This is a genomic window from Methylobacterium soli (genome assembly GCF_008806385.1).
GTDB classification, from domain to species: Bacteria; Pseudomonadota; Alphaproteobacteria; order Rhizobiales; family Beijerinckiaceae; genus Methylobacterium; species Methylobacterium soli.
On record NZ_VZZK01000009.1, the window covers coordinates 1 to 55,250 of the forward strand.

General features: G+C 69.4%; 55 protein-coding genes (1 of these 55 running past the window's edge). 27 read left to right on the forward strand and 28 right to left on the reverse strand.

Annotated features, from left to right (window positions below; genetic code table 11):
- The 3 genes from F6X53_RS10420 to F6X53_RS10430 all read left to right on the forward strand — a co-directional run.
- On the forward strand, positions 1-685 hold a 685-nt coding region (locus F6X53_RS10420; protein WP_150999965.1), incomplete at its 5' end, for an MFS transporter.
- Between the two features lie 173 nt (positions 686-858).
- Positions 859-1,560 (forward strand): GntR family transcriptional regulator, encoded by a 702-nt coding sequence (locus F6X53_RS10425; RefSeq protein WP_150999966.1) that lies wholly within the window; start codon positions 859-861, stop codon positions 1,558-1,560.
- 42 nt (positions 1,561-1,602) lie between these two features.
- The gene (locus tag F6X53_RS10430; protein ID WP_150999967.1) at positions 1,603-2,040 is read left to right on the forward strand and encodes a hypothetical protein; all 438 of its coding nucleotides are present in this window, start codon (positions 1,603-1,605) and stop codon (positions 2,038-2,040) included.
- 97 nt (positions 2,041-2,137) lie between these two features.
- Here the strand turns inward: F6X53_RS10430 and kce are convergent, their stop codons facing one another.
- The 3 genes from kce to F6X53_RS10450 all read right to left on the reverse strand — a co-directional run bounded on the left by kce (position 2,138) and on the right by F6X53_RS10450 (position 5,261).
- Entirely contained in the window at positions 2,138-3,067 is a 930-nt protein-coding gene (gene kce, locus F6X53_RS10435; RefSeq protein WP_150999968.1) for a 3,5-dioxohexanoate:acetyl-CoA acetone transferase, read from the reverse strand.
- Positions 3,068-3,543: 476 nt separating this feature from the next.
- The gene (locus F6X53_RS33650) at positions 3,544-4,464 is read right to left on the reverse strand and encodes a hypothetical protein (RefSeq protein ID WP_191970785.1); all 921 of its coding nucleotides are present in this window, start codon (positions 4,462-4,464) and stop codon (positions 3,544-3,546) included.
- Between the two features lie 521 nt (positions 4,465-4,985).
- The gene (locus tag F6X53_RS10450; RefSeq protein ID WP_150999971.1) at positions 4,986-5,261 is read right to left on the reverse strand and encodes a hypothetical protein; all 276 of its coding nucleotides are present in this window, start codon (positions 5,259-5,261) and stop codon (positions 4,986-4,988) included.
- 530 nt (positions 5,262-5,791) lie between these two features.
- Here F6X53_RS10450 and F6X53_RS10455 point away from each other — a divergent pair.
- Positions 5,792-6,073, forward strand: a complete 282-nt coding sequence (locus F6X53_RS10455; RefSeq protein ID WP_150999972.1) for a hypothetical protein — start codon at positions 5,792-5,794, stop codon at positions 6,071-6,073.
- 132 nt (positions 6,074-6,205) lie between these two features.
- On the opposite strand, the gene glnT is transcribed toward F6X53_RS10455, so the two are convergent.
- The 4 genes from glnT to F6X53_RS10475 form a co-directional block, all read right to left on the reverse strand.
- Positions 6,206-7,504 carry a type III glutamate--ammonia ligase gene (glnT, locus tag F6X53_RS10460; RefSeq protein ID WP_150999973.1) on the reverse strand — a complete coding sequence of 433 codons (1,299 nt, stop codon included), beginning with the start codon at positions 7,502-7,504 and terminating at the stop codon, positions 6,206-6,208.
- An 87-nt stretch (positions 7,505-7,591) separates the two neighbouring features.
- On the reverse strand, positions 7,592-8,938 hold the full coding sequence (locus tag F6X53_RS10465) for an FMN-binding glutamate synthase family protein (RefSeq protein ID WP_150999974.1): 1,347 nt from the start codon (positions 8,936-8,938) through the stop codon (positions 7,592-7,594).
- Positions 8,938-9,627 (reverse strand): protein glxC, encoded by a 690-nt coding sequence (locus F6X53_RS10470; RefSeq protein ID WP_150999975.1) that lies wholly within the window; start codon positions 9,625-9,627, stop codon positions 8,938-8,940. The genes F6X53_RS10465 and F6X53_RS10470 overlap by 1 nt, the downstream gene beginning before the upstream one ends.
- Positions 9,627-10,520: a class II glutamine amidotransferase gene (locus F6X53_RS10475; protein ID WP_150999976.1), complete on the reverse strand. Its 894-nt coding sequence runs from the start codon at positions 10,518-10,520 to the stop codon at positions 9,627-9,629. Before F6X53_RS10475 ends, F6X53_RS10470 begins: the two co-directional genes overlap by 1 nt.
- A gap of 483 nt (positions 10,521-11,003) precedes the next feature.
- Here F6X53_RS10475 and F6X53_RS10480 point away from each other — a divergent pair, with 483 nt between their 5' ends.
- The 7 genes from F6X53_RS10480 (at position 11,004) to F6X53_RS10505 (ending at position 15,117) form a co-directional block, all read left to right on the forward strand.
- On the forward strand, positions 11,004-11,309 hold the full coding sequence (locus F6X53_RS10480; protein ID WP_150999977.1) for a hypothetical protein: 306 nt from the start codon (positions 11,004-11,006) through the stop codon (positions 11,307-11,309).
- Positions 11,306-11,707, forward strand: coding sequence for a hypothetical protein (locus F6X53_RS10485; RefSeq protein ID WP_150999978.1), 402 nt, complete (start codon positions 11,306-11,308; stop codon positions 11,705-11,707). The genes F6X53_RS10480 and F6X53_RS10485 overlap by 4 nt, the downstream gene beginning before the upstream one ends.
- 61 nt (positions 11,708-11,768) lie before the next feature.
- Complete coding sequence (locus F6X53_RS32320) at positions 11,769-11,939, forward strand: hypothetical protein (protein ID WP_191970786.1); 171 nt, start codon at positions 11,769-11,771, stop codon at positions 11,937-11,939.
- Positions 11,939-13,393 (forward strand): APC family permease, encoded by a 1,455-nt coding sequence (locus F6X53_RS10490; RefSeq protein WP_244965553.1) that lies wholly within the window; start codon positions 11,939-11,941, stop codon positions 13,391-13,393. The genes F6X53_RS32320 and F6X53_RS10490 overlap by 1 nt, the downstream gene beginning before the upstream one ends.
- A 7-nt stretch (positions 13,394-13,400) precedes the next feature.
- Positions 13,401-14,135, forward strand: a complete 735-nt coding sequence (locus tag F6X53_RS10495; RefSeq protein WP_150999979.1) for a hypothetical protein — start codon at positions 13,401-13,403, stop codon at positions 14,133-14,135.
- A complete protein-coding gene (locus tag F6X53_RS10500; RefSeq protein ID WP_150999980.1) occupies positions 14,083-14,415 on the forward strand; it encodes a hypothetical protein in 333 nt (110 codons plus the stop codon). The genes F6X53_RS10495 and F6X53_RS10500 overlap by 53 nt, the downstream gene beginning before the upstream one ends.
- A gap of 96 nt (positions 14,416-14,511) precedes the next feature.
- Positions 14,512-15,117 (forward strand): helix-turn-helix domain-containing protein, encoded by a 606-nt coding sequence (locus F6X53_RS10505; protein ID WP_150999981.1) that lies wholly within the window; start codon positions 14,512-14,514, stop codon positions 15,115-15,117.
- A 121-nt stretch (positions 15,118-15,238) separates the two neighbouring features.
- Here the strand turns inward: F6X53_RS10505 and F6X53_RS10510 are convergent, their stop codons facing one another.
- From F6X53_RS10510 to F6X53_RS10525, 4 genes are read right to left on the reverse strand one after another with little or no spacing between them, the layout of a single operon-like run.
- A complete protein-coding gene (locus tag F6X53_RS10510) occupies positions 15,239-15,898 on the reverse strand; it encodes a sarcosine oxidase subunit gamma (protein WP_238296234.1) in 660 nt (219 codons plus the stop codon).
- Positions 15,891-18,926: a sarcosine oxidase subunit alpha family protein gene (locus tag F6X53_RS10515; RefSeq protein ID WP_150999983.1), complete on the reverse strand. Its 3,036-nt coding sequence runs from the start codon at positions 18,924-18,926 to the stop codon at positions 15,891-15,893. The genes F6X53_RS10510 and F6X53_RS10515 overlap by 8 nt, the downstream gene beginning before the upstream one ends.
- Positions 18,923-19,210, reverse strand: a complete 288-nt coding sequence (locus F6X53_RS10520; protein ID WP_150999984.1) for a sarcosine oxidase subunit delta — start codon at positions 19,208-19,210, stop codon at positions 18,923-18,925. Before F6X53_RS10520 ends, F6X53_RS10515 begins: the two co-directional genes overlap by 4 nt.
- An 11-nt stretch (positions 19,211-19,221) precedes the next feature.
- Positions 19,222-20,472: a sarcosine oxidase subunit beta family protein gene (locus F6X53_RS10525; protein ID WP_150999985.1), complete on the reverse strand. Its 1,251-nt coding sequence runs from the start codon at positions 20,470-20,472 to the stop codon at positions 19,222-19,224.
- Positions 20,473-20,576: 104 nt separating this feature from the next.
- Between F6X53_RS10525 and F6X53_RS10530 the strand changes: the two genes are divergently transcribed.
- Positions 20,577-21,578, forward strand: coding sequence for a GlxA family transcriptional regulator (locus F6X53_RS10530; protein WP_150999986.1), 1,002 nt, complete (start codon positions 20,577-20,579; stop codon positions 21,576-21,578).
- 168 nt (positions 21,579-21,746) lie between these two features.
- Here the strand turns inward: F6X53_RS10530 and F6X53_RS10535 are convergent, their stop codons facing one another.
- From F6X53_RS10535 to F6X53_RS10565, 7 genes are all read right to left on the reverse strand, one after another.
- The gene (locus F6X53_RS10535) at positions 21,747-22,469 is read right to left on the reverse strand and encodes a DJ-1/PfpI family protein (protein ID WP_150999987.1); all 723 of its coding nucleotides are present in this window, start codon (positions 22,467-22,469) and stop codon (positions 21,747-21,749) included.
- The gene (locus F6X53_RS10540; RefSeq protein WP_150999988.1) at positions 22,466-23,542 is read right to left on the reverse strand and encodes a GlxA family transcriptional regulator; all 1,077 of its coding nucleotides are present in this window, start codon (positions 23,540-23,542) and stop codon (positions 22,466-22,468) included. Before F6X53_RS10540 ends, F6X53_RS10535 begins: the two co-directional genes overlap by 4 nt.
- A 136-nt stretch (positions 23,543-23,678) precedes the next feature.
- Positions 23,679-24,014 (reverse strand): hypothetical protein, encoded by a 336-nt coding sequence (locus F6X53_RS10545; RefSeq protein ID WP_150999989.1) that lies wholly within the window; start codon positions 24,012-24,014, stop codon positions 23,679-23,681.
- A complete protein-coding gene (locus tag F6X53_RS10550; protein ID WP_150999990.1) occupies positions 23,989-28,044 on the reverse strand; it encodes a glycosyltransferase in 4,056 nt (1,351 codons plus the stop codon). Before F6X53_RS10550 ends, F6X53_RS10545 begins: the two co-directional genes overlap by 26 nt.
- Positions 28,038-28,697: an LbetaH domain-containing protein gene (locus tag F6X53_RS10555; protein ID WP_150999991.1), complete on the reverse strand. Its 660-nt coding sequence runs from the start codon at positions 28,695-28,697 to the stop codon at positions 28,038-28,040. The genes F6X53_RS10550 and F6X53_RS10555 overlap by 7 nt, the downstream gene beginning before the upstream one ends.
- Positions 28,694-29,797 carry a DegT/DnrJ/EryC1/StrS family aminotransferase gene (locus F6X53_RS10560; protein WP_150999992.1) on the reverse strand — a complete coding sequence of 368 codons (1,104 nt, stop codon included), beginning with the start codon at positions 29,795-29,797 and terminating at the stop codon, positions 28,694-28,696. Before F6X53_RS10560 ends, F6X53_RS10555 begins: the two co-directional genes overlap by 4 nt.
- Positions 29,794-30,228, reverse strand: coding sequence for a sugar 3,4-ketoisomerase (locus F6X53_RS10565; RefSeq protein ID WP_150999993.1), 435 nt, complete (start codon positions 30,226-30,228; stop codon positions 29,794-29,796). Before F6X53_RS10565 ends, F6X53_RS10560 begins: the two co-directional genes overlap by 4 nt.
- A 570-nt stretch (positions 30,229-30,798) precedes the next feature.
- Between F6X53_RS10565 and F6X53_RS10570 the strand changes: the two genes are divergently transcribed.
- A complete protein-coding gene (locus F6X53_RS10570; RefSeq protein WP_150999994.1) occupies positions 30,799-33,333 on the forward strand; it encodes a TonB-dependent receptor in 2,535 nt (844 codons plus the stop codon).
- Between the two features lie 190 nt (positions 33,334-33,523).
- On the opposite strand, the gene F6X53_RS10575 is transcribed toward F6X53_RS10570, so the two are convergent.
- From F6X53_RS10575 to F6X53_RS10610, 9 genes are all read right to left on the reverse strand, one after another.
- On the reverse strand, positions 33,524-33,811 hold the full coding sequence (locus F6X53_RS10575; protein WP_425324688.1) for a hypothetical protein: 288 nt from the start codon (positions 33,809-33,811) through the stop codon (positions 33,524-33,526).
- Positions 33,812-34,044: 233 nt separating this feature from the next.
- Positions 34,045-35,019: a sulfonate ABC transporter substrate-binding protein gene (locus tag F6X53_RS10580; protein WP_150999995.1), complete on the reverse strand. Its 975-nt coding sequence runs from the start codon at positions 35,017-35,019 to the stop codon at positions 34,045-34,047.
- Between the two features lie 21 nt (positions 35,020-35,040).
- The gene (gene ssuD / locus F6X53_RS10585) at positions 35,041-36,216 is read right to left on the reverse strand and encodes an FMNH2-dependent alkanesulfonate monooxygenase (RefSeq protein WP_150999996.1); all 1,176 of its coding nucleotides are present in this window, start codon (positions 36,214-36,216) and stop codon (positions 35,041-35,043) included.
- 28 nt (positions 36,217-36,244) lie between these two features.
- Positions 36,245-37,069, reverse strand: a complete 825-nt coding sequence (locus F6X53_RS10590; RefSeq protein ID WP_150999997.1) for an ATP-binding cassette domain-containing protein — start codon at positions 37,067-37,069, stop codon at positions 36,245-36,247.
- 35 nt (positions 37,070-37,104) lie between these two features.
- Positions 37,105-37,950, reverse strand: a complete 846-nt coding sequence (locus F6X53_RS10595) for an ABC transporter permease subunit (protein WP_150999998.1) — start codon at positions 37,948-37,950, stop codon at positions 37,105-37,107.
- Positions 37,951-37,954: 4 nt separating this feature from the next.
- Positions 37,955-38,095: a hypothetical protein gene (locus F6X53_RS32325; protein ID WP_191970787.1), complete on the reverse strand. Its 141-nt coding sequence runs from the start codon at positions 38,093-38,095 to the stop codon at positions 37,955-37,957.
- Positions 38,096-38,109: 14 nt separating this feature from the next.
- Complete coding sequence (gene msuE, locus F6X53_RS10600; protein ID WP_150999999.1) at positions 38,110-38,676, reverse strand: FMN reductase; 567 nt, start codon at positions 38,674-38,676, stop codon at positions 38,110-38,112.
- Between the two features lie 523 nt (positions 38,677-39,199).
- On the reverse strand, positions 39,200-40,243 hold the full coding sequence (locus F6X53_RS10605; RefSeq protein ID WP_151000000.1) for an LLM class flavin-dependent oxidoreductase: 1,044 nt from the start codon (positions 40,241-40,243) through the stop codon (positions 39,200-39,202).
- A 6-nt stretch (positions 40,244-40,249) separates the two neighbouring features.
- Positions 40,250-41,236 carry an aliphatic sulfonate ABC transporter substrate-binding protein gene (locus F6X53_RS10610; protein ID WP_151000001.1) on the reverse strand — a complete coding sequence of 329 codons (987 nt, stop codon included), beginning with the start codon at positions 41,234-41,236 and terminating at the stop codon, positions 40,250-40,252.
- Positions 41,237-41,672: 436 nt separating this feature from the next.
- On the opposite strand from F6X53_RS10610, the gene F6X53_RS10615 reads away from it, so the two are divergent.
- The 11 genes from F6X53_RS10615 to F6X53_RS10660 all read left to right on the forward strand — a co-directional run bounded on the left by F6X53_RS10615 (position 41,673) and on the right by F6X53_RS10660 (position 52,361).
- Positions 41,673-42,956, forward strand: a complete 1,284-nt coding sequence (locus F6X53_RS10615) for an acyl-CoA dehydrogenase family protein (protein ID WP_151000002.1) — start codon at positions 41,673-41,675, stop codon at positions 42,954-42,956.
- Between the two features lie 133 nt (positions 42,957-43,089).
- Positions 43,090-43,890 carry a MetQ/NlpA family ABC transporter substrate-binding protein gene (locus F6X53_RS10620; RefSeq protein ID WP_151000003.1) on the forward strand — a complete coding sequence of 267 codons (801 nt, stop codon included), beginning with the start codon at positions 43,090-43,092 and terminating at the stop codon, positions 43,888-43,890.
- Positions 43,890-45,023, forward strand: coding sequence for a methionine ABC transporter ATP-binding protein (locus F6X53_RS10625; RefSeq protein WP_191970803.1), 1,134 nt, complete (start codon positions 43,890-43,892; stop codon positions 45,021-45,023). The genes F6X53_RS10620 and F6X53_RS10625 overlap by 1 nt, the downstream gene beginning before the upstream one ends.
- The gene (locus tag F6X53_RS10630) at positions 45,004-45,657 is read left to right on the forward strand and encodes a methionine ABC transporter permease (protein ID WP_151000004.1); all 654 of its coding nucleotides are present in this window, start codon (positions 45,004-45,006) and stop codon (positions 45,655-45,657) included. Before F6X53_RS10625 ends, F6X53_RS10630 begins: the two co-directional genes overlap by 20 nt.
- A 23-nt stretch (positions 45,658-45,680) precedes the next feature.
- Positions 45,681-47,063 (forward strand): LLM class flavin-dependent oxidoreductase, encoded by a 1,383-nt coding sequence (locus F6X53_RS10635; RefSeq protein ID WP_151000005.1) that lies wholly within the window; start codon positions 45,681-45,683, stop codon positions 47,061-47,063.
- 539 nt (positions 47,064-47,602) lie between these two features.
- Complete coding sequence (locus tag F6X53_RS10640; RefSeq protein ID WP_191970788.1) at positions 47,603-48,916, forward strand: vanadium-dependent haloperoxidase; 1,314 nt, start codon at positions 47,603-47,605, stop codon at positions 48,914-48,916.
- Between the two features lie 209 nt (positions 48,917-49,125).
- Entirely contained in the window at positions 49,126-49,353 is a 228-nt protein-coding gene (locus F6X53_RS10645; protein ID WP_151000007.1) for a hypothetical protein, read from the forward strand.
- A gap of 234 nt (positions 49,354-49,587) precedes the next feature.
- On the forward strand, positions 49,588-50,103 hold the full coding sequence (locus F6X53_RS10650) for a DUF2243 domain-containing protein (RefSeq protein WP_151000008.1): 516 nt from the start codon (positions 49,588-49,590) through the stop codon (positions 50,101-50,103).
- Positions 50,100-50,267, forward strand: a complete 168-nt coding sequence (locus tag F6X53_RS32330; RefSeq protein WP_191970806.1) for a hypothetical protein — start codon at positions 50,100-50,102, stop codon at positions 50,265-50,267. Before F6X53_RS10650 ends, F6X53_RS32330 begins: the two co-directional genes overlap by 4 nt.
- Before the next feature lie 243 nt (positions 50,268-50,510).
- Entirely contained in the window at positions 50,511-51,737 is a 1,227-nt protein-coding gene (locus tag F6X53_RS10655; RefSeq protein ID WP_373875994.1) for a PQQ-dependent sugar dehydrogenase, read from the forward strand.
- Positions 51,738-51,803: 66 nt separating this feature from the next.
- Entirely contained in the window at positions 51,804-52,361 is a 558-nt protein-coding gene (locus F6X53_RS10660; RefSeq protein ID WP_151000009.1) for a c-type cytochrome, read from the forward strand.
- 252 nt (positions 52,362-52,613) lie between these two features.
- Here F6X53_RS10660 and F6X53_RS10665 read toward each other — a convergent pair whose 3' ends face one another.
- The gene (locus F6X53_RS10665; RefSeq protein WP_151000010.1) at positions 52,614-52,895 is read right to left on the reverse strand and encodes a hypothetical protein; all 282 of its coding nucleotides are present in this window, start codon (positions 52,893-52,895) and stop codon (positions 52,614-52,616) included.
- A gap of 343 nt (positions 52,896-53,238) precedes the next feature.
- Between F6X53_RS10665 and F6X53_RS10670 the strand changes: the two genes are divergently transcribed.
- From F6X53_RS10670 to F6X53_RS10680, 3 genes are all read left to right on the forward strand, one after another.
- Entirely contained in the window at positions 53,239-54,189 is a 951-nt protein-coding gene (locus F6X53_RS10670) for a metallophosphoesterase family protein (RefSeq protein ID WP_151000011.1), read from the forward strand.
- A gap of 33 nt (positions 54,190-54,222) precedes the next feature.
- Positions 54,223-54,603, forward strand: a complete 381-nt coding sequence (locus F6X53_RS10675; RefSeq protein WP_151000012.1) for a cupredoxin domain-containing protein — start codon at positions 54,223-54,225, stop codon at positions 54,601-54,603.
- A 281-nt stretch (positions 54,604-54,884) separates the two neighbouring features.
- Positions 54,885-55,250, forward strand: partial view of a sigma-70 family RNA polymerase sigma factor gene (locus tag F6X53_RS10680; protein WP_373876014.1) — the 5' portion only. 162 nt of this gene lie beyond the right edge of the window; 366 of the gene's 528 nt are visible here — the first part of the coding sequence; the start codon lies at positions 54,885-54,887; the stop codon falls past the right edge of the window.

Below are 55,250 nucleotides of genomic sequence, written 5' to 3' on the forward strand. Positions count from 1 at the left end.
GACCGTGCTCCAGAGCCGGCGCGACTACACGCTCGGCGAGGCCCTGCGCACGCCCGTGTTCTGGGTCATGCTGCTGATGTTCACCTGCACGGTGACGGGCGGCCTGATGGCGGTGGCCCAACTCGGCGTCATCGCGCAGGATCTCGGGGTCAAGAACTTCCAGGTCAACCTGTACTTCTTCGCCATGGCGGCGCTGCCCTTCGCGCTGATGCTCGACCGGATCATGAACGGCATCTCGCGCCCGCTCTTCGGCTTCGTCTCCGACCGGATCGGGCGGGAGAAGACGATGTTCATCGCCTTCGCGATGGAAGGCATCGGCATCGTGGCGCTGGGGTATTTCGGCTCGAACCCCTGGGCCTTCGTGATCCTGTCGGGCGTGGTGTTCCTGGCCTGGGGCGAGGTCTACTCGCTGTTCAGCGCCACCGCCGCCGACACCTTCGGCTCGAAGCACATCGGCAAGATCTACGGCGTGCTCTACTGCGCCAAGGGCTTTGCCGCCCTGTTCGTGCCGGTCGGCAACCTGATCATGCAGGCCACCGGCACCTGGGCGACGGTGCTCTACACGGTCGCCATCATGGACCTGATCGCCGCCGCCCTGGCCATCGCCGTCCTCCGGCCCATGCTCAAGCGTCACCACGCCGAGAACGACGCGCGCCTGCCCAACCCCGCCCTCGCCCACGCCTGACCCACAAAGGCTCGCCCCAACACGGGGCGAGCCATCCCAACGCCCAGGACGCCGGTCCCTGCCCGGCGCGACCGATCGGCAAGACCGATCGGCAAGACTGCACGGGAAGCCCGCACGGGGGTCCCGTGCCGGCGCCCCGTCCCCGGCCGGCCCCATCTCACCGGAGTTCCATCGTGCTGCAGACGCGCGGGTCGACCTTGAGCATCGCACCGATCGGGCAGGCCGCGACCTTGCGCAACCAAGCCTATGCCATGATCAAGCGCTCGATCCTGGCGATGGATCTCTATGACGGCTCGCCCCGAATCCGGCTGGAGGAGAACCAGATCGCGCGGGATCTCGGCGTCAGCCGGACGCCGATCCGGGAAGCCCTGACCCTGCTCGAGCAGGAGGGCCTCGTCTGCTCGGTGCCGCGGCGCGGGGTCTTCGTGGCGCGCAAGACCAAGCGCGAGCTGATCGAGATGATCACGGTCTGGGCGGCGCTCGAGGGCACGGCGGCGCATCTCGCCGCGAACCGGGCCGACGCGACGGACCTCGCCGCGCTCAGCGGGATGTTCCAGGATTTCACCCCCGCGAGCCTCCCCGATCGCCTGAACGATTACGCGCAGGCCAACATCGCCTTCCATCAGGCGATCGTCCGTCTCGGCGGCTGCACCCTCATGGTCGAGATGACCGCCAACCTGTTCCTGCACGTGCGGGCGATCCGCACCGTGTCGATCCATCAGGGGAGCCGGGCCGGGCGCTCCATGTCCGAGCACGCCGCCATCGTGGCGGCTCTGCAGGCCCGCGATGCGGAGCGCGCCGCGATCCTGGTGCGGGATCATGCCCTCGGCCTCGCGGCCCATGTGGAGGCCCATTGGTCGCTGCCCGAGCCCTAACGATCCGGCACCCCCCCACCATCGCCTCGAAGGACCGGCCTCATGATCCGATACCTTCTCGTCATTCTTCTCGTCGCGATCCCGGCCACGGCCCGGTCGGCCGAGTTCGACCCGCGATCGACGCCCGATCCCACGCCCGTGCTGATCGACCGGGTGGTCGCCTACGTGATCACCCTGGAGCGGTGCGGGCTGGTCAAGCCGGGTCGGAACGCGCGCGCGCCCTGGGACGCCTTCAGGACGGCGTATCGCGGCCTGCCCGAGCGCTGGGCGCGGGACGAAACGCCGCTGAGATCCCACATCCGCGCGGAGATCGGCCGCGCGCGGCTGACGATGCCCGAGCCCGCCGAGGGCTGGTGCCAGGCCGCCCGGCGCGGCTACGGCACGCGGGGGCAGATCTATCCGGACGCGATCGCGATGCGGGACGGCTCGTTCAGCGGCGCGCGCGTCAACCCCGACATTCTCGACGTCTATCATTATTAGAGCGCTTACGCCGACGTGAGACCGGTTCGGCATAAGCGCGCGCATCACATCAAAGGCTGAGAGCTGTTCCCGAATGCGAAGCGATGGGGAGCGGCTCTCAGAACCCGACCTTGTCGCCCCCCTTCAGGGCGAGCATCGCGCGCGCGTCGTCCGGCGTCGCGATCTCGAGGCCGAGGCCCTCGATGATCTGGCGCACGCGCCGGACCTGGTCGGCATTGCTCCGCGCGAGCTGCCCGGGGCCGATCCAGAGGCTGTCCTCCAGCCCGACCCGGACGTTGCCGCCCATCGCGGCCGCCATCGCGGCAATGTTCATCTGATTTCGGCCCGCGCCGAGCACCGACCAGTGATACTGGTCGCCGAACAGGCGGTCGGCGGTGCGCTTCATGTGCATCACGTCGTCGGGATGGGCCCCGATGCCGCCCTGCAGGCCGAACACGGTCTGGATGAACAGCGGCGCCTGAACCAGGCCGCGGTCGAGAAAGTATTTCAGATTGTAGAGATGGGCCGTGTCGTAACATTCGAACTCGAAGCGCGTGCCGTTGGGAGCGCAGGTCGTGAGGATGTGCTCGATCTGGCCGAATGAGTTGCGGAAGATGATGTCCTTGTTGGCGAGGTAGGTCCGCTCCCATTCGTGCTTCAGATCCGTGAAGCGGTCGAGCATGCCGAACAGGCCGAAATTCATCGAGCCGAGATTGAGCGAGGCCACCTCCGGCGCGAAGGTCGCGGCCGGACGCACGCGCTCCTCGATCGACATGGTCGGCGCGCCCCCGGTGGTGAGGTTCACCACGCAATTCGTGCGCTGCTTGATGATGGGCAGGAACTTGGCGAAGGCCTCGGGCGACTGGTCCGGCTGCCCCGTCTCCGGGTCGCGCGCGTGCAGGTGAACGATGGCGGCGCCCGCCTCCGCCGCGCCGATGGCCGCATCCGCGATCGCCTCCGGCGTGACGGGCAGGTGGGGCGACATGCTCGGCGTGTGGATCGCGCCCGTGACCGCACAGGTGATGATGACTTTTCGCGTGCTCGCCATGGTCAGCCCTTGTTCTGCTGGTGAGTCTGCCGGGCGCCAGCGCATGCGATCCGGTCCCCGTTGGTCCGGCGGGGAAGGACCGTCTCGTTCGCGGGGGCCGCCGGGCCTCGTCGTTGCGGTCGTCGCGCAGGAATAATCATGACGTTCCGGCGACGGAATCCGTCCGCGACGCTCCTGTGGCGCTCCTGCGGGGTGACATAGCTCTCCGACCTCAGGCGGAAAGCCCGCGCCGGAAACGTCTCCCGGCGGTGCACCGGGTGAAGCCCCCGATCGTTCCGGCGACGGCGACCGGCCCCTGACCGATGCCCGCATCTCGGCTCAGCCTCCCAAAACGGCCGCGGACCTTCAGGAGGCGCCCGGCATGGCGACGCCCGACATGGCGACGCGCGGGATGGCGACGCGCGGGATCGAGCGGGACGGGCTCACCCATGATCCATGACTGATGGGCCGACCGGGCTGCGCTCCCGGCCGCCCCGTCAGACCAGGAAGGCGTCGTCGCCGACGATCGCCCGGCCCTCGGCAGCACCCGATTGCAGGTAATGCTGGAGCGGGTTGATGCCCGCCGCCGCGACATCCGGATTGTCGGCGAGATAGGCCCTGGTGTCGAAGCGCGCGGACGGGTTCCGGCCTTCGCTCGCGCCGTTGGCCAGGTAATGGGCGAGGGGGTCGACGCCCGCCGCGCGGACGTCGGCATAGGCTTCGAGATAGCCCTGCACGTCGAAGAAGGCGTTCGGATCACGGCCCTCGAAGCGGCCGCTCAGCGCAAAATGCGCCTCGGGATCGATCCCAGCATCAGCCACATCGAGGTTCCGGCTCAGGTAGAACAGGTCGTCGATCAGCGCGTTGCCGTCGTTCTGCCGGATGACGAGATCGCCGAAGACGTAGGTATCGACCGAACGGACCTCGGCGAAGATGGTGCCGACATCCTCCGCATCGTCATCATCCTCGTCGTCGTCCGCATCGCTCTCGGCCGCCGCGATCTCCGCGGGCGCATCGTCGTCATCGTCATCGTCGTCGTCATCATCATCATCATCATCGGCGAAACCGCCGCCTCTGGAGAGCGTCGCGGCGCTGCCGGCCGAGAGGATGGCGAAGCTCTCGATCGGGGCATCGATGTTGAGGGTATCGTTGCCGGCGCCGCCGTCGAACACGTAATTGGCATTGCGCAAGTCAAGCGTATCGTTTCCGTCGCCACCGAGGAAAAAACCGGTGCCATAGGTGACGTTCAGGGCATCGTTTCCGTCTCCCGCCACCACGTTCACGATGCTTAGTTCATCGTCGTCCCCGAAGACGTTGAAGACGTCGTCGCCGCCATTGCCGTAGATCAGTCGCTCCTCATCCTGCGGATCGAGGTTGAAAAGCTCGGGATCGTCGCTTCCACGAATGACCTGAACCATGATGCCTCCGCCGAAAGCCGCTCTCGGACAATGGTAGAGACGCTAACGTCAGATCTTCGTGGCGTTAAGTGCGCGTATTTCCTGCGGAGTGTTGCCAGATACTCCCGTTAGTACAGTGCTGTACGCTGCGTTTGCCGCGGGGCGGTGCGGTTATAGGAGTGTTGTCCGTTGGCTTGACGCCGATGGGATCGTCGATTCCTGCGCGCCGGCCTCCCGGCTCATTGAGGTCGATCCCCTGGTGGTCGGCCGCGGGCCACCGCGCGCCGACAGCCGATGCTTCGATCGGCGTCGCGGGCGCTCACGGGTTAGGATGATAGTTTTCCCATCGCCGCCCAGCGATCCACGCCTCCGAGCGGTCTCGTGCCGATCCCGAGCCGCGGCTCGATCGTGGCTCTCCGTACGGTCACGACGGTCCGCGTCCGCATCCCATTCAGGACCGGCGACCTTGCGCCGCCTGCCCCGGTCGAGCGCCCGGAGCGAGTGCCCCCCGACCGTGAGGCCGCCGGGGCGGATCCCGTGTGTCAGCGCGTGCCGCCGCCGCCGCCGCCATTCGCGCTGCCATTCGGCACGGCCCGCTCGGGAAAGCTCGAATTTCCCCCTGCGGCCGAGTTGGTCGTGATCGTATCCGCACCCGTGGCCCCGCGCGAGATGATCAGGTCTCCGCTATTGCCCGTGGTGTTCGACTGGCGTTGGATCACCACGCCCGATCGCGCCGCGGGATCGAAGGGCCGATAGGCCTGCGCGAAGGCGGGGGCGGCGGCGAGGAGGGCGGCGCCGGCGAGAAGCAGTCGGGTCATGGTTGTCTCGTGTCAAAGAACGCCGCAAGTCCGGCGCCGAGCGTGAGCTCGCGTGCAGAATACGGGAATCTTTGGGTGGCGGTCGGCGTCCGCAAGAGCATGCGACCAAGGAGAGCACGCAGAGGTGGCCGAGCGCGGCGACGAAAAAACCCGCACCGGCGATGGGGGCCGGGCGGGCTGAAGTTTGTCTCCCAATCCCCGAGAAGGGATGTTGGTTAGACGCTCAGGCGCCGTGTCCTAATCCGCGTCCGTGTCGGCGCTGAGGTATCGGCTATCCCGGCCGTCGAGGCGCCCCGCGAAACCGATGCGGCAATCGGCGCGTTGGCCGGTTCGACGCCTCCTGGCGACAGCCGGGAGCATGCCGACGCGCGAAGCTCGCCTCGATCGCCCGAAGGCTCATCGGCGGGGCCCGGGCGTGGACTGAGCCAGTCGGCGCCGTTCTCCCGCCGATGGAGGGTTGCGGAGGATCGCCGCGCCGGAGCGCGTCATCGCGGCGGTGACGGACGAATTGCGGATCGAGGAGCGCCAGGATGGCCGAATTTCAGGATGATCGTGTGCGCGGGGCGGCCGATGGCCGAGCCTGCGTCGCGGAGATCGGAGCCAGCGGGCAGGCCGAGATCCTGCAGGAAGGGCGGGCCGCCGTGGTCTTCGGCGAGATGCTCGTCAAGGCCCTGGCCCGCTCCGTCGCGACCTTCGACAGGCGCGGATCCAGCGAGGCCGCCGAGCTTTATGCCGAGGGCTTCCTGCAGGGGGCGAACGAAGCGGTGACGGCGCTGCGAGCCCGGCGGGAGGATCGCGGTGAGCCGCGTTGAGGCGTGCCGGCTCGGCGCCGAATGCCGCCCGCCGCAAGCCTCGCCTCCGGGGCCGCCCTCGGTGAGGACGTCCCTGAAGTGCGCGCCCGCAGGGCGACGAGCCTCACCGTCGCGCGCCGGCCGCTGCCCGGTTCAGCAATCGAGGGTGGTGTCGCGCTCCCATTGCGTGAGGTGGCCGCAATAGGCGTTCCACTCCTCGTTCTTCAGCTTGAGGTAGCTCGGCACGAAGGCGCCCAGAGCCTCGTTGAGCACGTCGCAGCGCTCGAGCGCCCGCATCGCGTCGAGCATGTTCAGCGGCAGCCGCTTCACGCCCTCGACCGTGTGCCCGTCCGTGTACATGTTGATGTCCAGGCGCTGGCCCGGATCGCGCCGGTTGCGCATCCCATCCAGCCCGGCCGCCAGGATGCCCGCCTGCAGCAGGTAGGGATTGGCCGCCCCGTCCGCGAGGCGGAACTCGAAGCGCCCGCCATCGGGGATGCGGATCATGTGGGTGCGGTTGTTGCCCGTATAGGTCACGGTGTTGGGCGCCCAGGTCGCGCCCGAGGTGGTGCGCGGCGCGTTGATCCGCTTGTAGGAATTGACGCAAGGGTTGGTGATGGCGGCGAGCGCGTCGGCCGAGTGGATCAGGCCGCCGATGAAGTGGTAGCCCTCCTGCGACAGGCCGATCTCATCGGACTTGTCCGAGAAGATGTTGCGCTCGTCGCGCCAGAGCGAGACATGGGCGTGGCAGCCCGAGCCCGTCAGGTCCATGAAGGGTTTGGGCATGAAGGTCGCCCGCAGGCCGTGCTTCTCGGCGATCGAGCGGGTCATGTACTTGAAGAAGGCGTGCCGGTCCGCGGTGACCAGGGCGTCGTCGTAATCCCAGTTCATCTCGAACTGGCCGTTGGCGTCCTCGTGGTCGTTCTGGTAGGGCCGCCAGCCGAGGCCCAGCATGGCGTCGCAGATCTCCGTGATGACGTCGTAGCGCCGCATCAGGGCCGATTGGTCGTAGCAGGGCTTGATCTGCTTGTCGGCCATGTCGGCCGGCTCCGAGCCGCAGGGCGTGATCAGGAAGAACTCGCACTCGACGCCGGTCTTCATCTGCAGCCCGTCGCGGGCCGCGTCCTTGATCAGGCGCTTGAGGATGTTGCGCGGACCCTGCTCGACCGGCACGCCGTTCATGACGAGATCGGCGGGCAGCCAGCCCACCTCGGGCTTCCAGGGCAGCTGGATCAGGCCGTCGGGATCGGGCACCGCCAGGAGGTCGGCATCGGCCGGGCTCATGTCGAGCCAGGTCGCGAAGCCCGCGAACCCCGCCCCGTTCTTGCAGGTGCTCTTGATGGCCGCGGCCGGCACCAGCTTGGCGCGCTGCGTTCCGAACAGGTCCGTGTAGGACACCAGGAAGTACTTGATGCCGCGTTCCTTCGCGGCGGTCTCGAGATCAAGCGTCATCGCTAAGCCCTCCCTAGGCGGGAAACGGATGAAGGATGCATCATGAGAAAAGGCCGCCCTGGCGTAGGGCGGCCTTTTTGCCGTGTTCTAGAGACCCGTCTTGCCCGGCACCCAGTCGGTGCCGGCAAGCGGCACGCCCGCCATGGCGGCGGCCTCGATCGTCAGCGCCACCAGATCCTCGGGTTCGAGGTTGTGCAGGTGGCTCTTGCCGCAGGCGCGGGCGATGGTCTGCGCCTCCAGCGTCATCACCGCGAGGTAGTTGGCGAGCCGCCGCCCCGCCAGGACTGGATCGAGGCGCTTCGACAATTCCGGATCCTGCGTCGTGATGCCGGCGGGATCCTTGCCCTCGTGCCAGTCGTCGTAGGCACCGGCCGTGGTGCCCAGCGCCTCGTACTCCGCCTCCCAGCGCGGATCGTTGTCGCCGAGCGCGATCAGGGCCGCGGTGCCGATCGCCACCGCATCCGCCCCGAGCGCCAGCACCTTGGCGACGTCCGCGCCCGAGCGGATGCCGCCCGAGACCACGAGCTGGACCTTGCGGTGGAGCCCGAGATCCCGGAGCGCCTGCACGGCGGGCCGGATCGCCGCGAGCGTCGGGATGCCCACATGCTCGATGAAGACGTCCTGGGTCGCGGCCGTGCCGCCCTGCATGCCGTCGAGGACCACGACGTCCGCCCCCGCCTTCGCGGCGAGTGCGGTGTCGTAATAGGGCCGGGACGCCCCGACCTTCACGTAGATCGGCTTCTCGCCATCGGTGATCTCGCGCAATTCCTCGATCTTGATCTCGAGGTCGTCCGGCCCGGTCCAGTCCGGGTGGCGGCAGGCGGAGCGCTGGTCGATGCCGGGCGGCAGGCAGCGCATGCCGGCGACGCGCTCGGTGATCTTCTGGCCGAGCAGCATGCCGCCGCCGCCGGGCTTGGCCCCCTGGCCGATCACCACCTCGATGGCGTCGGCCCGGCGCAGGTCGTCCGGGTTCATGCCGTAGCGGGAGGGCAGGTACTGGTAGACGAGGGTCTGCGAATGGCCCCGCTCCTCCGGCGTCATGCCGCCGTCGCCTGTCGTCGTGGAGGTGCCCGCGATGGTCGCGCCGCGCCCGAGCGCCTCCTTGGCGTTGGCCGAGAGCGAGCCGAAGCTCATGCCGGCGATCGTCACCGGCGTCTTCAGGGTGATCGGCTTCGAGGCGAAGCGGTTGCCCAGCACCACCTGCGTGTCGCAGCGCTCGCGGTAGCCCTCGAGGGGATAGCGGCTGATCGAGGCTCCGAGGAACAGGAGGTCGTCGAAATGGGGCAGCTTGCGCTTCGCGCCGGCGCCCCGGATGTCGTAGATGCCGGTCGCCGCGGCCCGGCGGATCTCGGACATCACGTCGGGGGTGTAGGTCGCCGAGAAGCGCGGCTTCGTGCGCGGCAGGTCGCGCGGATCCTTGGAATGCTCGGCCATCAGTAGGCTCCGGCGTTGTCGACGTGGAAATGGTAGAGCGTTCGCGCCGAGCCGTAGCGCCTGAACTCGGAGGGATCGATCTCTCCCGCGAGCCCCGCGGCCTTCAGCTTGGCGTAGAGCAGCTCGCGGTGCTCGTCGCGCATCTCCTTCTCGATGCAATCGGCGCCGAGGCTCCTGACCGCGCCGCGGACGAACAACCGGGCCTCGTAGAGGGAATCGCCGAGCGCCTCGCCCGCCTCGCCCAGGACCGTCAGGGTGCCGGCCTGGGCCATGAAGGCCGACATGTGGCCGACCGAGCCCTTCACCACGATATCGACGCCCTTCATCGAGATGCCGCAGCGCGCCGAGGCGTTGCCGTCGATGACGAGCAGGCCCCCATGGGCGGTGGCGCCCGCCGACTGGCTGGCATCCCCCCGCACGTGGACGAAGCCCGACATCATGTTCTCGGCGACCCCCGTCCCGGCATTGCCGTTGACGATCACCTGGGCGGCCTGGTTCATGCCGGCGCAGTAATAGCCGACATTCCCCTCGATCTCGACGCTGATCGGCAGCGTCAGCCCCGCCGCGACCGCGTGGCGGCCATCCGGGTTGAGCACCGTCCAGCGGGTCTCGTTGGTGTCGGGACGCAGGGCGTGCAGGGTCCGGTTCAGCGTGCGCAGGGGCGCGTGGTTCAGGTCAAACGTCGGCATCAGTGACGCTCCCAGGCGTAGACGCGGGCCGGCTCGGGCTCGAACACCCGCGCCTTGTCGATGCCCGGGAGGCCGACGAGGGCCCGGTACTCGGAGCCGAAGGCGACGTAATCGTCGGTCTCGGCCATGACGGCGGGCTTGCAGGCGATGGGGTCGCGAACCACCGCGAAGCCCGTCTCGGTGCCGACCACGAAGGTGAAGAAGCCGTCGAAGTCCCGCAAGCTCGATTCCAGAGCCTCCTTGAGGGAGGCGCCCTCGCGCATGCGCCAGCTCAGGTAGCCGGCGGCGACCTCGGTGTCGTTGCGGGTCGCGAAGCTGAGGCCCTCGCGCTCGAGGCGCCGGCGCAGGTCGTTGTGGTTCGAGAGCGAACCGTTATGGACGAGGCACTCGTCGATGCCGGTCGAGAACGGGTGGGCGCCGTTCGTGGTGACGGCGCTCTCGGTCGCCATGCGGGTGTGGCCGATGCCGTGCGTCCCGGTCATGCCGGCGAGGTCGAAGCGCTCGGCGACATGAGCGGGCAGGCCGACTTCCTTGTAGATCTCCATACGGCGGCCGGCGCTGACGATGTCGATGCCGGGCGCGTTGGCCTTCAGCCAGCTCCGCACCTGATCCTCGCTTTCCGCCGGCACGGCGATGACCGTGTGGGTGTCGCGCTCGGCCGTCTCGAAGGAAAGCTTGAGCGCCTCTTCCAGGCCGGAGACTGCCTTGGCGAGCGCGGCCTGATCGGGGCCGCGCAGGGTGAGCTTCACGCCGGCGCCATCGGAGCCATAGACGGCAAAGCCCGCGCTGTCGGGACCGCGATCCGTCATGGTCTCCAGCATCTTGGATAGAAGCGAACCAAGCTGCGGCTCAAGCTTCGGATTCTTCAGATACAACCCGACTATACCGCACATCGCAAGTTTCCCGTTTCACCGAGGACGCTGATTATGGCTCGCATAGTCCGGCCGGACCGTCAACCAGGGATCACAAAATTTTCTCTTTGGGAAACATCGAACCGGCGAGCGATCCCGCGCTGGCGCGGCCGCTCCGGATTCGCATCGGGCAGAGACGTGAGAAACAGGCGAAATGGCGGATAGTCCTCTCAAGTCGTCACCCTTGCGGCGCGAATCGCCTCTCAGGTTTCCTCAAAGAAGAGCTGGTGATTCGTCTTCATCAACCCGATGATCCGTGAAGACGATACGGGCCGAAGGTACGCTCCGGCACGCATCCGCGATCGATCCGGTGGCGCGGGCCGCCGCTGGCCCCGACCGGCAGGAAATCTCATCCTCTGTGCGCCGCACCATCATTTTAGGCATTGACAGGAGTGCATTTCCAGCAGGATCTTTCCAGACAAGAACAAGCGGTTCCCATAAAGAAAAATTTGGAGGAGACGTGCCATGCTGCACCAGGATCCCCGGATCTCGTCGATGTTCCGACGAGACTGCGCGGCCGCGGCTTTCGCGGTTCTCGCCGTCTGGCTGATCTATGCATTTACGTTCTGGAGCATGTGGCAGACCTTCGAGGCTGCCCATCTTCTCGTCCCGATGGCGATCCTCGGCGCGGTCGTCCTGTTCCTCAACACGGCATCGACCGTCGCGATGATCCGCCATTACGGCGAAGACAAGGGCGCCATCTACGGCACCGATATCTACTACCTCGATCAGATTCGTGAGGTGCGGCAGGGCAGGGGAGCAGTCAGATGAAGAAAATCCCCTACGAGCCGCCGACGCAATCCGTCGCCGGCCAGATATTCGACGCCTTCCTGATGCTCATCCTCGTCTTCATCACCCTGTATCTGCCGCTCCTGTTCAAGTTGGCGGGCGGCGGCACGACCACCACCGATTTCCCGAACCCGTCCTGGGAGACCCTCGGCCAGAACGCCACCATGGCGGCCCAATGGGAGAAGCTCGGCTTCTCGCCCGAGAAGGCCGCAAGCATCGTCGGCACCCGCTTCGACTACAGCTTCAACGGGACGGCCCTGGCGTTCACGGCGCTGATCATCATCGGCTACTTCGTCTTCCTGTTCCGCTACTCCGACCACGAGTACCGCGAGGTCATCGCCGAGCGCTTCGGCGACGATCGACCGCCCGAGGCCCGCTGAGCCGAGGCGTCCGCTGCCGCGTGCGCGGACAACCTGCCCCTTTCCGACAAGGATATCCGTCATGGTGGCGATCATGAACTGGAGCGCCTGGGCCTTGGCCGGCGCGCTCGCACTCTGGATGGGCATCAACCTGGTGCGGACCAATCGAGCCTTCGGAGAAGACTACCTTCTCTCCTCCGAGGAAGGGGAGATCGTGGACGCCGATGTCGGCGAGACGGCAGCGAGGTCGTGATGCAGAACGTCGAGGTTGCTTCGCCGCCGGGGCGTCAGGTCCCCAAGGCCGCGCTGTCGGAAGCCCCGCTGGTGGCGGCGGCGCCCGCCAGGAAGATCGCGCTCCTGCGCGTCCTCGGACCGGGTCACGTCTGGGCGCTCGGCGTCGGGATCGTGCTGGTCGGCGAGTTCATGGGCTGGAACTTCGCCGTGGGCAAGGGCGGGCCGGTCGCGGCGCTGACCGCCTGCTGGCTCGCCGGGATCCTCTATACCTGCGTGGCGATGATCGATTCCGAGATCACCTCCACGGTCGCGGCCGCGGGCGGGCAATACGCGCAGGCCAAGCACATCATCGGGCCGCTCGCGGCCTTCAATGTCGGCCTCTACCTCGTGATGGCCTACACCATGCTCGAGGTCTCGAACGCCATCGTGACGGGGGACCTGATCGAGGCCTTCCTGACGAATCTCGGCATCGCCGGAACGGTCGACAAGCGCGCCTTCATGGTGCTCACCATCGTGGCCCTCGCCTTCCTGAACTATCGCGGCGTGCTCGCATCGCTGACGATGAACCTCCTGATCACGGCCGCGGCCTTCGCCGCCATCGTGGTGCTCTTCGTGGCGACGCAGCCCTGGGCGCCGGGCGCGGTGCTGCAGCACGATGCGCTCCTGGTCGGCCTACCCTACGGGAGCCTCGGCATCCTCGCCGCCATGCATTTCGGCCTGTGGTTCTATCTCGGCATCGAGGGAACCACGCAGGCCGCCGAGGAGGTGCGCTCGCCCGCCCGCGCCCTGCCGCTCGGCACCATGACGGGCATGATGACCCTGCTGATCGCCGCGACCGCCACCTGGTATGTCTGCTCGGGGCTGATGCCCTGGGAATATCTCGGGCAGGCCGTGACGCCGCTCTACGACGCGGCCCGCCTGACGGGGAACCGCTGGCTCGAAGTCTTCCTGTTCCTCGGCACCCTGTTCGCCACCGTGGCCTCGGCCAATGGCTGCATCAACGACGCCTCGCGGGCCTGGTTCGCCATGGGGCGCGACCGGTACATGCCGGCCTGGTTCGGCGCCGTGCACCCCGTCTACCACACCCCCTACCGGGCGATCGTGTTCTTCGTGCCGGTCGCGATCATGTTCGCGGTCTCGACGCCGCTCGACCAGACCATCACCTTCTCGATCCTGTCGGGGCTGCTCGGCTACACGCTGATGGCGCTCTCCATCGTGCTGTTTCGCCGGAAATGGCCCCTCGGCACGATTCAGAGAGGCTATGTCCATCCGCTTCACCCGCTGCCGTGCCTGCTGCTGCTGCTCCTCTGCAGCGTGACCTACCTGGCGGTGTTCCTCGGCTACGGGACGCAGCTCGTGGCGATGATGACGTTCTACATCATCGCGTCCGCCTGGTTCGTGCTGCATCGCTACAAGTATGTCCGGCGCGGCGACCAGTTCACGATGCACTGGCCGAAGCCCAGGGGCTATTGAGGCCGACATGATCGACCTCCTCGCCCTTCCGATCCTCGGGGCGGCCGGCTACGCGCTCCACCGGCGCAGCCTGGTGGCGGCGGCGGAGCGGGCCGGGATGCTCCGGCCCTGCGCGGGCCTCCTGGCGGAGCCGGTCCAGGGCCGAGACCGGACGGGCTACGGGCGGCTCGCGGGCCGCTTCCAGGGGGTGCCGGTCGAGATCCGGATCATCCCCGAGGCCCTGGTGTTCCGGCGGCTGCCGCAGCTCTGGCTCAGCGTCTCCGTGCATCGGGCGACGGGCTTTGCCGGGACGCTCGACATCCTCCGGCGCGTTGCCGGCGCGGAGTTCTACGCGCCGGCCGCCGACCTGCCGGCGCGGTATCCCGTCCCGCCCGGCTGGCCGGGCGAGACGCTGGTGCGCGGCTCGCGCCGGGCCGGCGAACTCCTTCTCCGCGCCGGCGCCCCGATCGCGACCATCCTGGCCGAGCCGCGCGTGAAGGAGGTGCTGCTCACGCCCCGGGGCGTCCGGATCGTGAGCCAGCTCTGCGAGGGGGAGCGCGGCGCCTACCTGCTCCTGCGCGAGACCCGGTTTCCGATCACGCAGGTCGATCCGGAGCGCCTGCAGCCGCTGCTCGCCCAGGCCGCCGACCTCGCCCGCCTCGTCAGGGAAGGCACAGCCCATGATTCCACAGTCCATGATTTCGAAACGCATGATTCCACGGCCAATACTTCCGACGAAGCCCGCGCCCGGGCCGCGGCCTAACCCGTACCTCGTCCTGGCGGCGGCAATCCTGCTGCCCGGCATGGGCCACGTGCTCGTCGGCCAGACGCAGCGTGGACTGGGCTTTGCGTTCTTCACCCTGGTGGGCGCCTGGCTCACCACGAAATTCGCCGCCCCGGATGCCGACGTCGTCGGGCGCCACGCGGCCGGCCTGTTCGTCTGGGCGCTGTCGATCCCCGACGCCTATCGGAGGGCCCGCCTGCGGGCCGTGACAGAATCAGGCTCCGCCCCGGCCGCGCGCCTGAACAATTCCGCGCCGTGATCCGAAGCCTCTACGGACGCATTCGCTTCCAATCCCTCCGCGAGGCCGGGCGTCGCGCCTCGGGCGCGGCCTGATCGGGGTGAGGCCGGAACCCGGATGCTGAACACCGCCTCGAACGCGCCGGTCGACGACAAACGGACCCTCGAACGGGCGCTCGGCCATCAGATCCGCCTGCTCCGGCGCGAGCGCGACCTCTCGGTGGCCGATCTCGGCGCGGCGGCGGGCATCTCGCCCGGCATGGTCTCGAAGATGGAGAACGGGCAGATCTCGCCCTCGCTCTCCTCGATCAGCGCCATCGCGAACGCGCTCAACGTGCCGATCACGGCGCTGTTCTCGGCCTTCGAGGAGAGGCGCGACTGCTCCTTCGTGAAGCGCGGCCGGGGCGTGGTGATCGAGCGGAGGGGCACCAAGGTCGGCCACATCTACGAGCTGCTCGGGGCGGGCCTGCGCGGCGAGCTCGTGTTGGAACCCTACCTGATCACCCTGGAAGACGATGCCGAGGCCTATATGGGCTTCCGCCATGCCGGCGTCGAGTTCATCTACATGCTGACCGGCGAGGTGATCTACCGGCACGCCGATCAGGATTATCACCTGAAGCCGGGCGACGCGCTGATGTTCGACGCGCAGGCCCTGCACGGGCCGGCCAAGCACCTCAAGACACCGATGACCTACCTGTCGGTGATCGTCTACCCGCGGGATTGATGGACCCGGAGCTTGCCCCGTGCGCGCCACCGGATCCGGATCGATACCCGCCGCGGCACCCCGGCAGCCGAGCGGAGCGGCGCGGATCGCCCGGCCGATCGCTCCGGCGGTCCTGGCGGGATCACCGCTCCGGTTCGCGGTTCACCGCGCATCCGAACTCCGCGCAAGCGTGGCTGAGCCAAGTCCAGACGCTGCCCGCGAAACTGCGCGCGACGGCGAGGTCGTAGCTCGGCGCCTCATCCCGCTGCCAGATCTGGGCACCGACATGGGCGATCGCGGTGATGGCGACCTGTCCGGCGCGAAAGGCGCGCGGATGCAGATCGATCGCCACGCCCTTCGACAGGGCCCGGCGGGCATCGGGGCCGGAGACGCGCACGAGCGCGCGCGCGTCGCTCTGGTCCGTGACGGCCGCGACCCCGTGCAGCGCCTGGGCGAGGCCGTGCAGCCCGGCGCGGGTCTCGGCGATCGCCAGCCACTGGCCGGGCCCGGACCAGATGAGCCCCTGCTCGCCCACGAGATGGGCCGCGCCGATTTCGGGCAGCGACCAGCCGAGCCGATCGGTCAGGATGCGCCCGAGCGAGGCCTCCTGCCCGTCGGCCGCGATCACGGTCGCGAGGCCCACCCCTTCGCGCAGGGTCAGGTGCACACCCGCCTCGCCCTGCGGGCGGCCGTGCCGGCCGGCCTGCGCGAACCCGGCCCAGGCACTCCGGGGGGCCCATGCGCTCCGGGGTGTCCCTGCGCTGCGGGGCGCCGATGCGCTCGTCGTCACGGCGTCAGACACGCAGCTTCTCCTCTTTCGGATCCACGAAGACGGGCGAACAGATCTCGACCTCGATGTCGCCGCCGCGCACCGGATCGTAGGCGCGGACGCGCTCGCCATGACGCTCGGGGCCGCGCCGGAGCAATCCGAGTCCGATCCAGTGCCCGAGGCTCGGCGAATAGGCGACGGAGGTCATGACGCCCTCGTCGGCCGCGAGGCTCGGGGCGGCGCCGACGGCGAGGAAATGGGCGCCCGCCCGCAGGCGCGCGCCGCGATCGACAGGGCGAAAGCCCACCAGGATCGGGCGGTCCGGATCGGTCAGCGCCGGCCGCTCCTTCATCAGGCGGCCGACATAATCCTTCTTCTTGGCAAGCATGCCGCCGAGGCCGAGGTCCCGCGCGGTGGTCTGCCCGTTGATCTCGGCGCCGGCCGCGTGCCCCTTCTCGATGCGCATCACCGAGAGCGCCTCGGAGCCGTAGGCCGTGATGCCGTGGGTCGATCCCGCCTGCATGATCGCCCGCCAGGCGGCGTCGCCATAGGCCGCCGGCACCGCGAGCTCGTAGGCCAGTTCGCCGGAGAACGAGATGCGGAACAGCCGCGCCGGGATCCCGCCGCCGACCGTGACCTCGGCGCAGGCCAGGAACGGGAAGGCCTCGTTTCCGATGTCGAAGCCTTCGTCGACGATGCTCCGCAGCGTGTCGCGGGCGCGCGGGCCCGCCACGGCGTATTGCGCCCATTGCTCGCTGACCGAGACCATCTGCACGTCGAGATCCGGCCAGAGCCATTGATGGCAGAACTCGAGATGCTGCATGACCTTGGCGGCGTTCGCCGTCGAGGCCGTCATGACGAAGTGGGTCTCGCCCATCCGCGCCACGGTGCCGTCATCCATGACGAAGCCGTCCTCGCGCAGGAGCACGGCATAGCGGGCCTTGCCGACGGGCAGCGTCCCGAAGGGGTTGGCGCAGACCCGCTCGATGAAGGCCAGCGCGTCCCGGCCCTGGATGTCGATCTTGCCGAGCGTGGTGACGTCGCAGACGCCGACATGGCTGCGGACGGTGTTCACCTCGCGGTTGACGCTCTCGAGCCAGTCGGCCTCGCCGGCCTTCGGGAAATAGGCCGGCCGCAGCCACAGGCCGGTCTCGACGAAGACCGCGCCCTGCTCCGCGCACCAGGCCCGCGAGGGTACCTGCCGGGTCGCCCGGAAATCCTTGCCGCGATGGTGGCCCGCGAAGGCGCCGATCGCGACGGGCGTGAAGGGGGGACGGAAGACCGTCGTGCCGACGCTCGGCAGCGCCTGGCCCGTCAGCTCGGCCATGATGCCGAGCCCCGCGAGGTTCGAGGTCTTGCCCTGGTCGGTCGCCATCCCGAGGGTGGTGTAGCGCTTCAGGTGCTCGACCGCCCGGAAGCCCTCGCGATGGGCCAGCTCCACGTCCGAGGCCGCGACGTCGTTCTGGAAATCGACGAACGCCTTGCCCCTGGACCGGGCGACGCGCCAGAGCGGCGTGTGCTCGGTACTCTCGGGATCGGTCCCGGGCGCGTCGCGCGGCGCCGCCGTGAAGCCGCACGCGGCCGCCATCTCGGCGCCGGCCCGGCTTCCGGTCTCCAGGCAGGCGGCAAGCGTCAGCCGCCCGCCCGCGGCGCCGACCGCGACCATCCCTGAGGGCAGCGCGCCCGGCACGAAGGCGTGGATCGCCGCGTCCCAGACCGGCCGGCGCGACAGGTGCGAATCGAGGTGAACGATCGGATTCCAGCCATTGGCCATCGCGAGGCAATCGCACGCGATGGTCTCGGAGCTCCCATAAGTGTCGACGACCTCGATGGCCTTGAGCGCGAGATGTCCCTTCGTGCCCGAGACGTAGCCACCGGCGATGACCCGCGCGCCGAGGGCCTCGGCCGCCCGGCGCAGGCCCGGCGGCACGCAGGCGCGCGCGTCGATCACCGCGACGACCTGCCCGCCCGCGGCCGCGACGTCCGACGCGGTCCGCCAGCCGTCGTCGCCCGAGGTGAAGATCGCCACGCGTTGGCCCGGCAGCACGCCGAAGCGGTTCAGGTAGGTCCGGACCGCGCCGGCCAGCATCACGCCCGGCCGGTCGTTGCCGCCGAAGACGTGCGGGCGCTCGATGGCCCCGGCCGCCAGCACCGCGCGCCTGGCCGTGATGCGCCACAATCTCTGGCGCGGTGCGTGCGCCGCCGGCACGGCCAGATGGTCGCTGACGCGCTCGACCGCCCCGTAGGCGCCGTGGTCGTAGACGCCGAACAGGGTGGTGCGGCTGAGGATCGTCACCTCCGGCAGGCTCGCCAATTCGGCGACGGTCTCCCGCGCCCAATCCGCGCCGGATCGGGAGCCGATCTCCCGCCGCTCGGCGAGCAGGCGCCCGCCCAGCCGATGATCCTCATCCACCAGGATCACCCGGGCGCCGGAGCGCCCGGCGGCGAGCGCCGCCGAGAGGCCGGCCGGCCCTCCGCCGATGACGAGCACGTCGCAGAAGGCGTGCGCCCTGTCGTAGGTGTCGGGGTCGGGGGCATCCGCCGCCCGGCCGAGGCCGGCGGCCCGGCGGATCATGGGCTCGTAGAGCTTCTCCCAGAAGGCGGCCGGCCACATGAAGGTCTTGTAGTAGAACCCGGCCGCGAAGATCGGCGCCGCGAGCGCGTTGACGGCGAGCGCGTCGTATCGCAGCGACGGCCAGCGGTTCTGGCTCCGCGCCTCCAGCCCCTCGTAGAGCTCGGCGACGGTGGCACGGGTGTTCGGCTCCCGGCGCGCGCCCGCGCGCAGCTCGACGAGGGCGTTCGGCTCCTCGGAGCCCGCCGAGAGGATGCCGCGCGGCCGGTGATACTTGAACGAGCGTCCGACGAGGCGCACGCCGTTGGCGAGCAGGGCCGAGGCCAGGGTGTCGCCCTCGAATCCCGCGTAGCGGGTTCCGTCGAAGCTGAAATCCAGGGGTCGGCGCCGGTCGATCAGCCCGCCCGTCGCGGTCCGGAAGGCCTGGGGCCGGCCGGTCGGGACGGGCGGGCTATCCGCCTCCGCGCGCCGCAAGGTGATGGTGCTCATGCGGCCTCTCCCGTGCGGCGGGTGCGCGCGACGTCGCGGGCGGGCGAGACGTCGTCGATCGCGTGGGTGCGGGTGTCGCGGGTGACGACGAGCCAGGCGCGGCAGCCCGAGCCGTGATACCAGAGCTCCCGGTGCGCGCCGGCCCGGTTCTCCCGCAGGTAGACGTAATCGTGCATGGCGGCGGCCTCCGCTCCCATGCCGTCCGGCCGCGTCGGCGCCGCGTCGCCGAGATAGCTGAACTCGCCGTTGTCCCGCTCGCCGCAATAGGGGCATCGAATGCGCATGATGGTGACCCTCAGTGCAGGTTCGGCTGGGCGCCCATGCCCTTCTCGTCGATGAGATGGCCGGTGGCGAAGCGGTCGAGGCGGAAGGCCGCGGCGTCCGGATGGGGGGCGTCGCGGGCGATCAGGTGGGCGAAGCAGAAGCCCGCCGCCGGCGTCGCCTTGAAGCCGCCGTAGCACCAGCCCGCGTTGAGGTAGAGGCCGTCGATGCCGGTGCGGTCGATGATCGGCGAGCCGTCCATGGACATGTCCATGATGCCGCCCCAGTGGCGCAGCAGGCGCAGGCGCCCAAGGCCGGGCCAGAGGGCCATGCCGCCCTCCATCACATCCTCGATGGTCGCGAGGTTGCCGCGCTGCGCGTAGGAATTGTAGCCGTCGATGTCGCCCCCGAAGACGAGGCCGCCCTTGTCCGACTGGCTGACGTAGAAATGGCCCGCCCCGAAGGTCATCACGCAGTCGATCAGGGGTTTCACGCCCTCGCTGACGAAGGCCTGCAGCACGTGGCTCTCGATCGGCAGCCGCAGGTCGACCATGGCGGCGAGCAGGGAACTGGAGCCGGCCACCGACAGCGCGACCTTCTTGGCCCGGATGACGCCGCGGCTGGTCTCGAGGCCGGTGACGCGGCCGTTCTCGCGCCGGATCCCCGTGACGGCGCAATTCTGCACGATGTCGACGCCGCGCTGGTCGGCGGCGCGGGCATAGCCCCAGGCCACCGCGTCGTGCCGCACGGTGCCGCCGCGCCGCTGCAGCAGGCCGCCCTTGATGGGGAAGCGTGCATTCTCGAAATCGATGAACGGCACCATCGCCCGCACGCCCTCGCGATCGAGGAGCTCGGCGTCGATCCCGGCCATCCGCATGGCGTTGCCCCGGCGCGCGTAGGCGTCGCGCTGGGCGTCCGAATGGTAGAGGTTCAGCACGCCGCGCTGGCTCACCATGGCGTTGTAGTTGATGTCCTGCTCGAGGCCCTCCCAGAGCTTCATCGACTGCTCGTAGAACGGGATGTTGCCGGGCAGCCCGTAATTCGAGCGCACGATCGTGGTGTTGCGCCCGACATTGCCCGAGCCGATGTGGCTCTTCTCCAGCACGGCGACATTCGTGATGCCGTGCTCCTTGGCCAGGTAATAGGCGGTCGCGAGACCGTGGCCGCCGCCGCCCACGATGACGACGTCGTACTCCGTGCGGGGCGCCGCGTCGCGCCACTGGGGCTTCCAGTCGCGCTGGCCCCGCAGGGCTTGGCCGAGGACGCTGAGGAGGGAGTAATGCATGTCGGGTCGCCCCTCGGTGACGGCATTGCGCTGAGCCCTTGATAACCCGCGCGCGATGGCGCAGGCTTGCCATTCGCGACAGATTTCCGGCAAAATCCGCAAAAATGAGCAGCGACGCCTCAGCCTCAGCGCGCCTAAGGCCGGGGCGCAAGCCGCCCCGGATCGAGGCTCCGCCGACCCTGACGATCGGCTTCGTGCTCGTGCCCGATTTTCCCCTGATGGCCTACACGGCCGCGGTCGAGCCGCTGCGTGCGGCCAACACGCTCTCGGGGTGCCGCCTGTACGAGTGGTGGCATGCCGCGCCGGGCGGGGGCGCCGTGCGGGCCTCGAATGGCGTGACCATCCTCACCGATGTCGCGGTGGGCGCGGCCACGCGCGCGGCCGATCGGGTCTTCGTCTGCGCGGGCGGCAACCCGGCCGCCTTCGATGATCCGGCCGTGTCGGCGTGGCTGCGCGATCTGGCGCGGCGCGGCGCCACGATCGGGGGGATCTCAGGCGGCCCCTACATCCTCGCGCGGGCGGGCCTCCTCGAAGGGCGCCGCTGCACCCTGCATTGGGAGCACGTCCCGGCCTTCGAGGAACATTTTCCGGACATCGACGTCGTGCGCTCGCTCTTCGAGATCCAGGGCGACCGGGTCACCTGCTCGGGCGGCATCGCGGCCCTCGACCTGATGCTGAGCCTGATCGAGCGCGACCACGGCCCCGGGCTCGCGGCGGGCGTCAGCGACTGGTTCCTCCACAACCAGATCCGCGAGGGCTTGAGCCCCCAGCGGATGGACCTGCGCCAACGCTTCGGCGTGCGCGATCCGCGCCTGCTTCGGGTGCTGGCGGCGATGGAGGCGAACCTGGAGGCGCCGCTCCCGCGCGAGGCCCTGGCCGACCTCGCGCGGGTTTCGGTGCGGCAATTGGAGCGACTGTTCCACGACCTTCTCGGCCAGGGGCTCCATCGGCATTATCTCAACCTGCGCCTCGACCGGGCGCATCAGCTCGGTCGGGAGAGCGCGCTGAGCCGATCCGAGATCGCGACCGCGACGGGCTTTGCCAGCGCCGACGAACTCTCCCGCGCCGAACGTCGGCGCCGCCTGCAGGGCTCGGCACCCGGTTGAGGGCGGGTCTCGCCCGCCCGGCCTGCGCCTTGCGCCTCCGGCATCCTCGGGGGGCAGCCCAGGGGCTTCCCGATGAAGGTGGTGAGGGCGGCGAGCGTGTCCGGGCGGCGGCTCGGCCCCGGACGGCGACGAGCGTCCACGGGCTGGGACCGCCATCGGGGGAGGGGATCAGTCCGGCGCGGCGCCCGACCGGGTCAGGCCCAGGCGGGTCTCGATCCGCCGCGCGGTCGCCGCGCGCTGCGCCGTGATCGTGGAGGCTGCCGCCCGGGCCCGGGCGAGCACGGCGGCCGGGGCGCGCTCGGGCGTGCCGGCGTCGAAAGGCGGCTCGGGTGCGTAGGCCATGGAGAGCTGGATCAGCTGCGCCACCTCCGGGCCGCGCAGGCGCGCCGCGACCGTGAGCGCGCCGTCGATCCCTGCGGTGACGCCGGCGGCGCAGATCAGGGTGCCGTCCTCCACCACGCGGGCATCGACCGGAATCGCGCCGAAATGGTGCAGCAGGTGGTGCGCGCTCCAGTGGCTCGTCGCCCGCTTGCCCACGAGCAGGCCGGCGGCCCCGCAGATCAGGGCACCCGTGCAGACCGGGAACACGCACAGCGCAGCCTCGGCCTGCGCCCGGATCCAGCGGAGGACCGCCTCATCCTCCATCAGGGCCTCCTGGCCGTAGCCGCCCGGCACGTGCAGGACGTCGAGCTTGGGCGCTTCGCTCAAGGGCGCGTCGGCGACGAGGCGCAGGCCGTTGACGTCGCTGACCGGCTCCCGATCCTTGGCGTAGATCCGGCAGGTCGCGTTCGGGATGCGGGAGAGCACCTCGAACGGTCCGGTGAGGTCGATCTGGTCGAGGCGATCGAACAGCAGCGAGCCGATCTGGAGGTGGCGATCAGGATCAATCATGCGTGCAGGACCGTCTCTGGCGTGGGGACATCGGAAGGGGGCCGTGTGCGAAACAGGTTGCGGTAATGGCCCGGCGGGACGCCGAGGTGGCGCAGGAAGGCGCGCCGCATCGTCTCGTCGGCCTGGAAGCCGCAGCGCGCGGCGACGGCGGAGACGCCGGCCTGATCCGATTCGAGCATGCGGCGCGCGCTCTCGACGCGCAGGCGCTCCAACATCCGGGCCGGTGTCAGGCCGGTCTCGGCCCGGAAAGCGCGGGCGAATTGCCGGGGACTGAGGCCGGCGCGCGCGGCCAGGGTGTCGACCGGGAGGGATTGGTGCAGATTCTCGCCCATCCAGGCCATGAGGTCGGCGAGCCGCACCGACAGCCCCGTCTGAGCCGACAGCACGGTGCTGAACTGCTTCTGGCCGCCGGGGCGGCGCAGGAACATCACCAGCTCCCGCGCGACGGCGAGGGCGAGCGCGTGCCCGTGATCGGCCTCGACGAGGGCGAGCGTCAGATCCATCCCGGCCGTGACGCCGGCCGAGGTCCAGACATCGCCGTCGCGGACGTAGATCGGCTCGGGATCGACCGAGAGGTCGGGATGCAGACGGTTCAGCGCGTCGCACCAGCGCCAGTGCGTGGTCACCTTGCGCCCGCGCAGGCAGCCGGCCTCCGCGAGGATGAAGGCCCCGGTGCACACGCCGACGACGCGCCGTGCCTGCGCGGCCAAGCTTTGCGTCAGCATCCGGATCGCCGCCTCGGTGCAGCGGCGGCGCGCGCCCTCGCCGCCCACCACGATCAGCGTGTCGAGGTCCATCCAGGCGAGTGCCTCCGCCTCGGTGACGGTCGACGGGAGGGGGAGACCGGCGGAGGTGGCGGGTGTGCCGGGTTCAGGAACGATCAGGCAGGAGACCGCGTAGAGAGGCGGCAGGCCGTCAGCCGCCGTCCCGCCCGTCTCGCTCCCTCTGAGTGACCCGGCCTGTGCCAGGATCTCGGCGGGACCCGCAATGTCGAGGAGCTGGCTCGGGGCCGCGCCCAGGATCAGGACCCGGCGAGGCGGGAAAGGCGATGTCGGGTCACGGGGCCTGCGCATGAGCAGGATCCTGTCACCCGCCTGCGCAGCCCGCCATGACAATGTTCCCTCGATTTCTGCCGTTCCGGGTCATCCGCCGCCTTTCGACAGGCCGGTGTCGTCCGGGGAGCTGATCGGCCCCATCGGGTCGATCGGATCAGGGCGACGGCGCCAGAGCCCTGGCTTCGGTGACGAGATGATAGAATCGCCCCTCGAACAGCGTCATCACCGCCATGGTGGCCGCGTGGGATTCCGGCCGGATCGGTGATGCGAGGCAGGCCTCGATCGCCGCGCGATCGGGGAAGTCCATCTCCAGGATCATCGCGATGGGCTGCGCATCCTCGTCCTTGGCGATCACGCGTTGAACGCGCACGGCCGTGACGTTGGGGAAGCGTCGCCAGAGCGGTTCCAACTCGTCGCGCACACGCCGGAAGAAGGTGTCCTCCTGGCCGGCGCGGATCACGCCCTCATAGATCGCCGTTCGGGTGAGCATGGCATCCTCCTTCGACCGCGACCGGGTCGGTCCGTGAGCGATCGGCGACATCGACTGGTGACGATCGAGCCTCCGGCTCGGTGGAGATTGGCGGATGGTGGCCACCTTGGCGGCGCTCGGCAAGCTCCGCGAGCACCCGCGTCGAGAGGTAGGGCTGATCGCGGTCGGTCAGGAGATGGGGGCTCTGGAAGCCGATCTCCGGCAGGACCGTGCGCCACGCCGTCCGGACCTGGTCCCGTTCGCGAAGGAAGCGCGCCTCGTCCTGGGCCGAGCGGTCGAAGCTGCGCGTCGCGCCCTCGCGGTGATAGAGCTCGGCATGGGGCGTCCAGATGACGCGATAGCCGGCTGTTCGGGCGCGGATGCAGAAATCCACGTCGCTCCACGTGACCCGCAATGTCTCGTCGAAGCCGCCAAGGTCCTCGAACGTCGTTCTGCGGAAGGCCATGCAGGCCCCGGTCACGGCCGAGACGTTGCGGACGATGCGCAACTGGTCGAGGTAGCCCGGATCCTGGCGCGGCGCCCCGCGCCACACGTGCCGCGCCTCTCCAGCGCGGTCGATCTCGATGCCGGCATGCTGCACCCGACCATCCGGATAGTAGAGCTTGGCGCCGACGACACCGACCTCGCAGCGCAGCGCCTGGGAGACGAGCTCGTCGAGCCAGTCCTCGTTGATCACGACGGTGTCGTTGTTGAGCAGGACCAGCACCGCCCCGTCCGTCTGTGCCGCGCCGGCATTGTTGCTCCGCGCCCAGTTGAAGATTCCGGCACAGGGGAGGGTGCGCAGGCGCGGGTCGGCTGCGGCCTGCGCCAGGAAGGCCCGTGTCCGCGGCTCGGAACTCTCGTTGTCGACGACGAGCACCTCGAAGTCGGGATAGCGCGTTCGCGCGAGCAGGCTCGCGAGGCAAGGTTCCAGCAGCTCGACCTTGTCGCGGGTCGGCACGATGACCGACACCTTCGGCGTGCTCCTGCGCGGGTAGTGCAGGCGCAGGATGCCGGAGGCGGGGCACGCTGCCGGGACGACGGAGCGCCGCCCGGTCTCGGCGAGGAAGCGCCGGATGATGGCCAGGTTCTCCGGCGGGGCCTCCGAGACGCGCGCGGCGTCTCGCCGGTGGACGAGAACCACGGGCGCGTTCCCGACCCGGGCGGCCCCGCGGCGATGGCCGAAGCGCAGGAGCAGGTCCCACTGGAGCAGGCCGCTCGCGCAGCCCGCCGCAATCGGCCCGCGCCAACCCCCGCAGGCGCGGATCAGGCTGGTCCTGAAGAGGATCAGGGCCGAGGGCGGACGGGCAAGGCAGGCATCGGGGTCCCAGCGGCCGTTCAGGGCCGGGTCGCGCCGCTGACCGGCGGGGGTTCGGACATCCTGGTCGCACAGGAGGACGTCGACCGGCCCCAGGAGCGGGCGCAGCGCGGCGAACCGGTGGGCCAGGACGACATCGCCGCGATCGACCACACAGGTGAAGGTTCCCCGGCAGCTTTGCTGGGCGCGGGCGATCGCCGCTTCGGGTGGCCGCGATCGCCACGCGCTCACCATCGCGAGGGGGCCCGTGCCCGCTCCCCTGCAGAACCGCTGGCAGAACAGGGTGCTGGCCGCGTCCAGCGGGGCCAGGACGACTTGGCCGCAGGCCGTCATCGCCTGAACCAGCCGCGACAGGAGGCTCCGCTCATCGGGATCGAGCGGCCGATCGATCAGGACGATCACCGAGAGTGTCGCGTCCGGGGGCGTCTCGCTTAGGCCCGGCGACCGCTCGCCGCTCAGGCGCTCGCGCTCGTCATCCCACCAGGCGTAGAGATGCGGAGCCTGAGAGGGCAGGCCGCGGGGATAGACCGCCGCCAGGACGGCGTGCCGGCGCGCGGCCTCGGGCGCGCGAACGAGCGCGACCGCGAGGTCGGCCAGAGCGAGGGCGCGCTCGTGGGCATTCGGCCCGCGGCCGGCGGCCTGGCGGCAGAGACGCGTGGCGCCGTCGCCCCCCAATGCCTGAAACTCGGCCGAGGCGACGACGTCCTCGGCCACGGATCGGAGGCCGTGCCCGTCGCGCAGGTGCCGGACATAGTGCCTGAGCCCGTCCGCATCCGGATCGCGCCCGAGCACGACCCGGTAGAGCAGGGTCAGTTCCGCGAGGGACCGGCACTCGGCCGGGCTGACCGGGTAGGTGAAGCCGATCCCGACGCGCGCGTCCAGGTTCTCGATCATCCGGTCGCGCGCCGCGACGGCGCGCAGACCGAACGCGTCGGTCTCGCCCGCCCTGACGCGCAATCGATCGAAATCCGCCTGCCGGTGCGCGGTCTCGTAGACGATCTCCAGGGCGAAGTGGTTGTACTCGACCCGCCGGTCGCTGAGCGCCAGCTCGGCGACGCGAAGCGGGACCGGCATTCCGGGCGCAAACACCGCGCCCTCGCGGTCGGACGGGTGGGGCCCGAACACCTCGTCGAAGCAGGCCGCGTCGAGATTCGCGAAGTGCCGCAGGAGTTTCGTCATCTCGAAGGCCGAGCGCAGGCGGGTGTCCGGGCGCGGCGCGCTCATGTTGGCGTCGCCCGCCCGGATCCGGAACGCGGTCAATTCCTGGTCGAGCACGTGGATGTTGCGGCCCGCGACGAGCATCCGGATCCACATGTCGAGATCCTGATAGTTCGTCAGGCGCGGATCGTAGGCGCCGACCTGCTCGTAGGCGTCGCGCCGGATCATGGCGGTCGGTGCGCACAGGCAATTGCCGTGGAAAAAGAAGTGCCGGAGCCAGCTGCGCCGCGAGAAGTCGGGCAGGCGCAAGGGGGCGTGGAAGTCGTTGAAGGGCACGGTCGGCGCGCCGCCCTCGTCGACGGCAAGCGGCATTCCGAACACCGCCGAAACGTCGGGATTGGCATCCAGGAAGGCGACCTGGGACGCGAGGCGGCCGGGCAGGGCCCAGTCGTCGGAGTTGAGGATCGCGAGATAGCGCCCGCGGGCGCGGGCGATCGTGGCGTTCATCGCCCCCGAGATGCCGCGGTTTGCGGGCAGCACCTCGAGGCGCAGGCGCGGATCGTCGAAGCCGCGCAGGATCGCGGCGGTCGCGTCGGTCGAGGCATCGTCGGTGACGACGATCTCGAAATCCTGGAACGACTGGTCGAGGATGCTCCGGATCGTCTGCGCCACGTAGGGCGCGTGGTTGTAGCTCTTCACCAGAACCGACACGGTCGGGGCTGACGCGCCGCGGGCGGGAGGGGCGGGCGCGTCGCGGGCGCGGGCCATGTCGGGCCGGGCTTCCCACCACAGGGGCCGTGCCGCTTGCCCGGCGGGGTCGAACCCCGCCGCGGACAGGTCGCGCGATTCGCGCTCCATCTCGTCCCAGAATGTGCGCAGCCGCTCCGCCCCCCAGAGATAGTGCTGGCCGTAACCGTGGCGGCGATCGACCGCGCCGAGGCGCTCGGCCTGGGCCGCCTCGCGCGCGGCGTTCCGCGCGAAGCCGAGATGCTTGAAGTGATGGAGCATCACCGCGTCGCGGGCCGGCAGGCAGAGGCGGCCCGCAGGCTCGGCGGCGTGGCGGCCGGCGGAGAAGCCGCTCTCGCGCAGAGCCTCGGGCTTGAAGAGGCTCAGCTTGTTGAAGGCGACGCGGGGCCGGCCGCGAGTGACCCGCTCGACGAGAAGGCCTCGGTCATCGGGCATCACCGGATGGTTCATGTCGAAGCCCAGCGCCGGGATCAGCGTCACACCCCGCTCGGCTTGCTCGGCGAGGTACGCCGCCATCGCGCGGCCGCGCAGGGCGAGGTGCTCGTCGATGGCGGTGATGACGACCCAATCCGCCCGCCCGCGGCTCTCCTTCCAGGCCTCGTCCTGCAGGGCCTTGTGCGAGAGGACGAAGGATTCCGTCTCCACCCGGGCGAACCGGCGCAATTCGACCTTCGGATGCGCGGCGAGGAGGTCGCGGGAGCCGTCGGTCGAGCCATCGTCGTAGATGACGTAGCGATCGACCCAGGAATCGTAATGCCGGAAGAAGAAGCCGAGCATGTCGGCCTCGTCCCAGCAGACGGTGTAGAGGTGGACGACCGGCTTCACCACGAGACCGCGAGTCCCTTGTAGCCGCCGATCTCCGCGCGCACGAGGCGGGCCGGGTTGCCGAGCACGAGCGCGCCCGCGGGCACGTCGCGGGTGACGACCGAGCCGCCCCCGACGACGGCGTTCTCGCCGATCGTCAGCTCGGGCAGGATCGTGGCGCCGGCGCCGATCACGGCGCCGCGGCCGAGGCTCACATGCCCGGCGATGACGCCCCCGGGCCCGATCGACACGAAGGCCCCGAGCCTGACGTGATGCCCGATGCTCGCGCCGCGATTGACGAAGACGTAAGTCCCGAATTCCGAGCCGGCGCCGAGGCTGCAGCCCGCATTCACGTAGCTGCCCGGTCCGATCTCGATCCGGCGGGGGCTCGGCACGCTGGGGTCGATCAAGGTGAAGGGCTGCGTCAGGCCCGCCGCCCGGGCCTCGCGCGCGGCGATCTGCCGATGGCCCGGCGTGAACAACGGGACGAGGAAGGGCAGCGCGCGATGGGCGTCATCGAGCGCGTCGACCGCGAGGGCGGGCAGGTCCCCCGGAAGGTGGCACGCGCCCGGGCGATTGCGGATGCCCGCCGCAACGGGCCGGCCGGCGCGATGCAGGCTCTCCTCGAGGTCGAGGAGGATCGGCGAGCCGGTTCCGAACAGGAGAATGCCGCTCATCGCGTCCTCGCGCCGACGAAGTCCAGCACGGCCTCGGCGATGGGTTCGACGGCGTCCCGCGCGACCTCCGGCTGGATCGGCAGGCTGAGAAGCGTCGCACTCAGGGCGTCCGTGACGGGCAGGGGGCGGGCTGCCCCCTCCAGGAAGGCGGGGTGACGATGCAGGGCCGGCGCGTAGTGGACGGCGCTCCCGATCCCGGCGGCCGCGAGATGGCGCATCAGCCCGTCGCGATCCGCGTGCGCCAGCGCGAACTGGTGATAGACGCAGCCATCCGCGTCCGGCGGCAGGCCGATGGCCGGGCAGGGCTCGAAATGCGCGCGGTAGCGCGCCGCGATCGCCCGCCGCTCGGCATTTCCCGCCGCGAGATGGGGCAGCAGAGCCAGCAGGATCGCGGCCTGGATCGCGTCGAGACGCGCGTTGAAGCCGAGGCTGCGGCTCACCCGGCCGCCCGGGGCGAAGCCGTATTGGCGCAGCGCGCGGACACGCTCCGCCAGTTGCGCATCGTTCGTCGCCACCGCACCGCCATCGCCGATGCAGCCCAGGTTCTTGGTGGGATAGAAGGAATAGGCCGCCGCATGCCCGAACGTGCCGAGGCGGCGGCCCTTCAGGGTGGCGCCGTGCGACTGGGCGCAATCCTCGATCAGCGCGAGGTGGTGCCTGTCCGCCACCTCCCTCAGGGCCGGCATGTCGGCCGGGTGGCCGAACAGGTGGACCGGCATGATGGCGGCGGTGCGCCCGTTCACGGCGTCGGCGACCGCGGACGGATCGATGCAGCGGGTGCCCGCCTCGACCTCGACGAAGCGGGGCTCGGCACCGCAATGCAGGATCGCCTGGGCGCTGCCCGCGAAGGTCAGGGCCGGAAGGATCACCTCGTCACCGGGCCCGATCCCGAGGGCGCGCAGGGACAGCGCGAGCGCATCCGTGCCGGAGGCGACGCCGACACAGTGGCGGCTGCCGCAATATTCGGCGAATGCCGCCTCGAAGGCTGCCACGGCCGAGCCCAGGATGTACTCGGTTCCGCCCAGCACCCCGGCGACGGCCGCGTCGATCTCGGGCCTGAACCGCGCGATGCGAAGCGGAGGCGAGGCTTGCAGGATCATGCGGTGCAGCTGGCCAGCCGGATCTGCGGCTGCGCACGATCGAAATGCCGCGTTTCGCTGTAGCGGGCCGACGCGAACACCAGGAGCACGGTGTCCGGCTCGAAGTCGCGAAGATGGATCAGGATGCCGGGCCTGATCCACAGGGCCTGAGCCCGGTCGCGGAGACGGATGGTCGAGCGCGCCTCGCCGTTATCGACCTCGACCAGAACGGAGCCAGCGAGCGGAACGATGAGCTCGTCACAAGAATTCGCGTGACCTCCGCGCGCGATACCCAGTCGATCGATCTTCATGAAGAAGACGCGCTCGATGGAAAAAGGCACATTTTCCCATTGCTCGAAAGCAACAAGTTCGCCACGCCCGTCTGCATGCACCTGCTGTTTCAGCAGTCGAACGCCTTCGATGAAATCAACTGCGGGTGCTGCGCTTTTCACGCTGGCTCTCCGAGCTTGTGATTTTCAGTTTATGCAGAATGAAATTGTTTTGTGCAATACTCGCCAATAATGTATAAATTAATACTTTAGTTTTTACTTGTATGACGCTTCGGCAATGTCGAACTTGAATATCGGCAAGATGTATTGCCGATATTGCCCAATCGGGGCTGCGCCGGCCATTCGACGGCTGCTGTTCGAGCGCGGGCGCGCATCCCCATCTCGTATGTCCGTTTGCCGACACGAACGCGCTTGCGTGCCGGCCATCGGGGATCCTCGACCGCTGAATTGCCTCCGCCATCACCTATCGAGGCGGGAGGGAGACGCGGCCTGGCCTCAGGCGCTCCTGGCCTTGCCAAATCCTCCCGAACGGATTGCCACTTTATCTGCATAAGGCTCTGATCGCAAAGCAAAAATGTGGCACGCCCGACACGCTTCCGGGCAATCGATTGCCACAAACGCATCAAGGCCCGGAAGAGAAGCGGAGCCGTATTGTTTCTTTGGGCAGCCCGTCTCATGAGTGCGGAACAAGTCCCCCAAAGGGACGGCGATCATCATCGGGTTGGGGGAACAATGCGTTCGTTGCGGTACAGCCTGTTCGCGTCGGTGGCGCTGATGCCACTGGCGGCTCAGGCGCAACAATCGGTCACGCTCGGTGAGATCAGCGTCGTCGCGACGACCCCGGTGGGCAGTGCCGCGGGCGTCGGTGCGCCGAGTGCCTCCCTCTACAACGCACCGGTCCTGCAGGTGCCGAGCACGGAGCGCCTGCGTGGCGGTGCGCAGCCGCTCTACAAGATCCCCAGCACCGTCGAATCCGTGACGGCCGCCGACCTCGACTTCGATCGGGCGACCTTCAACGCGGTCGATACGCTGGCTCGGCGCGTGCCCGGTCTGAACCTCTCGGATTCGCAGGGCAACAACAACCGCGTCGACATCAACTATCGCGGCTTCCAGGCCTCGCCGGTGACCGGCGTGCCGCAGGGTCTGGCGGTCTACCAGAACGGCGTGCGCATCAACGAGGCCTTCGGCGACACCGTCAACCTGGATCTGATCCCGCAGGTCGCGATCAACCGCATCGACATCGTGACGGGCAATCCGGTCTTCGGCCTCAACGCGCTCGGCGGCGCCATCAACATCCAGATGAAGAACGGCTTCACCTGGCAGGGCACCGAGATCACCGCGCTCGGCGGCTCGGACGCCCGCACCGCGGGCTCGCTCCAGTACGGCAAGATGATCGGCCCCTGGAGCGTCTACTTCGCGGGCGACGGGCTGAACGACCGCGGCTGGCGCTATCAGAGCCCGAGCACGCTCGGCCGCGTCTACGGCGACCTCGGCTATCGCACGCCCGATTCCGAGTTCCACCTGATCGGGCAGCTGGCCCGGACCTATTTCGGCGCCGCCGCCGCCACCCCGGTCGACTTCACCCACCGCGACCCGCGCGCGATCTTCACCTACCCGCAGACCACCACGACCGAAGTCGGAACCCTGCAGCTGACCGGCCGGGTCGACATCTCGCCGACCTGGGATCTCGCCGGGAACGCCTATTTCCGCCGCTTCAGCCAGCAATATATCGACGGCAACGACAGCGATTTCGAGAATTGCAGCACGCGTTCGAGCTTCCGCGGCCGGCTCTGCTTCGAGGATGACGGCTTCAGCCCCTCGGCCGGCCAATCGCAGCTCGCCTTCCGCAACCAGTTCCTGCTCCTCGGCCGGAATGCGGGCGCCACCGGCATCCCGTTCACCGCGGGCGTGCCCTACGGCACCCTCGACGTGACCAAGACGGAAGCGACCGGGTATGGCGGCTCGCTGCAGGCCGCCAATCGCGACCGCGTGTTCGGCTTCAACAACAGCTTCGTGGTCGGCGGTTCGATCGACGCGGCCGATTACAGCTTCAAGTCGTCGAGCACGCTCGGCGTGATCAATCCCGACCTGTCGGTGACCACGAACCCGAACAACCCGTTCTACGGCAACATCCCGGGCCTCGGGACCGACTTCCTGCGCACCGCGGGCGCCCTCGGCATCGCGCCGAGTTCGGTGACCGGCTCGAACCTCTATATGGGCCTCTACACCACCGACACGATCGACCTGACCGACGCCCTCTCGCTGACGGCCGGCGCGCGCCTCAACTTCGCCCGCATCTCCACGCAGGACCTGACCGGTTTCTCGCCGGACGTGACCGGCACGCATTACTTCAACAAGATCAACCCGCTGGCCGGCCTGACCTATCGCTTCAGCCCCGGCCTGTCGCTCTATGGCGGCTATTCCGAGTCGAACCGCGCGCCGACGCCGCTCGAACTCGCCTGCGCCAACCCGCTGCGGCCCTGCCTCCTGCCGAACTCGCTGGTGGCCGATCCGCCGCTCAAGCAGGTGACCGGTCAGACCTACGAGGTCGGCTTCCGCGGCACGTTGCCGAACTTCTACGACGGCGGCCTCGTCAATTATAAGATCGGCGCCTTCCGGACGGATCTGGCGAATGACATTCTCCAGCTGGCGACACCTGGCAACGCGGCCCGCGGCTACTTCGTGAACGTGCCGGCGACCCGTCGCCAGGGCTTCGAGGTCAGCACGGAATACGTGGCCGACTGGCTCACCGTGTACGCGAACTACGCGCTGATCGACGCGACCTTCCAGTTCAACGGGACGCTCTCCTCGCCGAACAATCCGCTGTCGGACGATGGCGCGATCTTCGTCACCCCGGGCAACAAGGTGCCGCTGATCCCGGCCCACCAGTTCAAGGTCGGTTTCGACGTCGAGGTGCTGCCGCGCTGGCGCGTCGGTCTCGCGCTTCAGGCCTACTCGTCCTCCTACTACCGGGGCGACGAGTCGAACCTGAACAGGAAGCTGCCCGCCTATTACGTGTTGAATCTCAACACGAGCTACCGGGTCAATCCGAACCTGGAACTCTTCGGGTACATGACCAACCTGACCAACAACCGCTACGCCACCTTCGGCACCTTCTTCGAGCCCGGCCTGGTCGCCAACCGCTACCCGGTGAACGACACCCGGACGACGACGCTTGCCCAGCCGCTCTCGATCTACGGCGGCATCCGGTACACCTTCGGCGAGGCGCCCGCGCCGATGCCCGAGCCCCTGATCCGGAAGTTCTGAGCAACGCACCCTGTGCGAAGGCCGGCGCAGACCCCTGCGCCGGCCTTCGTGTTTTCGCGATCCCCACGCTCCTTGCGGCTCGGCCCCTCGCAGGCGACGCGGCGTCGCGACGGGGCCGCGTCCGGCTTGTCGTGGCGGCCGGCGGTCATCCGGGGCGTCGCCGCAGGCTCACGGGCCTGTCCCGCGGGCCTTAATCCCAATCGATATCCAGGGACCGCTCGAAGGCGGAGGCTCCCAGTTCGCGGCCGGCGGGGTCCACCACCACGATGTCGCGGAAGCCGCGCCGCTGCAGCTCCCACGTCTTCTCCATCGCCTGCTCGTCCGTCCCGCACGCGAAGGTCATGGACCTGCCGAACGGATCGATACCCTTCACTGTAAACACGCCATGCTCTCCGATTCCCGTCAGATATGGGATCGGCGGGCGATGGATGGTACCTGTGCCCGGCCCGGCGCTCGGTCGATCAGCATGGCGCTTCATCTCCAGCAGAGCTGCCGGGATGCGAAATCCCCGCGGCGCGTGCCGCGTCCGCCGGGCGGACGGGCGACATCCGACGCGTGGCCGGGGATCGGCCTCCCGGAATCGATCCGCGGCGGCCCGCGGCCCGCGGCCTCGACGAAGGGGTTCAGACGCCCTTCGCAGCCGGCGCTTCCGCGCCGGCACGTCCGGATGAAGCAGCGGCCGGGACGCGGTGGCCGAGGCGCCGTTGCGCTTCAGCTGCCGGGCTTTCGCACGGCATCGGCGATCCCGATCGCCTTCGGGATGAGGCCAAGCTCCCGGAAGGTGTCGGCGATCCGCTGCTGCTCGGCGATGACGCCGGCATCGAGGGGGCGCACGCCGTAGCTCTGCCGCGCGAGCGCCGTCGCGAGAATCGGCGCCGGGATGCCGACGGAGGGCGCGAGCTGCCGGGCGACCGCCTCGGTATTGTCCTTGGCCCAGGTATCGACCTCGGCGACGGCCGCGATGATCGCGTCAAGGGCGGGTCCGTGCTTGGCGGCGAAGTCGCGCGCGGCCAGGTAGAACTGGTGGTTCGGCACCAGGCCGGTGCCGTCGCTGAGCGTGCGTGCGCTGGCCCCGGCTTCCGCGGCGGCCAGGAAGGGGTCCCAGATCACCCAGGCATCGACCGCGCCGCGCTCGAAGGCGGCCCGCGCATCGGCCGGCGCGAGGTAGACCGGGGTGATGTCGGAGAGCGTCAGGCCCGCTTTCTCGAGGGCGCGCACGAGCAGGTAATGGACGTTCGAGCCCTTGTTGAGGGCGACCTTCCTGCCCCGCAGCTCCGCCACCGTCCGGATCGGGCCGTCCTTCTGAACCAGGATGGCCTCGCCGCGGGGCGCGGCCGGCTCGTGGGCGACGTAGATCAGGCGATCGCTCGCGGCCTGGGCGAAGATGGGCGGCGTCTCGCCCGCCGTGCCGAAATCGATCGCGCCGGCATTCAGCGCCTCGAGGAGCGGCGGGCCTGAGGGAAACTCGGACCAGCTCACGCGGTAGCCGAGCGCGGACAGCCTCGGCTCCAGCGTGCCGCGGCCCTTCAGCAGGACCAGCGTGCCGTATTTCTGGTAGCCGATGCGGATCAGGGTCTCCTCCGCGCGCGCGGCGCAGGGAAGGATGAGCGCGAGCAGGAGGAGCGCGAGCGCTGTCCGGACATTGCGGAGGAGCCGCGCGGGGCTGGCCAAGGTGAGAACTGACATGGAGAATCCCGGGATCGGCGTTCAGTGGGCGGCGATGCGGCGGCTCGGCACGATGTCGTTGGCCATCACCTCGCCGAACGGACCGTTGTTGCGGGCGGTCACCGGCGGGTTGCCGGTCGTCGCCCGCAGGGGAAGCTTGGGGAAGACGAGCTCCGCGAAGCGATAGGCTTCCTCGAGGTGCGGGTAGCCGGAGAGGATGAAGCGGTCGATGCCGAGATCGATGTACTCCTTCATCCGGTCGGCGACCTGATCGGCCGAGCCGACGAGGGCGGTGCCCGCGCCGCCGCGCACGAGGCCGACGCCAGCCCAGAGGTTCGGCGAGACCACGAGCTTCGAGCGGTCGCCGCCGTGAAGCTGCTGCATCCGGCTCTGGCCGACGGAATCCATGCGCTTCAGCGTGGTCTGGGCCTGCGCGATGGTCGCGTCGTCGAGCCGCGAGATCAGCCTCTCGGCCTCCGCCCAGGCCTCGCTCTCGGTCTCGCGCACGATGACGTGGAGGCGGATGCCGAAGGAGAAGGTCTTGCCGCGGGCCTCGGCCGCCTCGCGGGCGCGGGCGAGCTTCTCCGCGACGCTGGCGGGCGGTTCGCCCCAGGTCAGGTAGACCTCGCAATGGTCGGCCGCGACCTCGATGCCGGCGGGGGAGGAGCCGCCGAAATAGAGCGGCGGGTAGGGCTTCTGCACCGGCGGGAAGATCAGCCGGCCCTGCTCGCAGCGCAGGTGCCGGCCCTCGAAGGACACCGTCTCGCCGGACAGGAGGCCGCGCCAGATGTGCAGGAACTCGTCGGTGACCGCGTAGCGCGCGTCGTGGTCGAGGAAGACGCCGTCGCCCTTGAGCTCGACCGGATCGCCGCCGGTGACGACGTTGATGAGGAGCCGCCCGCCCGAGAGCCGGTCGAGCGTCGCGGCCATGCGGGCGGAGACCGAGGGCTCCTGCAGGCCGGGCCGGATGGCGACGAGGAAGCGCAGGCGCTGCGTCAGCGGCGCGAGGGCCGAGGCGACCACCCAGGAATCCTCGCAGGAGCGCCCGGTCGGCAGCAGCACGCCGAAATAGCCGAGATCGTCGGCAGCCTGCGCGATCTGGCGCAAATAGTTCAGCGAGACGTCGCGCGCGCCCTCGGACGCGCCGAGATAGCGCCCGTCGCCATGCGTCGGCAGGAACCAGAGGATGTCGGTTTTGCCGTCGGTCTGTGCGGTCATGTCGGTGTCTCTCGCGTTGCGGGGCGCCTCAGGGGCGCGCGTCCAGAAGCTGATCGAGGATGCGGCCTTCGAGCGCCGCGAGGTCGGGATCACCGCGCCGCCGCGGGCGCGGCGCGTCGACCGTGACGTCGAGCGAGATGCCCCCGTCCTCCATCACCAGGATGCGGTCGGCCAAGGCCACGGCCTCGCTCACGTCGTGCGTGACGAGGATCGCGGTGAAGCGCTGGTCCTGCCAGAGCCGCTCGATCATCGCCTGCATCTCGATGCGGGTGAGGGCGTCGAGCGCGCCGAGCGGCTCGTCGAGGGCGAGCAGGGCCGGGCGGCTCACCAGCGCGCGGGCGAGCGCCACGCGCTGGCGCTGCCCGCCCGAGAGCGTCGCGGGCCAGTTCCCGGCCTTAGCCGCGAGCCCGACCTCGCCGAGCACGGTCGCGGCCCGCTCCCGCCGCCGCGCCCGGCTGCCGTCGCGCCCGAGCCCGACCGCGACGTTGTCGAGGACGCGCGCCCAGGGCAGCAGGCGCGGTTCCTGGAACATGATCCGGCGCGTGCCGCCATCCGGTTGCCGGTCGTCGCCGTTGAGCGCGACGACGCCCTCGCTCGGCGCCTCCAGGCCGAGGATGAGCCGCAGCAGGGTGCTCTTGCCGCAGCCGGAGCGGCCGACGATCGCCACGAACTGGCCGACCGGGATGTGCAGGTCGAGGCCGCGCAGAACGGGTTCGCCCCCGTCGAAGGACTTGGCCAGGCGCCGCAGGGTGACGGCGACGCCGCGCCTTGCCGCCGGCTGCGCGGTCTCGGGCGCCGCGGGCGTGCGGTCCGCGACGGCGGGTTCCCGGAAGCTCAGGGCTGAAGCGGTCATGGAGGTCCTGTCGAGAGGCTCGAGGGGGCGGCCGGTCAGGTCTTGCGGTAGGCCGGGTTCCAGGCGAGGCAGGTCCGCTCCAGAGCCCGCGTGAGGCTGTCGGCGACCTTGCCGAGGGCGGCGTAGATCACGATGGCCAGGACCACGACGTCGACGAGCATGAACTCGCGCGCCTGCATCGCCATGTAGCCGAGCCCGGAATTCGCCGAGATCGTCTCGGCCACGATCAGCGTCAGCCACATGATGCCGAGCCCGTAGCGCAGGCCCACGAAGATCGACGGCAGCGCGCCCGGCAGGACCACGCGCCAGAACAGCGTGGCCCGGTCCATGCCGTAGACGCGGCCCATCTCGATGAGTTGCGGATCGACCGAGCGGATGCCGTGCAGCGTGTTGGCGTAGATCGGAAAGAACACGCCGAGCGCCACGAGGAACAGCTTGGCGCCCTCGTCGATGCCGAACCACAGGATCACCAGCGGGATCAGCGACAGATGGGGCACGTTGCGCACCATCTGCAGCGTGGTGTCGGTGAGCGATTCCGACAGCCGCGAGAGACCGTTGGAGAGCCCGAAGGCGAGGCCGATCCCGCCGCCGATCAGGAAGCCCGTCAGGGCACGCAGGAAGCTCACCCAGAGATTCGTCCAGAGCTCGCCGGTCTCGGCGGCGCGCCAGCCGGCGCGCGCGACGTCGAGCGGCGCCGGCATGAACCGCGTGGAGACGACGCCGAACGATGCCGAGATCTGCCAGCCGAGGAGGACCGAGACGGGCAGCAGCCAGGGCAACAGGCGCCGCAGGTCGGGCCGAAACGCGGAAAGGCCGCGACGTGCCGCGCCGGCGCGGTCCGCGGGCTGTCCGCCGACCGGGATCGTGAGGGAATCAGCCATGATCTCACCCGTTGCTTGGGCCGCCCGGAGGCGTCCAGACGCTGTCGGCGTGCTGCCGCTCCGCCGTGACCTCGGGGGCCATCAGGGCGATCGTGCAGGGGATGCGCCCGGGCGCGCAGGTGCGCGCGAGGCGTCGCGTGGGCATGCCGAATCCCTCCGTCAGCGCGCCGCCGCGAGGCGTGACTCGCGCCGCCCCTGAGCGAGGTCGAGCAGCAGGCCGAGTTCGGCGGCAGCGGCCGCGACACGCGCCCGCACGACGGGATCGACGATCACGCCGTCGACGATCTCACGCTCGCCCGCGTAGACCGCGGTGGGCGCCGTCTGGGCCGCGAAGAAGCCGAAGAGAGGCCGCAGCGCGTGCTCGACCACGAGGGCATGGCGCGCGCCGCCGCCGGTCGCGGTCAGGACGACCGGCTTGCCGGCCAGGTGCTCCGGCTCGACGAAGTCGAAGACGTGCTTGAACAGGCCCGTATAGGCGCCCTTGTAGACGGGCGAGCCGACGATCAGCGCGTCGGCCGTCTCGATCGCCTCGATGATCCGGGCAGCCGGAAGCGGCAGGACCCGCCGCTCGGCGGCGCCGATGCCCGGCCCGGCATCCACGAGGTCGAGGCTCAGGATCTCGACCGGACGCAGCCGCGTGAGCTCGCCGGCCACCGCCTCGACGAGCACGCGCGTGCGGGAGGGGCGGCGGGTGTTGCCGGAAAAGGCGACGACGCGCAGCGGCATCACAACGCTCCTGCGCGGGGGAAGAGATCGATCGTCGAAACTGTCACGTCGCAGGCACCTGATCGTGTTGAAGCAAAGAGTGCCGGCGGGCCGATCGCACGCAGGCAGATTGCAGATTTCGTGGTCAAATCATCGCCGAATCGCCAGAAAAATTCTGCGATTTTGCTCGAATTATGCCCCGAATGGGCCGCGTTAGATGAAGTATCTATTATCTCTATACGTAAGCGCGTAAGTCAATCGCTGGTTATTTCCTTTTTCTCCCCGCATTAAGCAGAAACTTTCCGAAACCGCTCCTCTCGGGAGGCGATCTTGTTCGATGGGGCAGCCCCCACGCTCCGGTTCGTCGGCGCGTGGGTTCGATCGGGCCGCGTGACGGTGCCCGTCCGACCGAGGGCGGCCTGGGAGCCGTTTCGCTCGGCACCCGGCTGAGCGCTGGCTCGCCCGCAGGCGCCAGGCCGGCGGGAGAGGCCCGAAGGCAGCAGCGGGCGAGGTCGCGCTGGAGCATGCGCGCATCGCCTCGTCCTCAGCGGAGGCGGGGCAGGACAGAATCCGCGAAGCGGCGCATCTCCGCCTCGAAGGGCTGGAATTGCAGCATGAAGAGTTCGATGCCGGCCTCGTGGAAGGCGCGGATGCGGTCCGCCACAGCGTCGTAGCTGCCGACGAGCCCGGCTGCCGTCCCCCCGTTGGTGCCGATATGGCGCGAGGCGGCCGCGTCGGTCTTGGCAAACATCACGCTCGCGGCGTCCGTGCGGGCGCGGGTATCGGCGCGCAAATGCGCGTCGCGCTGAGCCAGCGCGAGGAGCCGCGCATGCTCGGCTTGCGCCTGCGCGTCGGTGTCCCGCGCGATCACGAAGGCCGCGAGGCCGTAGCGCAGCGGCCCGTTCGCGGCCGGGCGCCGGTCGACGTCGCTGATCAGCGCCTTCACGGCGCCGAGGGGCTGGCCATTGATGAACCAGACGTCGGCGTGGTCCGCCGCCAGCGCCCGGGCGGGCTCCGACTCGCCCCCGAGATAGATCCTGGGCCGCGGGCGGTAGGTGCCGGCTGGGCGAAGCTGGTAATCCTCGACCTGGAAGTGGCGGCCCTCGAAGCGCACGCGCTCGCCCCGCATCAGCCGGTCGACGAGGCCAATCCACTCGCGGCCATAGGCGTAGCGGTCATCGTGGGGCGGGAAGGGGAGGCCGGCCCGCTCGAACTCGGCCCGGTTCCAGGCATTCACGAGGTTCAGGGCGAAGCGGCCTCGGGCGATGTGCTCGATCTGCAGCGCCATCTTGGCGAGGACCACCGGGTGATAGAGGCCCGGCTTGACCGCCGCGATGATCTCGATGCGCCGGGTCAGCGCGGCGAGCGCGGCGGCCGAGGTCCAGGCCTCGAGCTGGTCGCGGGCGTCGTCGTAGGGGTTGGCCGTGTGCTGGGCGACGAGCACGGAATCGAAGCCGAGGGCCTCGGCCTCGAGCACGAGGGCGCGGTTGCGCTCCCAGCTGGCATCGTCCGGCTCGTCGGGATCGTGGTGGGCGGCGCGCGCGCCGTGCACGGCGGCCCAGATGCCGAAACGAGGGGCGTCGCTCATCGGCGCTCAGCCCTTCACGGCCGGCGGTTGCCAGATCTGGACCGCGCTGGCGTCGATCCGGCGGGGAATGAGCTTGGCCTCGAGAAACACGTCCGCGATGTCCTGCTGCTCGCCGAGCAAGGCGCGCTCCACCGGCTCGACCGCGTAGGTGCGGCGGGCATTGGCCGCCGCCACCACGGCGGGCGGCAGGTCGCCCCAGACGGGCGCAAGCAGCGCCACGGCCGCGTCCGGGTTCGCCTTCACCCAGCGGCCCGCCTCGACCAGCGCTGCGTAGACCGCGCCGACCACCTCGGGGTGCTCAGCGAGAAAGCGGTCGTTGGCGAGGTAGTAGCGGTGATAGCTCGTGAGCCCGGTGCCGTCGGCGACGATGCGCACCGGGCGCTTGGCCTCGGCGAAGGCGAGGAACGGGTCCCAGATCGACCAGGCGTCGATACTGCCCTTCTCGAAGGCCGCCGCGCCCTCCGGCGCCTGCAGGTAGGCCGGCTTGATGTCGGCGAAGCTCAGGCCGGCCCGCTTCAGCGCGGCGGCCAGCACGTAGTGGCTGCCCGAGCCACGCGACACGCCGACCGTGCGGCCCTTCAGGTCCGCCACCGTGCGGATCGGGGAATCGGCCGGCACGATGATGGCCTCGGCGGACGGGGCGCCGCGCTCGCGGGCGTAGAAGGTCAGCGGAGCGCCCGCCGATTGCGTGAAGATCGGCACCGCGTCGGCCACGTCCGCGTGGATGTCGACGGCCCCCGCGGTCATCGGCTCGATCACGCTCGTGAAGAGGTGCCAGGACGGCGTGAAGCCGAGCGGCGCGAGGCGCTCCGCCAGCGTGCCCTGCACCTTGAGCACGGTGAACAGCACCGAGGAGCGCTGCATGCTGATCCTCACCACGCGCTCGGCGGCGTGCAGAGCGGGCATGCCGAGGGCGGAGGCCGCCGCCGCGCCGAGGCCGGCGCGCAGAACCGTGCGGCGTGAGGTCGAGAGCCTGCGCGAGGCGTCGGTCATTGATGTCTCCAGATCGGGATCCGGCCGGGCAGGTTGCTGGATTCTGCTCAGCCTTTTCTAAGGAAAACCGAGAGACTTCTTCGGATCAACGGAATGTGTTTGCGATTTTACGCTTGGCTCTGGACGCTCGTTCTCTGTGCGGGCGCTCCGAGGAGAACAACCTGCCTTTCGGCCACCGGATGCGATCCGATCCGGCATCTCCCGGCATTGCGCGACATGCATTCCGAGCGGGCGAGGCTTCGGAAAGGAAATTCTCGTCGAGGAAGCCAAGACGATCAAATACAACTCCCGCATCGCTCAGATAAGAAATCAAATTTTATTGCGGTTCTGGCCTGAAGCAGCGATACATCCAGCTTCGGGATCAACGGAATGCCCCGCGATGCAGGGTGGCGCCCGTCTCCCGAGCCACCGCGAACCAGGATGGGATGCCGAAGCGATGTCGCAGACGGATGCGGGCTGGGGTGCCGGACCGAGCGGGCGCTACGAGGAACTGGCCGACCGCTTCCGGCCGGTCTTCGCGGAGATCCGCGCCACGGCGGTGGAGCGCGATCGCACGCACGGATTGCCGCATGCTGAGATCGGCTGGCTACGCGAGGCCAATTTCACGACCCTGCGCCTCGATCCCGCGGCCGGCGGCCACGGCGCGACCCTGCCGGAATTGTTCAACCTGCTGATCGAGCTGTCGCAGGCCGATTCCAACGTCACCAACGCCCTGCGGGCCCATTTCGGCTTCACCGAGGACGTGCTCTGCTCGTCCTCGCCCGCGTGGCGCGCCCTCTGGATCGAGCGGATCGGTCAGGGCAAGACGGTCGGTAGCGGCGTGTCCGAGACGGGGCCGGCCAAGGTCGGCCAGTTCGACACGGTGGTGCGCCGCCGCGGGCCCGAGTGCGTGGTGGAGGGCCGGAAGTTCTACACCACGGGCTCGCTGTTCGCGGACTACATCCATCTCTCGGCGCAGGACGAGGACGGGCAGCCGGTTGTCGCCGCCGTGCCGACCGGGGCGCCCGGCGTCGCGATCGTGGATGATTGGGACGGGTTCGGCCAGGCCCTCACCGCGAGCGGCACCGCGCGGTTCGAGGGCGTCGTGCTGGCGCCCGACCTGATCAAGCCGGATCCGGCGCGCTTCCCCTACGCGATGGGCTTCTTTCAGCTCGTGCATCTGGCGACGCTTGCGGGTATCGGCCGGGCGGCGGCCGAGGACGTGGCCCGCCTCGTGGCCGAGCGCACCCGCGTCTACAGCCACGGCAATGCCGCCCGCACGGCCGACGACCCGCAGGTCCAGGCCGTGGTCGGGCGCGTGCGCGGCAACGCCTACGCGGCGGGCGCCGTGGTGCTGAAGGCGGCCGACGCCCTGCAGCGCGCCTACGAGGCGCACGGCGCGCAAGCGCTCGCTTCCCAGGCCGGCTCGGCGCAGGAGCGCGCGTCGCCGGGCCAGCACCAGGCCAGCTTCGCGGCGGTCGAGCGTGCCACCGCGCTCGCCGATGTCGAGGTCAACCAGGCGGTGACGGTGGTGACGAACCTCGTCCTGGAGGCGACGACCGGCCTGTTCGACGCGCTCGGCGCCTCCGCGGTGAAGGAAGGGCTCGGGCTCGATCGCTACTGGCGCAACGCCCGCACCATCGCGTCGCACAACCCGCGGATCTACCGCGACCGCATCGTCGGGGCCTTCGCGGTCAACGGCAGCGAGCCGCCGCGCCAGTACCGCGTCGGCACGGCCTGACCGGGAGGCGCGCCCGCCGCCTGTTGCCCGCCCCGATACGTGCCGACCCGGATCGAGACTGTCCACGCCCGGAACACCAAGTCCCAATTCCTCCCCGGCTCCGCGGAGCCGCCAGACGACAGAGCCCCCCACGATGAGAGTCCTGAGACTGATCGCCGTTGCCGCCTTCACCCTCGGCGCGATGGCGGCCCGCGCGGAGAGCCTGAAGGTCGGCGTCGTACCGGGCGCCTACGCGGATGCCGTCAACGCCGTGGTGGGCGAGGCCAAGGCGAAGGGCCTCGACGTGAAGGTCATCGAGTTCAGCGACTGGACGACGCCGAACGTCGCGCTCGATGCCGGCGATATCGACGTGAACTTCTTCCAGCACCGGCCCTTCATGGAGAACACCGAGAAGCAGAAGGGCTACGATTTCGAGATCGTCGGCCTCGGGATCCTGCAGAACCTCGGCATCTACTCCCTGAAGCACAAGAGCCTCGACCGGGTTCCGGTCGGGGGCACCGTCGCGATCGCCAACGATCCGGTGAACCAGGGCCGCGGCCTGCTGCTGCTTCAGAAGGCCGGCCTGATCCGGCTCAAGGACGGCGTGGGCTTCCTCGGCACCCTCGACGACATCACCCAGAACCCCAAGCAGCTGAAATTCACCGAGGTCGAGGGGCCGCAGCTCGCCCGCATCACCGGCGACGTCGATCTCGCGCAGGGCTATCCGCACTTCATCGTCGCGGCCGGCACCTTCGACCCGACCAGCGGCCTCGTCTATTCCGGCATCGAGGACAAGCTCTTCGCGGTGAGCTTCGTCACGAAGGCGGCGCGCAAGGACGACCCGACGATCCGGAAATTCGTGGAGATCTTCCAGGGATCCGAGGCCGTGAAGGCGCAGATCCACAAATCCTTCGCCAACAGCGACAAGCTCTACGTGCTGGCATGGCTGAACTGATGGCGGGCCTGGCCTTCGACACGATCCGCGGGCCCGTGCGCTGGGTCGCGAGGGGCGCGGCCGCGACCGCCGGACCCGCCGCGCGGATCGCGACCGAGAAGCGGGCCGCCGGCACGGTCTCGTTCGAGGGCGTCTCGAAGACCTACCGTTCCGCTTCCGGCGCGGTTCAGGCACTCGATCGCATCGATCTCGAGGTCCCCGCCGGAACGATCTTCGGGATCATCGGCCGCTCGGGTGCGGGCAAGTCGAGCCTGCTGCGAACGGTCAACCGGCTCGAGGACCCGACCTCCGGCCGGGTGCTGGTCGACGGCGAGCCGATCGCGGAACTGGACATGGCCGGGCTCGTGGCGCTGCGCCGCCGCATCGGCATGATCTTCCAGCACTTCAACCTGCTCTCGGCCAAGACCGTGCGCCAGAACGTGGCATTGCCCCTCGTGGTCGCCGGCGTGCCGAGGGCGGAGATCGGCACCCGTGTGGACGAGGTGCTCCGGTTGGTCGGCCTCGAGGACAAGGCGGAGACCTATCCCTCACGGTTGTCCGGCGGACAGAAGCAGCGGGTGGGCATCGCGCGGGCCCTCGTCAGCAACCCGGAGATCCTGCTCTGCGACGAGGCGACCTCCGCCCTCGACCCGGAGACGACCCTCGCGATCCTGCGCCTCCTGCGCGACATCAACCGGCGCCTCGGGATCACCATCATCCTGATCACGCACGAGATGAGCGTGATCCGCGAGGTCTGCAGCAACGTCGTGGTCCTGGAGCAGGGCCGGATCGCCGAGACCGGGCCGGTCTGGCGCGTCTTCGGGAGCCCGGAACATCCCGCGACCCGGGCGCTGCTCGAACCGCTGATCCGCGGCCTGCCCGCGGATCTGAGCGCGCGGCTGCAGCCGCATCCCGCGCCGGGCGCGACGGCGGTGCTGCGGATCACCTTCTCCGGACAGAGCACCCCCGATCTCGCGAGCCTGGCTGCGGCCGCGCCCGTGCGGCTGCTCCAGGCGGGCATCGAGCAGATCCAGGGCCATGCCGTCGGCCGGATGCTGGTCGCCGTCGGCGATGCGGGCCCGGACGCTGAGGCGCGGCTGCGGGCGCTCGGGGGAGAGATTGAGAGGATCGGCTATGTCGCCGCAGATGATTGACCGCGTCTGGCAGGCGCTCCTCGACACGCTGTTCATGGTCGGCGTCTCGGCCGGGATCGCGGTGCTGGCCGGAATCCCGCTCGCGCTCTTCCTCGTCACCTCGGGGCCTCACGGCATCTTCCCGGCGCCGAGGGCGCACAAGCTGGTCGGCACGCTCGTCAACGGCTTCCGCGCCGTGCCCTTCATCGTGCTGCTCGTCGCCCTCATCCCGTTCACCCGGCTGGTGGCGGGCACCACCATCGGCGTCTGGGCGGCCATCGTGCCGCTCTCGGTCAGCGCCACCCCGTTCTTCGCCCGGATCGCCGAGGTCTCCTTGCGGGAGGTGGATGCGGGGCTGATCGAGGCGGCCCAGTCGATCGGCTGCCGCCGTCGGCACATCCTCCTCCACGTGCTGCTGCCGGAAGCGCTCCCGGGGATCGTCGGCGGGTTCACCATCACGGTCGTCTCGATGATCGGCGCCTCCGCCATGGCCGGGGCGGTCGGCGCCGGCGGCCTCGGAGACGTCGCCATCCGCTACGGCTACCAGCGCTTCGACACCACCGTGATGACGGCGGTCATCGCGATCCTGATCGCGCTGGTCTGCCTCGTGCAGTTCGTGGGCGACGCCGCGATGCGCCGGCTGAGAGCACGCTGATGGTCGCGACAGGGACATCCCGGATGTCGGCCGGTAAGCAGATCCGTCTGAACGCGTTCAACATGAACTGCGTCGGCCACATCAACCACGGACTCTGGACCCATCCTCGAGACCGGTCGGCGGATTACAACACGCTCGATTACTGGATCGAGCAGGCCAAGCTTCTGGAGCGCGGCCTGTTCGACGGGCTCTTCATCGCCGACATCATCGGCGTCTACGACATTTACGGCGGCGGCATCGATGTGACCGCCCGGGAGGCCGTGCAGCTTCCCGTCAACGAGCCGACCCTGCTCGTCCCCGCCATGGCGGCGGCCACCCAGCATCTGGGCTTCGGCGTCACGGTCAATGTCCACAACGAGGCGCCCTACACCTTCGCCCGGCGCCTCTCGACCCTCGACCACCTGACGCGGGGCCGGATCGGCTGGAACATCGTCACCGGCTATCTCGACAGCGCCCATCGCGGGCAGAGCGGCGGCAGCCTGCCCGCGCACGACCGGCGCTACGACTATGCCGAAGAGTACCTCGATGTCCTCTACAAGCTCTGGGAGGGAAGCTGGGACGACGGCGCCGTGCAGCGTGACCGCGCGGCGCGGGCCTTCGCGGATCCCAGCCGCATCCGTCCGGTGTCGCATCGCGGCGAATTTTTCGAGGTCGAGGCCTACCACCTGTCCGAGCCCTCGATCCAGCGCACGCCGGTGCTCTACCAGGCCGGGGCCTCGGGCCGCGGCCGGGCCTTCGCCGGGCGCCACGCCGAATGCGTGTTCATCGCCGCCCGCGACCGGGCGGCGGCCCGCGAGGCGAGCCGCGCCATCCGCGCCGAGGCGGTGAAGGCCGGACGGGCGCCCGACGACGTGAAGATCTTCGTTGGCGTCGCGGTGATCCCGGGGCGCAGCCGGGCGGAGGCGGAGGAGAAGCGCGCCGAGTACCTGCGCCATGCCAGCCCGGAGGCGGGCCTTGCACATTTCTCCGCCTCCACCGGCATCGACTTCGCCCGCTTCGGCCTCGACGAGCCGATCCCCTATGGCCAGAGCAACGCCATTCAATCGGCCACCGCGGCGGCGGCCCGCCGCCACCTGACGAAGCGCGACCTGCTCGGGGAGCTGGCGCTTGGCGGGCGCTACTCCGTACTCGCGGGCGACGCGGTCGCGATCGCCGACGAGCTGGAGGCCTGGATCGAGGAGGGCGAGATCGATGGGTTCAACCTCAGCCGCATCGTCGTCCCGGAGAGCTTCGCCGATTTCATCGACATCGTGATCCCCGAGCTCCAGGATCGCGGAATCTACAAGACCGCCTACGCGGACGGATCGCTGCGGGCGAAGCTCTTCGGCCAGGGCGACAGATTGCCGTCCCGCCACGCCGCCCACGCCGTTCGTGCAGGCTCAAGCCCCTTGGCCCGCGTGGTCTGACGAGGCCGCCCCGGCGGAGGGCGGCCTCTCGCTCCGTCCCGGGACAGGCGATGCTGGCGAAGGCCGAAGGCGGAGGCAGGACCGCCGGGGCGTGTCGCCGCCCAGGCCCGCTGCGAGGACGTCGCCGGCCCGTCGCGGCGGGCCCGCCGATTGTCGGCTGACGGCGCGATCCGGGTCCGAGACCTGGGCCGAACGCTGTTCGTTGCGCCCGCTTGCCCCCGCATCCGTCGCGCTGGCCTGCAGGATCTGACCTGCTGGACGGTTCCGGCTGCCAGAGGACGGACGATATACCAAAAATGAAGATATCGTACATCGAGGGCCGTTCGAAGCTGAAGATTTGCCTTAGGCAACGTTTGTTAGTTTGATCCATAGTAAATCATGCTAACCCGCAGAGTAGTTGAACCGATCCGTGCGCCCCTGCTCGCCGACATTCTTCGCGGCGGCGCTGCGTTGCTCTTGTGCGCTCTCACTCCGGGGAGGGGTTGATGGAGGAGGTTCTTTGGAGCCTTCGCGGCGGGTCATTGTCTCGCGACGACGATGTGTCCCCGATCCGCGACGATGCGATCGCGTGGAGCCACGGAAAGTCCCATTGGGACCCGCCACCCACCGTCGATCTCCACCCCAATCCCGACTTCGACAACGCCGTGCTCGACTGGAATCAGATCGCCCTCGACGCGATCCGATACTACTCGATCACCGAACCCCCCGAAGATGTCGGCTACGTGTCGCGTGCCCTGGCGATCCAGAGCATCGCCATGTTCGATACGCTCCAGGCGATCGGGGACCAGCCCGGCTTCCTCGTGACCCGCGATGCGCCGAACGGCATCAACGCCGACGCCGCGGTGATCGCGGCCGGGTACGAAACTCTGGTCAAGCTGTTTCCGAACTACAAGTTCGCCCTCGACCGGGCCTACGAGAAAGCGCTCGACCAGGTTCACGATGGACCGGCGGAAGACCACGGCGTCGCGTTCGGCACGAAGGTCGCGGACGCCGTGATCGAGGCCCGCGCAGATGACGGCTCGGACCCCTACGGCCACCTCGAACGGGTGGCCGGCTACGAGCCCGGTCAGTATCGGCCGACGCCGCCGGATTTCCTGGAGGCGATCCAACCCAATTGGGGCTCGGTGCGGCCGTTCGTGCTGACGAGCGGGGACCAGTTCCGGCCACCACCGCCGCCGGACCTGACCAGCCAGCAATACACCAAGGACTACACCGAGGTGAAGGCGTACGGAGAGCGCGACTCGGACGTACGGACGCCCGAACAGACCCTGAGCGCGCTCTGGTGGTCGAACGACGAGAACACCTACACGCGGGTCGGCCAGTGGAGCGACATTGCCGACCACCTTCTCGCGGAACAAGGGCGAACCCCGCTCGAGAGCGCCTATCTGCTGACCGAGCTGAATGTCGGCCTCGCGGACGCGATCATCGCCTGCTGGGACGCCAAGTACACCTACGATTTCTGGCGGCCCGTGACGGCGATCCGCGAGGCTGGTCAGGACGCAAACCCGGCGACGCGACCGGATTCGGATTGGTTGCCGCTCCTGCCGACCACGCCGGACCATCCCGAGTACACGTCCGGCCACTCGATCATCGGCTCCCTGGCCAACCAGGTGATGACCGACTTCTTCGGCCCGATCCCGTTCTCGGCAACGAGCGAGACCGTGCCGGATGTGGTCCTGACCTTCCCGAACTTCGCGGCGGCGGCCATCGACGAGGCGGCGAGCCGCATCTACGCGGGCGTTCACTTCCGCACCTCGACCGAGGCCGGGCTGCTGATGGGCGAACAGGTCGGCGGTGTCGTGCTGAACGCGTTCGAGACGTTCGAGCCGAACCATGGCGGGCTTCTGATCTGAGCGGCCGAACGATGCGGCGCCGCGCGGCCCCGGCCCAAGCCGCGGGGGGATGACGCGCGCCGCGTTCGGTGAAGGCCATGAACGTCTTGCATCATTGAATTCATCAATATCAGCTATCGATGGCATCTGTTTGAACGATGGACCATGGTGCTGCATATCCCTCTCACGAAACAGGGCAGAGGCCCTGAAACACCAGAGGGATCAGCACCATGACCGTTCGTACGCTCGTTCTTGCCGCTGTCGCCTCCGTCACCCTGGCGGGCACCGCGCTGGCGGATGACCGCCTCAACCTCACGCCGCCGCTCTACCGTGAGCAGGCCCGCGCCACGGCCGCCCTGCGCCCGGCTTCCGAGCTGACGACCACGCCCTCCGTGACCGCCCGCGCTCCCGCGGCCCGGCGCGTCGTTGCCGAGGCTGCCGACACCGCGGCCCACTAAGCTGCCGGCGAGCTCCGACACCCGCACCCACGATCGCCCCGGCCTCGCGCCGGGGCTTTTCTTCACCCTTCAGCGTCTTCACCCTTCAGCGTCTTGGCCCGCCAGCGTCTTGGCCCGTTCAGCCTCTGATCGCCCCCGCATCGGCGGAACCGATGGCCGAACAAGCAGGATGACAGGCTGAACGAAGAGGATGGGGCCTTGCGGATTCGGCGGGCTCATGGCCGCGAGGACAGGATGGCACCGGAGACCCGTGATCGCGCGTTCCCTCTGAGTGCGGGCATCCTGTTCGGCCTCGGCCTGGGCGGCTTCTTCGACGGCATCGTCCTGCATCAGGTGCTTCAATGGCACCACATGCTGAGCAGCTGGTATCCGATCAACTCGGTTCCCAACCTGGAACTCAATACGCTGTGGGACGGCCTGTTTCACGCCACCACCTACGTGTTCGTCGTCATCGGCCTGTTCATCCTCTGGCGCAGCGCGCATCGTCGCCACCTGTCCTGGTCGAACAAGCTTCTGGCCGGCACGCTCCTGACCGGCTGGGGATTGTTCAACCTGGTCGAGGGGCTGATCGACCACCAGATCCTCGGCCTGCACCACGTCAACGAGCGCGTCTCGCGGGAGCAGTGGATTCTCTGGGACCTTGGCTTTCTGGCCTGGGGCCTCGTCATGCTGGTCGGCGGCCTGCTGCTGGTCAGGGCCGGGCGCGCGGAAGAGGCCTCCGGGCAGGCAGACCGGGCCTTGATCCGGTGACGGTCAGCGGTGCCAGGATCCGGGCCCGCATCAAGCCGAGCCTGCCTTGGCTCATCCTGGCCGGTGCCCTGGTGCTGGCCACGATGCCGGCCTGGCGCCCGCTTGCCTTCGGGGTCACGCCGACCCTCGATGATCTCCTGAACCTGCGCTGCCCGCCCCCGTGAGGGGCGTGGGGGCAGGAGCCCGGCCGTTCTGACCCGCGTCGTCGGCCGTGACGTGCCGGCCCCGAGTGAGGCCTGCTCATGCTGACGAGCCGGGCACAATCGTCACACAATCGCAGAGCGCCAGTGACCGGCTGTGCTACAGCTCGCTTCAGACGGGCCGGGAAAGGTCCTCGATGGTGCGATCACAGCACCGATTGGGAGAAGAGCAGGATGCGCCAGAATTCCCTCAAGCAAGCATGCTCGATGACGACCGCACTTGCCTTGATCCTCATGGCCGGAGCTGTGTGCGCCAAGCCAGTTCCCGCTCAGAAGCCTGGCGAGCCGCCCGTCGTCACCAACAACGTTGACCGACCCGAGACCAGCGACGAAGCCGTCCTCGCCCTGAAGTCGATGACGATGCCGATCACGGCGACCCCGCTCGACAAGCTGCCCCTCGACAAGTTCCACCTGCCCGACGGGTTCAAGCTCGAGGTCTACGCCTCCGGCCTCGCCAATGGCCGCTCGCTCCAGCTCGGTGACAAGGGCACGCTCTTCGTCGGCTCCCGCATCGCCGGCCGCGTCTACGCGGTGACCAATCAGGACGGCAAGCGCGCGGTGAAGATCATCGCGAAGGGCCTGCACCGCCCGAACGGCGTCGCCTTCCACGATGGCACCCTCTACGTGGCGGAGATCTCCAAGATCTCGAAATACCCCGACATCGAGGCCCATCTCGATCAGCCGCCGGCTCCGGTCACGATCTACGACGATCTGCCGAAGGACGAGGCGCATGGCTGGAAGTTCATCAAGGTCGGACCCGACAACAAGCTCTACGTGCCGATCGGCGCACCGGGCAACAACCTGATCCCGCCCGAGACCCACGCGCAGATCCGGCGGATGGACCTCGACGGCAAGAATGTCGAGATCGTCGCCCGCGGCGTGCGCAACACCGTCGGCTTCGACTGGAACCCGGCGACGAAGCTCCTGACCTTCACCGACAACGGTCGCGATTGGGTCTCCGAGGAGCTGCCGAACGATGAGCTCAATGTCCTGACGAAGCCGGGTCAGGAGCATTTCGGCTACCCGTTCTGCCACCAGGGCAACCTGCCCGATCCCGAATACGGCTGGGGCAAGTCCTGCGCCGACTACACGGCGCCGGTCGGCCTGCTGGGGGCGCACACGGCGGCGCTCGGCATGCGCTTCTACACCGGCACGCAATTCCCGGCGCAGTACCAGGGCGGCATCTTCATCGCCCAGCACGGTTCCTGGAACAAGACCCAGAAGACCGGCGGTCAGGTCGTGTTCGCCAAGCTCGGGTCCGACGGGAAGGTGACGTCGGTCGAGCCCTTCCTCACCGGTTTCCTGGAGAACAACGAGCTCATCGGCCGGCCCGTCGACGTCCAGGTCACGCCGGACGGCGCGCTCCTGGTCTCGGACGATCTCAACGGCGCAATCTACCGTATCAGCTACGACGCCAAGCACGCGGCGAAGTAAGCTTTCCGCGGGCCGGGGCCATCGGGTCCCGGCCTGTCTCCCGCGTTTCCCTCCCGACGGCATTCCATGCGCATCCCTCTCGCCCTCGCGGTCGCGACCGTTCTGACCGGCCCTGTCCTCGCGGCCGGCCCCTCGATCGAGGGCTGCACCGCCTGTCACGGCGCCGGCACGTCGCAGACCGAAGGCATCCCCTCCCTCGGCGGCATGCCCGCCCTCTACGTCACGAACCAGCTGTTCATGTTCCGCGAGGGCCAGCGCAAGGCCGACCCGATGAACAGCCTCGCCGAACCCATGAGCGATGAGGATCTCCAGGCCTACGGCGCCGCGATCGCGACCCTGCCGGCGCCCACGTATCAAGGTCCGGCGGCGGATGCCGAGCGCGTCGCCCGGGCCAATGCCGCGATCGCGAAGCATCGCTGCGCCTCCTGTCACGGGGCGCAACTGGGCGGTGACAAGGGCGTGCCGCGCATCCGCGGCCAGCGCGAGGAATACCTCGTGACAGCGCTGACCACGTACAAGACCAGCGAGCGCGCCGGCTTCGACCCGCAAATGAACGAGGTTGCCGGAGAGCTCAGCCCGAACGAGATCGCCGACCTGGCCTACGCGATCGCGCGCAAGCCGTAGCACCACGCGTCATCCCGAAAAGGCCGGAGCCCGCGCGCATCGACCGATCGGCCGCAGGATCGTGCGGGCGCTCGCGCCAGCCTCGGCGGAGAGGCCGATTGCTGCAGCGGAATGGTCCGGAGCTTGACGATGGAAGCTCCGGCGCGCCGTGCCGGGCAGCGGCCCCGGCCGGCAGCGCACCCAAGGCGACGCCTCGCTTGCGTGGGGCCGGGATGCCCGCACCGCTGCGCAGCGGACGGCATCGGCGTTCGGTCACGCAACGAAGCGTGCGAGCCGCTCGGCTTCCGCCCGCCACGCATCCCGCTCCTGCTCGACCTCATCGAGGCGAGCCCGCAGGTCCGGCAGGGCCGCGACGTTCAGCACGATCCGCTCCGCCTCATCCCGCGACATCGCGGCGCCCGCTGAGCGGCATCCTGCACCGGCAGCGAAGTAGACGAAGGCCAGCGGCAGAGCCGCGGCATCCTCAACGCGGAACGCTCCCTCGAATTCGACGACGCGCCAGGGCGCGAAGAAGCGGCGGGGCTCATGCATCATGCGGCGGATCCATGCCTCGGAGCGGCAAGCTCCCGAGCGCTGCGGTCAGGGAAGGCGGCCCCGATGAAGGCCCCGCCGGTACAGGTCCTGGAAGAGCCGGCGGGGCCAACCCGCCAAGCGTGGGGGCCGCGGCGGGTGCCATCAAAGTCGGCGCGAAGGGTGAACGAGTCCTTACCGGCCCGGGGCGCGTACGGCCGCGCACGCCCGTTCGCAGGGCGCCTCGTCGCGGGCTCGGTCACGGCGCGGTCGGCGCGACATGTGACGGCTCCCGGGAATAAACGGCGCCAGCCGACGATCAGGATCCGCAGGGACGTCCATGTCCCGCAGAGGCGGAGCCAGTCCGATGCAGGATCCCGAGAGCCATCACCCGCCAGGAACGCTCAGCCGGCGCGGCGCCCTGGAATGCATGACCTGGGCGGGCACCGGCCTGCTCTGGTCGCTCGGAGGCGGCCTGCCGCGTGCCGTGGGATTGACCCGGGCGCTCGCCGCCGAGGAGCCGCCCGCCCCCTTCACCTTCCTGCAGATCAGCGACAGCCATGTGGGCTTCAACAAGCCCGCCAATCCCGACGCATCGGGCACGCTGCGCGAGGCGGTGGCCATGATCCGGCAGCTCCCGGAGAAGCCGGCCTTCATCATCCACACCGGCGATATCAGCCATCTCTCGAAGGAGCAGGAGTTCGACGATGCCGACCAGATCCTCCGCGACACCGGCGTGCCCCTGTTCTTCGTGCCGGGCGAGCACGACCTGCTCGACGACGATCAAGGCCGCTCCTACCGCGACCGCTTCGGCCGGGGAACGCGCGGGGCCGGCTGGTACAGCTTCGACCGCGAGGGCGTCCACTTCATCGGCCTCGTCAACGTCGTCGACCTGAAGGCCGGCGGCCTCGGCAATCTCGGAACCGATCAGCTCGCCTGGCTGGAGCGGGACGTGGCGGGGCTCTCCGCGAGCACGCCCGTCGTCGTCTTCGCCCATATCCCGCTCTGGACGGTGTACCCGGAATGGGGCTGGGGGACGCAGGACGGAGCGCGGGTGCTGGCCTGCCTCAGACGCTTCGGCTCCGTCACCGTGCTCAACGGGCACATCCACCAGATCATCCAGAAGGTGGAGGGCAATGTCTCCTTCCACACGGCCCGGTCGACGGCCTTCCCGCAGCCGGCGCCCGGCACGGCCTCCTCGCCGGGACCGATGAAGGTCCCGGCCGGTGAGCTGCGCAAGGTGCTCGGCATCACGCGCCTCAACCTCATCCACGGACGCGAGCCCCTGGCGATCATCGACACCCCGCTCGCCGGCTGAGCCGGTCCACCCTCCTCGTATCGGGACCGTTCCATGCCCTCACCGCACACCTTGCCGCGCCGTTTCCGTCCCTGGCTCGTCGCCGCCGTCAGCGTGCCGATCCTGGCACTGGCAGCAGGACGCGGGGCGCCGGCCTCCGAGCGGACCGGTACCGATCCGGTCATCATCCGCATCGACAACTTCACCTTCGGTCCGGAGACCCTTACGGTCGCGCCGGGGACGACCGTGACCTGGGTCAACGGCGACGACATCCCGCATACGGTGGTGGCGCAGAACAAGCTCTTCCGTTCGAGGACGCTCGACACGGATGACCGCTACAGCTTCACCTTCGAAGCCCCGGGCGAATACGCTTACTTCTGCTCCCTGCACCCGCACATGACCGGGACGGTCGTGGTGAGGCGGCCGACGAACTGACCCGGTCGAGCGACGCGAGAGGCGACGATGCGCGCGGGAGGCGGCTCATGACGACGGCCAGGCTCAGCGTTGCCGGAACGTGGCCGATGGCGCTCCCTGCCAGTCGCCTCCACGCCTGGATCGCGGCGGCCCGCGCGCATCTCACGGATCCGCGACGCGGGTTCGTGGCGGCCTCGGTCCGGTCCGAACCGCTGCGCCCCGCCACCGAGGCGGGGCGGGGCCGCGACCCGCGATCGCTCGGCGCTCCCGCGCCTTCGCAGGTCGGCACCTCGTTCCACGCCATCGTGCTCCCGCATCTCGACGCGGCCTACAACCTCGCGCGCTTCCTCACCAGGGACGCGGACGCCGCGGACGACATCGTGCAGGACGCCTTCCTGCGCGCCTTCCGGGCCTTCGACGGGTTCCGCGGCGGTGACCCGCGGGCCTGGCTCCTCGCGATCGTGCGAAACTGCGCGCGAGGCTGGGCGAACGAGCGCGCCAGGGTCCGGGCCATCTCGGAGCCCCTCGCGGCCGCGCCGGCTGAACGGGATCCGGAGGCCGAGGCGGCCGAGCTTTCGGATCCCGACCAGGACACGCCGGAGACCGTGCTCCTGCGCGACAGCGAGGCCGGCCTGATCCGCCGCCTGATCGAGGCGTTGCCGGAGGCC

Bases quoted from the DNA above. Each gene is read 5' to 3' on its own strand.
- F6X53_RS10560 (WP_150999992.1), bottom strand. From the start codon at position 29,797: ATGATCCTGCAAGCCTCGCCTCCGCTTCGCATCGCGCGGTTCAGGCCC.
- F6X53_RS10645 (WP_151000007.1), top strand. From the start codon at position 49,126: ATGACCGTTCGTACGCTCGTTCTTGCCGCTGTCGCCTCCGTCACCCTG.
- F6X53_RS10470 (WP_150999975.1), bottom strand. From the start codon at position 9,627: ATGCCGACGTTTGACCTGAACCACGCGCCCCTGCGCACGCTGAACCGG.
- F6X53_RS10625 (WP_191970803.1), top strand. From the start codon at position 43,890: ATGGCGGGCCTGGCCTTCGACACGATCCGCGGGCCCGTGCGCTGGGTC.
- F6X53_RS10490 (WP_244965553.1), top strand. From the start codon at position 11,939: ATGCAGAACGTCGAGGTTGCTTCGCCGCCGGGGCGTCAGGTCCCCAAG.
- F6X53_RS10515 (WP_150999983.1), bottom strand. From the start codon at position 18,926: ATGAGCACCATCACCTTGCGGCGCGCGGAGGCGGATAGCCCGCCCGTC.
- F6X53_RS10540 (WP_150999988.1), bottom strand. From the start codon at position 23,542: ATGCGCAGGCCCCGTGACCCGACATCGCCTTTCCCGCCTCGCCGGGTC.
- F6X53_RS10465 (WP_150999974.1), bottom strand. From the start codon at position 8,938: ATGGCCGAGCATTCCAAGGATCCGCGCGACCTGCCGCGCACGAAGCCG.
- F6X53_RS10670 (WP_151000011.1), top strand. From the start codon at position 53,239: ATGCAGGATCCCGAGAGCCATCACCCGCCAGGAACGCTCAGCCGGCGC.
- F6X53_RS10495 (WP_150999979.1), top strand. From the start codon at position 13,401: ATGATCGACCTCCTCGCCCTTCCGATCCTCGGGGCGGCCGGCTACGCG.
- F6X53_RS32320 (WP_191970786.1), top strand. From the start codon at position 11,769: ATGGTGGCGATCATGAACTGGAGCGCCTGGGCCTTGGCCGGCGCGCTC.
- kce (WP_150999968.1), bottom strand. From the start codon at position 3,067: ATGGCGAGCACGCGAAAAGTCATCATCACCTGTGCGGTCACGGGCGCG.
- F6X53_RS10655 (WP_373875994.1), top strand. From the start codon at position 50,511: ATGACGACCGCACTTGCCTTGATCCTCATGGCCGGAGCTGTGTGCGCC.
- F6X53_RS10630 (WP_151000004.1), top strand. From the start codon at position 45,004: ATGTCGCCGCAGATGATTGACCGCGTCTGGCAGGCGCTCCTCGACACG.
- F6X53_RS10675 (WP_151000012.1), top strand. From the start codon at position 54,223: ATGCCCTCACCGCACACCTTGCCGCGCCGTTTCCGTCCCTGGCTCGTC.
- F6X53_RS10575 (WP_425324688.1), bottom strand. From the start codon at position 33,811: ATGAAGCGCCATGCTGATCGACCGAGCGCCGGGCCGGGCACAGGTACC.
- F6X53_RS10570 (WP_150999994.1), top strand. From the start codon at position 30,799: ATGCGTTCGTTGCGGTACAGCCTGTTCGCGTCGGTGGCGCTGATGCCA.
- F6X53_RS10455 (WP_150999972.1), top strand. From the start codon at position 5,792: ATGGCCGAATTTCAGGATGATCGTGTGCGCGGGGCGGCCGATGGCCGA.
- F6X53_RS10635 (WP_151000005.1), top strand. From the start codon at position 45,681: ATGTCGGCCGGTAAGCAGATCCGTCTGAACGCGTTCAACATGAACTGC.
- F6X53_RS10665 (WP_151000010.1), bottom strand. From the start codon at position 52,895: ATGATGCATGAGCCCCGCCGCTTCTTCGCGCCCTGGCGCGTCGTCGAA.
- F6X53_RS10660 (WP_151000009.1), top strand. From the start codon at position 51,804: ATGCGCATCCCTCTCGCCCTCGCGGTCGCGACCGTTCTGACCGGCCCT.
- F6X53_RS10610 (WP_151000001.1), bottom strand. From the start codon at position 41,236: ATGACCGACGCCTCGCGCAGGCTCTCGACCTCACGCCGCACGGTTCTG.
- F6X53_RS10620 (WP_151000003.1), top strand. From the start codon at position 43,090: ATGAGAGTCCTGAGACTGATCGCCGTTGCCGCCTTCACCCTCGGCGCG.
- msuE (WP_150999999.1), bottom strand. From the start codon at position 38,676: ATGCCGCTGCGCGTCGTCGCCTTTTCCGGCAACACCCGCCGCCCCTCC.
- F6X53_RS10485 (WP_150999978.1), top strand. From the start codon at position 11,306: ATGAAGAAAATCCCCTACGAGCCGCCGACGCAATCCGTCGCCGGCCAG.
- F6X53_RS10475 (WP_150999976.1), bottom strand. From the start codon at position 10,520: ATGTGCGGTATAGTCGGGTTGTATCTGAAGAATCCGAAGCTTGAGCCG.
- F6X53_RS10505 (WP_150999981.1), top strand. From the start codon at position 14,512: ATGCTGAACACCGCCTCGAACGCGCCGGTCGACGACAAACGGACCCTC.
- F6X53_RS10615 (WP_151000002.1), top strand. From the start codon at position 41,673: ATGTCGCAGACGGATGCGGGCTGGGGTGCCGGACCGAGCGGGCGCTAC.
- F6X53_RS33650 (WP_191970785.1), bottom strand. From the start codon at position 4,464: ATGGTTCAGGTCATTCGTGGAAGCGACGATCCCGAGCTTTTCAACCTC.
- F6X53_RS10530 (WP_150999986.1), top strand. From the start codon at position 20,577: ATGAGCAGCGACGCCTCAGCCTCAGCGCGCCTAAGGCCGGGGCGCAAG.
- F6X53_RS10535 (WP_150999987.1), bottom strand. From the start codon at position 22,469: ATGATTGATCCTGATCGCCACCTCCAGATCGGCTCGCTGCTGTTCGAT.
- F6X53_RS10605 (WP_151000000.1), bottom strand. From the start codon at position 40,243: ATGAGCGACGCCCCTCGTTTCGGCATCTGGGCCGCCGTGCACGGCGCG.
- F6X53_RS10555 (WP_150999991.1), bottom strand. From the start codon at position 28,697: ATGAGCGGCATTCTCCTGTTCGGAACCGGCTCGCCGATCCTCCTCGAC.
- F6X53_RS32325 (WP_191970787.1), bottom strand. From the start codon at position 38,095: ATGCCCACGCGACGCCTCGCGCGCACCTGCGCGCCCGGGCGCATCCCC.
- F6X53_RS10650 (WP_151000008.1), top strand. From the start codon at position 49,588: ATGGCACCGGAGACCCGTGATCGCGCGTTCCCTCTGAGTGCGGGCATC.
- F6X53_RS10480 (WP_150999977.1), top strand. From the start codon at position 11,004: ATGCTGCACCAGGATCCCCGGATCTCGTCGATGTTCCGACGAGACTGC.
- F6X53_RS10525 (WP_150999985.1), bottom strand. From the start codon at position 20,472: ATGCATTACTCCCTCCTCAGCGTCCTCGGCCAAGCCCTGCGGGGCCAG.
- F6X53_RS10580 (WP_150999995.1), bottom strand. From the start codon at position 35,019: ATGTCAGTTCTCACCTTGGCCAGCCCCGCGCGGCTCCTCCGCAATGTC.
- F6X53_RS10590 (WP_150999997.1), bottom strand. From the start codon at position 37,069: ATGACCGCTTCAGCCCTGAGCTTCCGGGAACCCGCCGTCGCGGACCGC.
- glnT (WP_150999973.1), bottom strand. From the start codon at position 7,504: ATGACGCTTGATCTCGAGACCGCCGCGAAGGAACGCGGCATCAAGTAC.
- F6X53_RS10500 (WP_150999980.1), top strand. From the start codon at position 14,083: ATGATTCCACGGCCAATACTTCCGACGAAGCCCGCGCCCGGGCCGCGG.
- F6X53_RS10595 (WP_150999998.1), bottom strand. From the start codon at position 37,950: ATGGCTGATTCCCTCACGATCCCGGTCGGCGGACAGCCCGCGGACCGC.
- F6X53_RS10430 (WP_150999967.1), top strand. From the start codon at position 1,603: ATGATCCGATACCTTCTCGTCATTCTTCTCGTCGCGATCCCGGCCACG.
- F6X53_RS10545 (WP_150999989.1), bottom strand. From the start codon at position 24,014: ATGCTCACCCGAACGGCGATCTATGAGGGCGTGATCCGCGCCGGCCAG.
- ssuD (WP_150999996.1), bottom strand. From the start codon at position 36,216: ATGACCGCACAGACCGACGGCAAAACCGACATCCTCTGGTTCCTGCCG.
- F6X53_RS10450 (WP_150999971.1), bottom strand. From the start codon at position 5,261: ATGACCCGACTGCTTCTCGCCGGCGCCGCCCTCCTCGCCGCCGCCCCC.
- F6X53_RS10520 (WP_150999984.1), bottom strand. From the start codon at position 19,210: ATGCGCATTCGATGCCCCTATTGCGGCGAGCGGGACAACGGCGAGTTC.